At 65.8% G+C, this 54,926-nt stretch carries 59 protein-coding genes and 1 pseudogene (1 of these 60 running past the window's edge); 30 read left to right on the top strand and 30 right to left on the bottom strand.

Features of this window, described 5'->3' with window-relative positions:
- Positions 1-912, bottom strand: partial view of an AAA family ATPase gene (locus LC062_RS13275; protein ID WP_224911510.1) — the 5' portion only. Its footprint begins 99 nt before the window's first position; 912 of the gene's 1,011 nt are visible here — the first part of the coding sequence; its start codon is at positions 910-912; the stop codon falls past the left edge of the window.
- Between the two features lie 306 nt (positions 913-1,218).
- Here LC062_RS13275 and LC062_RS13270 point away from each other — a divergent pair, with 306 nt between their 5' ends.
- The 4 genes from LC062_RS13270 (at position 1,219) to LC062_RS13255 (ending at position 4,073) form a co-directional block, all read left to right on the top strand.
- The gene (locus LC062_RS13270; RefSeq protein ID WP_224911509.1) at positions 1,219-1,797 is read left to right on the top strand and encodes a DUF1285 domain-containing protein; all 579 of its coding nucleotides are present in this window, start codon (positions 1,219-1,221) and stop codon (positions 1,795-1,797) included.
- Positions 1,798-1,799: 2 nt separating this feature from the next.
- Complete coding sequence (locus LC062_RS13265; RefSeq protein ID WP_224911508.1) at positions 1,800-2,468, top strand: CoA pyrophosphatase; 669 nt, start codon at positions 1,800-1,802, stop codon at positions 2,466-2,468.
- Positions 2,469-2,534: 66 nt separating this feature from the next.
- Complete coding sequence (locus tag LC062_RS13260; protein ID WP_224911507.1) at positions 2,535-2,795, top strand: DUF6111 family protein; 261 nt, start codon at positions 2,535-2,537, stop codon at positions 2,793-2,795.
- 24 nt (positions 2,796-2,819) lie between these two features.
- Positions 2,820-4,073 carry a CCA tRNA nucleotidyltransferase gene (locus tag LC062_RS13255; RefSeq protein ID WP_224911506.1) on the top strand — a complete coding sequence of 418 codons (1,254 nt, stop codon included), beginning with the start codon at positions 2,820-2,822 and terminating at the stop codon, positions 4,071-4,073.
- A 16-nt stretch (positions 4,074-4,089) separates the two neighbouring features.
- On the opposite strand, the gene LC062_RS13250 is transcribed toward LC062_RS13255, so the two are convergent.
- Genes LC062_RS13250 through LC062_RS13240 form a run of 3 tightly spaced genes read right to left on the bottom strand, consistent with a single transcriptional unit; the run spans position 4,090 to position 6,720 of the window.
- Complete coding sequence (locus LC062_RS13250) at positions 4,090-5,205, bottom strand: AAA family ATPase (RefSeq protein WP_224911505.1); 1,116 nt, start codon at positions 5,203-5,205, stop codon at positions 4,090-4,092.
- A gap of 49 nt (positions 5,206-5,254) precedes the next feature.
- The gene (gene hemF / locus LC062_RS13245; protein ID WP_404829725.1) at positions 5,255-6,211 is read right to left on the bottom strand and encodes an oxygen-dependent coproporphyrinogen oxidase; all 957 of its coding nucleotides are present in this window, start codon (positions 6,209-6,211) and stop codon (positions 5,255-5,257) included.
- Between the two features lie 32 nt (positions 6,212-6,243).
- Complete coding sequence (locus LC062_RS13240; protein WP_224911504.1) at positions 6,244-6,720, bottom strand: tRNA (cytidine(34)-2'-O)-methyltransferase; 477 nt, start codon at positions 6,718-6,720, stop codon at positions 6,244-6,246.
- A 129-nt stretch (positions 6,721-6,849) separates the two neighbouring features.
- Between LC062_RS13240 and LC062_RS13235 the strand changes: the two genes are divergently transcribed.
- From LC062_RS13235 to LC062_RS13180, 12 genes and pseudogenes are all read left to right on the top strand, one after another.
- Positions 6,850-8,730 (top strand): ABC transporter ATP-binding protein, encoded by a 1,881-nt coding sequence (locus tag LC062_RS13235; RefSeq protein ID WP_404829721.1) that lies wholly within the window; start codon positions 6,850-6,852, stop codon positions 8,728-8,730.
- Between the two features lie 169 nt (positions 8,731-8,899).
- Positions 8,900-9,982 carry a hypothetical protein gene (locus LC062_RS13230; protein WP_224911503.1) on the top strand — a complete coding sequence of 361 codons (1,083 nt, stop codon included), beginning with the start codon at positions 8,900-8,902 and terminating at the stop codon, positions 9,980-9,982.
- Positions 9,983-10,031: 49 nt separating this feature from the next.
- Positions 10,032-10,256: pseudogene (locus tag LC062_RS13225) on the top strand (ABC transporter ATP-binding protein); the annotation flags it as partial.
- Positions 10,257-10,787: 531 nt separating this feature from the next.
- Positions 10,788-11,231 carry a hypothetical protein gene (locus tag LC062_RS13220; RefSeq protein ID WP_224911502.1) on the top strand — a complete coding sequence of 148 codons (444 nt, stop codon included), beginning with the start codon at positions 10,788-10,790 and terminating at the stop codon, positions 11,229-11,231.
- Positions 11,215-13,065 (top strand): ABC transporter ATP-binding protein, encoded by a 1,851-nt coding sequence (locus LC062_RS13215; protein ID WP_224911501.1) that lies wholly within the window; start codon positions 11,215-11,217, stop codon positions 13,063-13,065. Before LC062_RS13220 ends, LC062_RS13215 begins: the two co-directional genes overlap by 17 nt.
- A 320-nt stretch (positions 13,066-13,385) precedes the next feature.
- Complete coding sequence (gene petA / locus LC062_RS13210; protein WP_224911500.1) at positions 13,386-13,946, top strand: ubiquinol-cytochrome c reductase iron-sulfur subunit; 561 nt, start codon at positions 13,386-13,388, stop codon at positions 13,944-13,946.
- 25 nt (positions 13,947-13,971) lie between these two features.
- Positions 13,972-15,240 (top strand): cytochrome b, encoded by a 1,269-nt coding sequence (locus tag LC062_RS13205; RefSeq protein WP_224911499.1) that lies wholly within the window; start codon positions 13,972-13,974, stop codon positions 15,238-15,240.
- 29 nt (positions 15,241-15,269) lie between these two features.
- The gene (locus LC062_RS13200) at positions 15,270-16,154 is read left to right on the top strand and encodes a cytochrome c1 (RefSeq protein WP_224911498.1); all 885 of its coding nucleotides are present in this window, start codon (positions 15,270-15,272) and stop codon (positions 16,152-16,154) included.
- Between the two features lie 88 nt (positions 16,155-16,242).
- The gene (locus LC062_RS13195) at positions 16,243-17,118 is read left to right on the top strand and encodes an S-methyl-5'-thioadenosine phosphorylase (protein ID WP_224911497.1); all 876 of its coding nucleotides are present in this window, start codon (positions 16,243-16,245) and stop codon (positions 17,116-17,118) included.
- A 246-nt stretch (positions 17,119-17,364) separates the two neighbouring features.
- Complete coding sequence (locus tag LC062_RS13190; RefSeq protein WP_224911496.1) at positions 17,365-17,913, top strand: adenine phosphoribosyltransferase; 549 nt, start codon at positions 17,365-17,367, stop codon at positions 17,911-17,913.
- Between the two features lie 8 nt (positions 17,914-17,921).
- Complete coding sequence (bluB, locus tag LC062_RS13185; protein WP_224911495.1) at positions 17,922-18,569, top strand: 5,6-dimethylbenzimidazole synthase; 648 nt, start codon at positions 17,922-17,924, stop codon at positions 18,567-18,569.
- 112 nt (positions 18,570-18,681) lie between these two features.
- On the top strand, positions 18,682-19,161 hold the full coding sequence (locus LC062_RS13180; RefSeq protein WP_224911494.1) for a GNAT family N-acetyltransferase: 480 nt from the start codon (positions 18,682-18,684) through the stop codon (positions 19,159-19,161).
- Positions 19,162-19,232: 71 nt separating this feature from the next.
- On the opposite strand, the gene LC062_RS13175 is transcribed toward LC062_RS13180, so the two are convergent.
- From LC062_RS13175 to LC062_RS13150, 6 genes are all read right to left on the bottom strand, one after another.
- Positions 19,233-19,706 (bottom strand): MaoC family dehydratase, encoded by a 474-nt coding sequence (locus LC062_RS13175; RefSeq protein WP_224911493.1) that lies wholly within the window; start codon positions 19,704-19,706, stop codon positions 19,233-19,235.
- Positions 19,703-20,161 (bottom strand): MaoC family dehydratase, encoded by a 459-nt coding sequence (locus tag LC062_RS13170; protein WP_224911492.1) that lies wholly within the window; start codon positions 20,159-20,161, stop codon positions 19,703-19,705. The genes LC062_RS13175 and LC062_RS13170 overlap by 4 nt, the downstream gene beginning before the upstream one ends.
- Before the next feature lie 373 nt (positions 20,162-20,534).
- On the bottom strand, positions 20,535-21,587 hold the full coding sequence (locus LC062_RS13165; RefSeq protein ID WP_404829724.1) for a linear amide C-N hydrolase: 1,053 nt from the start codon (positions 21,585-21,587) through the stop codon (positions 20,535-20,537).
- Between the two features lie 292 nt (positions 21,588-21,879).
- Entirely contained in the window at positions 21,880-22,980 is a 1,101-nt protein-coding gene (ychF, locus tag LC062_RS13160) for a redox-regulated ATPase YchF (RefSeq protein WP_224911490.1), read from the bottom strand.
- Positions 22,981-23,724, bottom strand: a complete 744-nt coding sequence (pth, locus tag LC062_RS13155; RefSeq protein ID WP_224911489.1) for an aminoacyl-tRNA hydrolase — start codon at positions 23,722-23,724, stop codon at positions 22,981-22,983.
- Positions 23,725-23,823: 99 nt separating this feature from the next.
- A complete protein-coding gene (locus LC062_RS13150) occupies positions 23,824-24,450 on the bottom strand; it encodes a 50S ribosomal protein L25/general stress protein Ctc (protein WP_224911488.1) in 627 nt (208 codons plus the stop codon).
- Positions 24,451-24,814: 364 nt separating this feature from the next.
- Here LC062_RS13150 and LC062_RS13145 point away from each other — a divergent pair, with 364 nt between their 5' ends.
- From LC062_RS13145 to LC062_RS13125, 5 genes are all read left to right on the top strand, one after another.
- Positions 24,815-25,849, top strand: coding sequence for an ABC transporter substrate-binding protein (locus LC062_RS13145; protein WP_224911487.1), 1,035 nt, complete (start codon positions 24,815-24,817; stop codon positions 25,847-25,849).
- Positions 25,850-25,851: 2 nt separating this feature from the next.
- Positions 25,852-26,625, top strand: a complete 774-nt coding sequence (locus LC062_RS13140; RefSeq protein ID WP_224911486.1) for an ABC transporter ATP-binding protein — start codon at positions 25,852-25,854, stop codon at positions 26,623-26,625.
- A complete protein-coding gene (locus tag LC062_RS13135) occupies positions 26,612-27,448 on the top strand; it encodes an ABC transporter permease (RefSeq protein ID WP_224911485.1) in 837 nt (278 codons plus the stop codon). Before LC062_RS13140 ends, LC062_RS13135 begins: the two co-directional genes overlap by 14 nt.
- Positions 27,449-27,481: 33 nt before the next feature.
- Positions 27,482-29,413, top strand: a complete 1,932-nt coding sequence (locus tag LC062_RS13130; RefSeq protein WP_224911484.1) for a S9 family peptidase — start codon at positions 27,482-27,484, stop codon at positions 29,411-29,413.
- Positions 29,414-29,565: 152 nt separating this feature from the next.
- Complete coding sequence (locus LC062_RS13125) at positions 29,566-29,982, top strand: DUF4399 domain-containing protein (protein ID WP_224911653.1); 417 nt, start codon at positions 29,566-29,568, stop codon at positions 29,980-29,982.
- Positions 29,983-30,071: 89 nt separating this feature from the next.
- Here the strand turns inward: LC062_RS13125 and LC062_RS13120 are convergent, their stop codons facing one another.
- The 6 genes from LC062_RS13120 to lgt form a co-directional block, all read right to left on the bottom strand.
- Positions 30,072-31,004, bottom strand: coding sequence for a ribose-phosphate pyrophosphokinase (locus LC062_RS13120; RefSeq protein WP_181759407.1), 933 nt, complete (start codon positions 31,002-31,004; stop codon positions 30,072-30,074).
- Positions 31,005-31,271: 267 nt separating this feature from the next.
- Positions 31,272-31,784, bottom strand: a complete 513-nt coding sequence (locus tag LC062_RS13115) for a hypothetical protein (protein WP_224911483.1) — start codon at positions 31,782-31,784, stop codon at positions 31,272-31,274.
- A gap of 96 nt (positions 31,785-31,880) precedes the next feature.
- Positions 31,881-33,038, bottom strand: a complete 1,158-nt coding sequence (locus LC062_RS13110; RefSeq protein WP_224911482.1) for a M24 family metallopeptidase — start codon at positions 33,036-33,038, stop codon at positions 31,881-31,883.
- A gap of 49 nt (positions 33,039-33,087) precedes the next feature.
- On the bottom strand, positions 33,088-33,858 hold the full coding sequence (gene pgeF, locus LC062_RS13105) for a peptidoglycan editing factor PgeF (RefSeq protein WP_224911481.1): 771 nt from the start codon (positions 33,856-33,858) through the stop codon (positions 33,088-33,090).
- Positions 33,859-33,934: 76 nt separating this feature from the next.
- The gene (locus LC062_RS13100) at positions 33,935-35,035 is read right to left on the bottom strand and encodes a class I SAM-dependent methyltransferase (RefSeq protein ID WP_224911480.1); all 1,101 of its coding nucleotides are present in this window, start codon (positions 35,033-35,035) and stop codon (positions 33,935-33,937) included.
- Positions 35,032-35,898, bottom strand: coding sequence for a prolipoprotein diacylglyceryl transferase (lgt, locus tag LC062_RS13095; RefSeq protein WP_224911479.1), 867 nt, complete (start codon positions 35,896-35,898; stop codon positions 35,032-35,034). Before lgt ends, LC062_RS13100 begins: the two co-directional genes overlap by 4 nt.
- Before the next feature lie 231 nt (positions 35,899-36,129).
- Here lgt and LC062_RS13090 point away from each other — a divergent pair, with 231 nt between their 5' ends.
- The 5 genes from LC062_RS13090 (at position 36,130) to LC062_RS13070 (ending at position 39,372) form a co-directional block, all read left to right on the top strand.
- Positions 36,130-36,441 carry an accessory factor UbiK family protein gene (locus tag LC062_RS13090; protein WP_224911478.1) on the top strand — a complete coding sequence of 104 codons (312 nt, stop codon included), beginning with the start codon at positions 36,130-36,132 and terminating at the stop codon, positions 36,439-36,441.
- 278 nt (positions 36,442-36,719) lie between these two features.
- The gene (locus tag LC062_RS13085; RefSeq protein ID WP_181759402.1) at positions 36,720-37,220 is read left to right on the top strand and encodes a type III secretion system chaperone family protein; all 501 of its coding nucleotides are present in this window, start codon (positions 36,720-36,722) and stop codon (positions 37,218-37,220) included.
- Positions 37,217-38,035 carry a pyrroline-5-carboxylate reductase gene (proC, locus tag LC062_RS13080; protein WP_224911477.1) on the top strand — a complete coding sequence of 273 codons (819 nt, stop codon included), beginning with the start codon at positions 37,217-37,219 and terminating at the stop codon, positions 38,033-38,035. Before LC062_RS13085 ends, proC begins: the two co-directional genes overlap by 4 nt.
- Positions 38,036-38,137: 102 nt before the next feature.
- Positions 38,138-38,809 (top strand): TetR/AcrR family transcriptional regulator, encoded by a 672-nt coding sequence (locus LC062_RS13075; RefSeq protein ID WP_224911476.1) that lies wholly within the window; start codon positions 38,138-38,140, stop codon positions 38,807-38,809.
- Positions 38,810-39,009: 200 nt separating this feature from the next.
- Complete coding sequence (locus LC062_RS13070; RefSeq protein ID WP_224911652.1) at positions 39,010-39,372, top strand: tRNA-binding protein; 363 nt, start codon at positions 39,010-39,012, stop codon at positions 39,370-39,372.
- Positions 39,373-39,408: 36 nt separating this feature from the next.
- Here the strand turns inward: LC062_RS13070 and LC062_RS13065 are convergent, their stop codons facing one another.
- Genes LC062_RS13065 through LC062_RS13055 form a run of 3 tightly spaced genes read right to left on the bottom strand, consistent with a single transcriptional unit; the run spans position 39,409 to position 42,080 of the window.
- Positions 39,409-40,833: an ATP-binding protein gene (locus LC062_RS13065; protein WP_404829719.1), complete on the bottom strand. Its 1,425-nt coding sequence runs from the start codon at positions 40,831-40,833 to the stop codon at positions 39,409-39,411.
- The gene (locus tag LC062_RS13060) at positions 40,833-41,552 is read right to left on the bottom strand and encodes a response regulator (protein ID WP_224911475.1); all 720 of its coding nucleotides are present in this window, start codon (positions 41,550-41,552) and stop codon (positions 40,833-40,835) included. Before LC062_RS13060 ends, LC062_RS13065 begins: the two co-directional genes overlap by 1 nt.
- Positions 41,553-41,567: 15 nt before the next feature.
- Complete coding sequence (locus LC062_RS13055) at positions 41,568-42,080, bottom strand: MarR family winged helix-turn-helix transcriptional regulator (protein WP_404829718.1); 513 nt, start codon at positions 42,078-42,080, stop codon at positions 41,568-41,570.
- A 289-nt stretch (positions 42,081-42,369) separates the two neighbouring features.
- Here LC062_RS13055 and LC062_RS13050 point away from each other — a divergent pair, with 289 nt between their 5' ends.
- Complete coding sequence (locus LC062_RS13050; protein ID WP_224911474.1) at positions 42,370-43,272, top strand: branched-chain amino acid aminotransferase; 903 nt, start codon at positions 42,370-42,372, stop codon at positions 43,270-43,272.
- Between the two features lie 84 nt (positions 43,273-43,356).
- On the opposite strand, the gene LC062_RS13045 is transcribed toward LC062_RS13050, so the two are convergent.
- The 4 genes from LC062_RS13045 to pgsA form a co-directional block, all read right to left on the bottom strand.
- Positions 43,357-44,607 (bottom strand): multidrug effflux MFS transporter, encoded by a 1,251-nt coding sequence (locus LC062_RS13045; protein WP_224911473.1) that lies wholly within the window; start codon positions 44,605-44,607, stop codon positions 43,357-43,359.
- Between the two features lie 136 nt (positions 44,608-44,743).
- Complete coding sequence (locus LC062_RS13040) at positions 44,744-45,274, bottom strand: molybdenum cofactor biosynthesis protein MoaE (protein WP_224911472.1); 531 nt, start codon at positions 45,272-45,274, stop codon at positions 44,744-44,746.
- Complete coding sequence (gene moaD, locus LC062_RS13035; protein ID WP_224911471.1) at positions 45,271-45,522, bottom strand: molybdopterin converting factor subunit 1; 252 nt, start codon at positions 45,520-45,522, stop codon at positions 45,271-45,273. The genes LC062_RS13040 and moaD overlap by 4 nt, the downstream gene beginning before the upstream one ends.
- A 32-nt stretch (positions 45,523-45,554) precedes the next feature.
- Positions 45,555-46,127, bottom strand: coding sequence for a CDP-diacylglycerol--glycerol-3-phosphate 3-phosphatidyltransferase (gene pgsA, locus LC062_RS13030; RefSeq protein WP_224911470.1), 573 nt, complete (start codon positions 46,125-46,127; stop codon positions 45,555-45,557).
- A 254-nt stretch (positions 46,128-46,381) separates the two neighbouring features.
- On the opposite strand from pgsA, the gene LC062_RS13025 reads away from it, so the two are divergent.
- Positions 46,382-47,098, top strand: a complete 717-nt coding sequence (locus LC062_RS13025) for a GNAT family N-acetyltransferase (RefSeq protein WP_224911469.1) — start codon at positions 46,382-46,384, stop codon at positions 47,096-47,098.
- A 27-nt stretch (positions 47,099-47,125) separates the two neighbouring features.
- Here the strand turns inward: LC062_RS13025 and LC062_RS13020 are convergent, their stop codons facing one another.
- The 5 genes from LC062_RS13020 to LC062_RS13000 form a co-directional block, all read right to left on the bottom strand.
- Positions 47,126-47,431: an HlyU family transcriptional regulator gene (locus LC062_RS13020; RefSeq protein WP_224911468.1), complete on the bottom strand. Its 306-nt coding sequence runs from the start codon at positions 47,429-47,431 to the stop codon at positions 47,126-47,128.
- A gap of 35 nt (positions 47,432-47,466) precedes the next feature.
- Positions 47,467-48,078, bottom strand: a complete 612-nt coding sequence (locus LC062_RS13015) for a thymidine kinase (protein WP_224911467.1) — start codon at positions 48,076-48,078, stop codon at positions 47,467-47,469.
- Positions 48,079-48,185: 107 nt separating this feature from the next.
- Positions 48,186-50,261, bottom strand: a complete 2,076-nt coding sequence (uvrC, locus tag LC062_RS13010) for an excinuclease ABC subunit UvrC (RefSeq protein ID WP_224911466.1) — start codon at positions 50,259-50,261, stop codon at positions 48,186-48,188.
- Entirely contained in the window at positions 50,258-51,061 is an 804-nt protein-coding gene (locus LC062_RS13005) for an SDR family oxidoreductase (protein WP_224911465.1), read from the bottom strand. Before LC062_RS13005 ends, uvrC begins: the two co-directional genes overlap by 4 nt.
- 121 nt (positions 51,062-51,182) lie before the next feature.
- Positions 51,183-52,199: a calcium/sodium antiporter gene (locus LC062_RS13000; protein WP_224911464.1), complete on the bottom strand. Its 1,017-nt coding sequence runs from the start codon at positions 52,197-52,199 to the stop codon at positions 51,183-51,185.
- Positions 52,200-52,569: 370 nt separating this feature from the next.
- Here LC062_RS13000 and LC062_RS12995 point away from each other — a divergent pair, with 370 nt between their 5' ends.
- Positions 52,570-53,241, top strand: a complete 672-nt coding sequence (locus LC062_RS12995) for an outer membrane protein (RefSeq protein WP_224911463.1) — start codon at positions 52,570-52,572, stop codon at positions 53,239-53,241.
- Between the two features lie 94 nt (positions 53,242-53,335).
- Here the strand turns inward: LC062_RS12995 and LC062_RS12990 are convergent, their stop codons facing one another.
- Positions 53,336-53,950 carry a glutathione S-transferase gene (locus LC062_RS12990; protein ID WP_224911462.1) on the bottom strand — a complete coding sequence of 205 codons (615 nt, stop codon included), beginning with the start codon at positions 53,948-53,950 and terminating at the stop codon, positions 53,336-53,338.
- A 210-nt stretch (positions 53,951-54,160) separates the two neighbouring features.
- Here LC062_RS12990 and LC062_RS12985 point away from each other — a divergent pair, with 210 nt between their 5' ends.
- Positions 54,161-54,412 (top strand): hypothetical protein, encoded by a 252-nt coding sequence (locus tag LC062_RS12985; RefSeq protein ID WP_224911461.1) that lies wholly within the window; start codon positions 54,161-54,163, stop codon positions 54,410-54,412.
- A gap of 11 nt (positions 54,413-54,423) precedes the next feature.
- Here the strand turns inward: LC062_RS12985 and LC062_RS12980 are convergent.
- Positions 54,424-54,926 (bottom strand): DUF1176 domain-containing protein (locus LC062_RS12980; RefSeq protein ID WP_224911460.1); only part of this gene is annotated, 503 nt, incomplete at its 5' end.

The raw sequence follows: 54,926 nt of genomic DNA, 5'->3' as shown, positions 1-54,926 counted from the left end.
TTCGGCGAGCGCGAGCACATCGTCGACCGAGGGCGCCAGCCGGCCATCGACCAGCGCGCGGGCGCGCACCGTCAGCATCAACGCCTGGCTGGCGCGCGGTCCTGGCCCCCAGGCGATCAGGTTGGAGATCTCGTCATTGGTCTCCCCCTCGCCCGGACGGGCGGAGCGCACCAGGTGAAGGATCGCCTCGACCACGCTTTCGCCCACGGGCATGCGGCGGACAAGCTGCTGGCTGGCGGTCAGGTCCTCGGCGCTCATGACGGTGCGGGCCTGGGCCTCCGCCGCGCCGGTGGTCTCCAGCAGGATGCGCCGTTCCGCCTCGCGGTCGGGATAGTGAACGTCGATCTGCATCAGGAACCGGTCGAGCTGGGCTTCGGGCAGCGGGTAGGTGCCTTCCTGCTCCAGCGGGTTCTGGGTGGCGAGCACGTGGAAGGGGCGCGGCAGGTCGTGGCGGTGGCCGGCGATGGTGACGTGATACTCCTGCATCGCCTGCAAGAGGGCCGATTGGGTGCGCGGGCTGGCGCGGTTGATCTCGTCGGCCATCAGCACCTGCGAGAACACCGGCCCCTGAATGAAGCGGAAGGAGCGGCTGCCATCGGGCGCCTGGTCCATCACCTCGGCGCCGAGAATGTCCGAGGGCATCAGGTCCGGGGTGAACTGGATGCGCCTTGCATCGAGGCCGAGCACCGTGCCGAGGGTTTCCACCAGCTTGGTCTTGGCAAGGCCGGGAACGCCGACAAGTAGCCCGTGCCCGCCGGACAGGAGGGTGATCAGAGCGCGCTCCACCACGCTTTCCTGACCGAAGATGACCCGGGCGATCTCATTGCGCGCCGCGGCGATTTTCTCTACGGCGGCTTCGGTTTCGCGCAGCACCTCGTTCGGATCAGCCTGAGGGGGCGTGAGCGAGCTCATGGTCGGCCTGTCCTTCTTCCTGCTGCCTTGCCCGCCTGCCCGGACATGCGTCCGCCAGCGGAAGGGCGCTGCGCGTGCGACCGGTTTGACAGCCTTGGCATCGAACCTTAAGCCGGTAGGGCCTGGTGCCCGCACATGTCGTGCGGCTGCCAGCGAAATTCCTGCTCGGCGGTCGTGGTTCGTGCGACACTGGTGTCGAACCGGATCGACTCATTGTCATGACAGGGTATGGGCCAAATCATGGCGGCGACAACGGATTTTAGCGAAAAAGACGGACAGGACCCGGCCGGGCGGAGCGGCGAGGCGATGCCGGCCGGACTGGCGGCGCTGATCGCCCGCGCCGGCAAGAGCCGCTCGGCGCCGCCGGTGGAGCGCTGGAACCCGCCGTTTTGCGGCGACATCGACATGCGCATCGCCGCCGACGGGCGCTGGTACTACCTTGGCAGCCCGATCGGGCGCGAGGCGCTGGTGCGGCTGTTTTCCTCCGTTCTGCGGCGTGAGGAAGACGGGCGTTTCCTGCTGGTCACGCCGGTGGAAAAACTCGGCATCACCGTTGAGGACGCTCCGTTTCTCGGTGTCGAGCTGCATGCGGACGAGACGGAGGCGCGTCAGGTGCTGACCCTGCGCACCAATGTGGGCGATGTGGTGCGGATCGGCGCCGAGCATCCGCTGCGGTTCGAGCAGGAGCTGGGAACCGATGGCCTGAAGCCCTATGTGTTGGTGAGAGGGCGGCTGGAGGCCCTGTTCTCCCGGCCGCTGCTCTATCAGCTCGTGGAGCTTTTCGAGGAACGGGACGTGGACGGCATCAGGATGCTTGGAGTGATGAGCGACGGCATGTTCTTTCCCGCGATGGCGGTGGATGCCGCCAGCGGCGGTGAGGTGTGAGCATGTCCCTGTGTCCCGATGACCTGAGAGGCGGCGGGGGCGCCAAGCCCGTGTCCCGGCTCGATGCCGGCCCGTTCATCGACCGGGCGCGGACCCGGCTGGCCGAGCCGATCGGGGGCGAGGCGGGCGATCATATTCTCAATCCTGAACTGGGGCCGTTCGCCTTTGCCGCGCGCGCGCCGCGCGATGCGGCGGTGCTGATCCCGGTGGTGGAGCGGGCCGGCGGCGCGCGAGTGATCCTGACCCTGCGCACCGATCATCTGCCCTCCCACGCGGGCCAGATCTCGCTGCCGGGCGGCAAGATCGACGCCGAGGACGCCGGACCGGTCGAAGCGGCGCTGCGCGAAGCGGATGAAGAGATCGGCCTGCGGCCGGATCTGGTGACGCCCATTGGGGTGCTGCCAAGCTATCTGACCGGCTCGGGCTACCGGGTCGCGCCGGTGCTGGGGTTGGTCGATTCGCGCGCCGGGATGACGCCAAACCCGGGCGAGGTCGCCGATGTGTTCGAGGTGCCGCTCGGGTTCCTGATGGATACCGCCAATCACCAGCGGCAAAGCCGGATCTTTGCCGGCAAGCCGCGATATTTCTATGCCATGCCCTATGGCGAGCGCTACATCTGGGGGGTGACGGCCGGCATCCTGCGGCTGCTTTATGAAACGGTCTGGCGTTGAGCCTCAGACGCGGAACGGACCTGCGACGCCCCAGGGGGCAGCCAAAGTTGATCGGATAGATTGCCCATGTTGCGTGTGATTTTAACCCAGCTCCTCCTGTTTCTGCTCCCCTTCCTCGGTTTTGCCATCTGGCTCGCCATCAACAAGAAAGCGCAGACCTCCAAGAACTGGCGGGAGGGGCCGATGGTCTGGCTGGTGATTGCCGGCATCGGGCTGGTGATTGCCGGACTGGTGGGGCTCGCCACCATCGAGGGGCTGCCGGAGGGGCAGGTCTACAAACCGGCGGAACTGCGCGACGGGGTGTTGATCCCGGGACATTATGAATAGGCTTTTCCCATCGGCGGAACGACAATGAGCGCGCGGATAACGGATGACTGGCTGGTCGCGCCGAGCCTGCAGGCGGTGTTTGCCGCGCTGGAGACGGACGACGACCGGGTGCGGGTGGTTGGCGGCGCGGTGCGCAACACCCTGCTCGGTGTGCCGGTGACCGACATCGACCTGTCGACCACCGCCGAGCCCTCGGTGGTGATGGCGCGGGCCAAGGCGCATGGGCTGAAGCCGGTGCCGACCGGCTTCGACCACGGCACGGTGACCATCGTCAGCGACGGGGTGCCCTATGAGGTGACCACCTTGCGCGAGGATGTGGAGACGCACGGGCGCTCGGCGACGGTGCGGTTCGGCCGCAACTGGCAGCATGACGCGGAACGGCGCGACTTCACCATGAACGCGCTTTACGCCGACCGGGACGGCACGGTGTTCGATCCGGTCGGCGGGTTGCCCGATCTCAAGGCGCGGCATGTGCGCTTCATCGGCGATGCCTCCCGGCGCATCGCCGAGGACTACCTGCGGATCCTGCGCTTCTTCCGCTTCCACGCCCAGTATGGGGTGGGGGAGTTGAATGCGGAGGGCTTGCGGGCGGTGACCGAGGCCCGGGCCGGCCTCAGCCATCTGTCGGCGGAGCGCATCGGCATGGAGCTGCGCAAGCTGGTCAGCGCGCCGGGGGCGGTCGATACGGTCGCGGTGATGCACGACGCCGGGATCTTGCAATATGTGCTGGCGACGCCAGCAGGCATCGGGCCCTTTCGCGCGCTCAGGGCGTTGGACGCGGTTGCCGCGGAGAGCCGGGACCCGGCGCTGTGCCTTGCCATCCTCAGCGATGGCGGCACCCGGGAATTGCAACAGCTCGCCGATCACCTGCGGCTGTCGAATGCCGAGCGCAAGCGGATGATCGCAAGCCTGGAAGCCGGGCGGGCGATCCGCGCGCGGCTGGAGGCCGGCGAACGGGGCGTGCTCGATGAGCTGGGGCTGGCTGAGTTGCTTTATCGCCATGGCCGGGTGCTGGCGATCGACGGTCTGCTTTATGCCTGGGCGGAGGTGGATGTCGGGCCGGAGGATCCGGGCTTCCGGCATGCGCTGGAACGGCTGCGGGTGATGCCGCTGCCGGTTCTGCCCGTGTCAGGCGCCGATCTGATTGCCGCCGGCGCGCGTCCGGGGCCGGATCTCGGCCGCCGTCTGAGGCAGGCGGAGAGCCTGTGGCTTGCCAGTGGCTTCCGCAAGGACCGGGCGGCGCTGATCGCCGAGAGCGGCGAGATCACCGGCGACTGATCCGCTTGGCCGATCCTCAATCCTCGACGAATTCTCCGGTGATCTTCAAGCCTTCGATGCCGGTGGCCCCGCCCGTCTTGTGAATGACGCGCGGGACCGCGCCGGCATGATGGGCGAGATGGCCGGCAAACGCCTGCGAGTGGGTGACGATCCAGATCTGTGCCCGCTCGCTGGCGCGTGCCACCACCCGGGCGAGCGGCTCCAGAAGGTCCGGGTGCAGGCTGGCCTCGGGCTCGTTGAGGGCGATGAAGGCCGGTAGGCGATAGGCCAGCAGCGCGCCGATCAGGCAGAGATAGTTCAGCGTTCCGTCGGACAGCTCATGGGCGGAAAACGGCCGCTGAAGATCGGGAAAGCGCATGGCGAAGGCGCATTGTGCCCCGTCGATGGAGACGTTCAGGTCGGAGCCGGGAAAGGCGTCGGCGACCGCGTTCCGGATGTCGGTCGGATCCTCGCGTACCTCCCACAGCGTTGCCAGCACCGCCGCCAGATCGGCGCCGTCGGCCGCAAGGGTCGGGGTGGTCAGCGCCAGGGCGGGGCGGCGCAAGGGTGAGGCGGCATCAAGGCGGAAGCCATGGTAGAAGCGCCAGTCCACAAGGGTGCGGCGGACGATGTCGAGTTCGGGAAAGCGCGCGCCATCGCGGAAGGCGAACAGCGCGGTTTCCGATCCCAGAAGCTCGTTGTCATAGGTCAACCGCTCGCCGCTGGCCGCCCGCAGCCAGGCGGTGGGGCCGGCCCGGTGCATCAGCGCCACCTCGCGCCGGCCGGCGGCAAGCGTCAGCTTCTCTTCCTTCACCAGCGGTTCCAGCGGCAGGGCGGCATCGCTGCCCTTGACCGGCAGGCCGATGGCGATTGCATAGGTGAGATCGCCGAGCCGGGCGGAAAGGCGAAGCTGGACCGGGCCGCGCTTGCGTTCACCGGCCCACAGCACGCTTTCCACCCCGCCCTCCTCGGCAATGGCGCGGGTGATGCGCCCATGCGCCGCCTGTTGCAGCAAGGACAGGGCGCGATAGAGGTTGGTCTTGCCAGTGCCGTTGCGGCCGACGAAGACGTTCAGCGCTCCGACCGGACAATGCAGCGCCCGCACCGAGCGGTAATTCTCGATGGAGATGAAGCTGAGCGGCGGCAGGGACATGGGGCGCCTCGCAACGTCAGGTCATCGGGGGCTGGTCATTTGCCGCAGGTCAGGGCCATTTGACCACTGGCGGCATGGAGGAGAGGATCGAGGCGACATTGCCGCCGGTCTTCAGCCCGAAGATGGTACCCCGGTCGTAGAGCAGGTTGTACTCCACGTAGCGGCCCCGGCGGATCAGCTGTTCCTCGCGCTCCGCATCGCTCCACGGCTTGCCGAAATTGCCGCGCACCAGCTTCGGGTAGATGTCGAGGAAGGCCAGACCGACATCGCGGGTGAAGGCGAAGTCCTTCTCCCAGTCACCGGAGTTCAGGTAGTCGTAGAAGATGCCACCGATGCCGCGCGCCTCGTTGCGGTGCTTGAGGAAGAAATACTCGTCGCACCAGGTCTTGTAGCGGTCGTAATCGGCGACCTCATGGCCCGCGCAGGCCGCCTTCATCGCCGCATGGAAGGCGATGGTGTCGGGGTCGTCCTGGCTGCGCCGGGCGTCCAGCACCGGGGTCAGGTCGGCGCCGCCGCCGAACCACTGGCGGGTGGTGACCACCATGCGGGTGTTCATGTGCACCGCCGGCACATGCGGATTGTGCAGATGGGCGATCAGCGAAATGCCGGAGGCCCAGAAGCGCGGGTCCTCGCTGGCGCCGGGGATCTGGCCGCGGAACTCCGGCGAGAACTCGCCATGCACCGTGGAGACATGAACGCCGACCTTCTCGAACACCCGGCCCTTCATCATCGACATGACGCCGCCGCCGCCCTTGGCACCGGTGGAATCGGTTCGCTCCCAGGGGGTGCGCTCAAAGCGCCCGGCGGGTACGTCGCGCAAGGCCGGCGGCAGCGCCGCATCGGTTGCCGCCTCGTCCTCGATGGCCTCGAAGGCCTCGCAGATCCGGTCGCGCAAACCCGCGAACCAGGTGGTCGCGGTCTGCTTCTTGTCCTCGATACCGTCGGGGATCGGGCCGCCCTTTGCCGGGGACTGCTTGGCCGTGGTGTCGTTCATGATCCGTCCCATGTTCATTCAGGTCGCGTTGTTCCTTGCCGCCTTCATGGCAGATGCGGGCGGGATGGAAAAGAGCCGGTCTGCCGCAGGGCCTCGCCCAGCACCATGGCCGCCGACACCGCGACGTTGAGCGAGCGCATGCCCTCGGCCATCGGGATGGTCAGCCGGGCATCGGCGCTCTCATGCACATCCGCCGGCACGCCGGCGGATTCGCGTCCGAGCATCAGGAGGTCGCCGGGCGCGAAGGCGAACTCCGCGTAGCTGCCGCTTGCGGCCGTCGTCAATAGCACCAGCCGGCGATCTTGCGCGCGGCGCCAATTCTCGAAAACCTCCCAGTTGAGGTGGCGGACAAGCGGCGCGCGCTCCAGATAATCCATGCCGGCGCGTTTCAGGGCGTGGTCGGACAGGGGAAAGCCGGCGGGCTCGATCAGATGCACGCAGACATCCATGCAGGCGGCGAGCCGCAGGATGGTGCCGGTGTTTTGCGGAATGTCGGGCTGGAAGAGAACGAGGTCGGGCATTGGCGGCGGGGCGATCCTGGCAATGGGTGGAGCGGGTGCTGCCATGGGTGGTAAATGGATGGCTGTTTCCTGTCATCCCGATTCGGTGCGAGGCCGCGTGCGGCGCCGGTCGGCGCTGCGGAAGGTCCGATGACCATGATCGAGCGCATCTTCACCTGGTTCGAGGGGCGGATCGATCCGCTGGCGCCGCTGCCGGACCGGCCGGTGCCGCGCGGCGCACTCGGATATCTCTGGTTCTTCGTCTCCCAGGCGCGCTGGGCGTTCCTCGCCATGCTGGTGCTTGGCGGGGTCACCGCCGTGATCGAGGCCTCGCTTTATGTCTTCGTCGGCGATCTGGTCGACCGGATGCAGGCGGGCGCGCGCGACAGTTTCCTGCGCGATCACGGGCTGATGCTCGCACTCATGGCTGGAACCATTCTGGTCCTGCGTCCGCTTGCCGCCTCGCTCACCGCGCTGGTGGAAGAACAGATCGTCGTCCCCGGTTTCTTCAATCTGGTGCGGTTTCAGGGGCATGAACAGGTGACGGCCAAGTCGCTTTCCTTCTTTCAGGATGAGTTCGCCGGCCGGATCTCGCAGAAGGTCTGGCAGTCGGGGCAATCCGCCGGCGACTTCATGGTCAGCCTGCTGGAGATCATCTGGTTCATCGTCGTCTTCGCGCTGTTCACCCTGTCGCTGGCCTCCAGCCTCGACGGCGCAGTTGGTGTCGCGGTGTTGATCTGGCTGGTGCTCTTTGGCGTAGCGGCGCGGGTGTTCGTGCCGCGCATCCGCAAGGGCGCCAAGGCAAGCGCCAATGCCGCTTCGGGCGTGACCGGCCGGCTGGTCGACAGCTATGGCAACATCCAGACGCTGAAGCTGTTTTCCGACGCGGCGCATGAAGACGCAGGCACCCGCGCGGCCTATCGCGATTTTCTCGCCTCGATCCGCCGGTTCACCCGCACGCTCACGGGCATGCGGATCGCGGTCAATCTGCTCTCCGGGGTGATGCTGACGGTGATTGCCTTTTTGATCGTCTCCGCCTGGCAGGCGGGCACGGTGACGACCGGAAGCGTTGCGCTGGTGCTCGCTCTGGTGCTGCGGCTTCAGGTGCTGCTCGGCCGGCTGATGGGGCAGCTCAACGGGCTGTTTCGCGCGCTGGGCTCCCTGCATGACAGCGCCGAGACCATTACCCGGCCGGTGACGGTGACCGACCGTCCGGACGCGCCGGCGCTCGCCGTGCACGAGGGCAGGATCGAATTCCGGAACATCAGTTTCCATTATGGCAAGGATGGCGGGGTGATCGAAGACCTGTCGGTGACGATCGCACCGGGCGAGCGGGTGGGCATTGTCGGCCGCTCGGGCGCGGGCAAGTCGACCCTGGTCAACCTGCTGCTCAGGTTCTTCGATCTGGAAACCGGCCGCATCCTGATCGACGGGCAGGATATTTCCGGCGTCACCCAGTCGAGCCTGCGCGCCGCCATCGGTCTGGTGACCCAGGATACCGCGCTGCTGCACCGGTCGATTGCCGACAACATCGCCCTTGGCCGCCCGGAGGCGGGGGAGGAGGCGGTGCGCCTTGCCGCCGCCCGCGCCCATGCGGACGGGTTCATCCGCGACCTCAGCGATGTACGCGGCCGGCACGGCTACGCCGCCCATGTGGGGGAACGCGGGGTCAAGCTCTCCGGCGGCCAGCGTCAGCGGATCGCCATTGCCCGGGTGCTGTTGAAGGATGCGCCGATCCTCATTCTGGACGAGGCGACCTCGGCGCTCGATTCCGAAATCGAGGCGGCGATCCAGGACAGCCTCAACAGCCTGATGGCGGGCAAGACGGTGATCGCCATTGCTCACCGCCTGTCGACCATCGCCGAGATGGATCGGCTCCTGGTGATGGACATGGGGCGGATTGTCGAGGACGGCACGCATGAGGCATTGCTCGCCCGGGGCGGGCTTTATGCGGAGCTGTGGCACCGTCAGTCCGGCGGCTTCCTGGACGGGGTGGCGGAGACGGGGGAGGGCGGAGTTGCGAGTATGTGATCGCGATTATTCGTAAAAGTTGTTCATCTTAAGGGTTTGTTAAGCGTGTCCGTCGAAAGCTGGCACAGCCTATGAGTGTTTGAGTGTTGTGCTCGCGGCAGCCCCTCCTGCAAGTCAGGCAAGAAAACGTGGGCTGGAGCAGACACGCAGCCGAGCGGAGAACGCCGCAATGTCCATGATGTCGATGCTTCAGACCGTCTCCGGGTTTGCAGGCCTTACCGGGCGTTTCGGGTTCGATCCGCGCGCCGGCGCGCAGGGCGGGGCTGCCAGCCTGCCGTTCTACCGGACCAGCACCATGATGGATAAATTGTCCGGTAGCGGGCTGGTGTTGAGCGAGGAGTCGGTCGAGGAAATCAAGGATAGCTTCGAAATTGGCCAAAGCCTTCAGCGGGCGGCGGAGCGGATGGACGACGGCTCCCGGTCCCAGAAAATTCAGGAAATCAAACAGAAAATCGAACTCCTCAAGCAAAGATTGCAGTTTGCCAGCCCGGATCAGGCTAGGGAGCTTCAAAGGGAACTCAAGCAACTCGCCAAGGATTTCAAGCAGGCTGCGTCGGATCTGAGCTCCAGCGGCGCCGGGCTTGCCCCGACCGGAATAACGCCGGCCAGTATCCAGGCGGGCGAGGGGGCTGAGGGCGCCGCGGTTGGTGTGGTCGCCGAAGCTGGTGTGATCGCTGCGACCACAGTGCCGTCAGAGGCCAGCGCAGGCGGCGAGAGCGGACAGGGCGGAGACGAGCGGACGTCCGTGGCTGTGCCGGGTGGCACGTCCGATGCCGATGGGGCTGCGGATGGAGCCGGGGATCCGTCTCAGGAGGAGCACAAGGCGGCGCTGAGAGCCTATGTCGGCGATCAGATGCTAGAGGAAGCAGGGGTCACGCGCGCGCGGGCGCAAGCGATGAAGGAAGAGGGCGAAATCCTCAAGGAGGTTGCCGAGGAGCTCAAGCGGCTCGGCAAGCGCATCGACACGCTTGCGCGCCGCGATCAGCAGGATGACGAAGAGCGTCGTTCGCAGGCCAGCGCCATCAACCGGACCATCGCGGACGGACTTGCCGAACTCCGGGATCCCCGCTTTGTCCAGGGTCTGAATACCGCCCTTTCCGGTGGCGCGCTGCCGGAGGGCGTGGCCCCCGCTCCCACGGGGCCGGCGTCTCCAGCGGACGCGGCGCAGGCAAGTGTGGCCTATACCGGAGGGCCGGTTGCGTCGCTCGGCCTTGGGGCAAGCGTTCCGTTTGCCGCCTCCATCGTCGTCTAGAACAAATCCGGCAGGAGGAGTTTCGGGGGGCGGCACGGCTATGGCGCCCCATGTGGGCGAGCGCTGGGGGAAGCTCTCCGGCGGCCAGCGCCAGCGGATCGCCATTGCCCACCGCCTGTCGACCATCGCGGAGATGGGCCGGCGTCTGGTGATGGACAAGGGGCGGATCGTCGAGGACGGCGTGCACGAGGCATTGCTCGCCCGGGGCGGGTTGTACGCGGAGCTGTGGCAGCGTCAGTCCGGCGGTTTCCTGGCGGCGGAGGAGTTGGCCTGAACTGGCCTGAACCGGCGGCCGCCGTGCGGGCGGGACACAGGTTTGTTGCAGATGTGCAACAGTGCGCGGCAAGGTTGGCCGCTGCGTCAAATCTCGCTGTTCTTTCGCGAAAGCTTGGGTATTCTCCTCCTCGTCAACGCCCGTTGACGTTTGGGTGGTTCCGCTGTCCCCTGCTTTTTTCAGGGCCGCCGCGGATGCCTTCATCAATCCAGTTGCCGGTGTCTTGCCATCGGCCCACGCCAGGAAAGGGAGATCGCATGATCAATGTCTGTGCATTTCAGATCCGCATCGCTGTTCTCCCGGCATTCGCAGGGGACACCCCCCGCGCTGGCCACCGAGGATTGATGCCGCGCGTCGCATGATGCGCCCCACCGGAATTCTTCCCTTCGACTGATCTCAGTGCGCTCGTCGCGAGCGCCTAACATCATTGCCACGCGATAAATCCGCGACCCTCGCGGATGCAGGTGCATTGTCGCCTGTGCGATCCGTCCGGCACCCCCGTTCCGCAGGTTTTCTGCAGGAGTGACCGCTATGACTTCCCGTTTTCCGCTCGATCCGTTCGCGCGGCCCAAGCCGCCGTTTTCGGCGGCGTTTACCGACGATATTCGTGTGCCGCCGCCGGGCCGCTGGCGTCTTCGTGACGTTCTGCTGGTTGCCGCTGCCGGCCTGGTCCTTACCTTCCTTCTGGCTGTCGTCCTGTTTCTGCCCGTGCTGGCGCATGAACTGGATACGCTTGATGCCGTGGTCGTTGCCGGGGTGCCGGAAACGGCGCCCGCGTTCTTCCGCCGCCTGACCGATCTGTTCCTCGGTCTGGTTGTGCTGGCGGCGGCGGTATCGAGCTTCGTGCTGTCGCTGCTGCTCACCTCGCCTCCCGCCCGGCCGCTGTTGCCGGCGCGCCGGCGCTGGTCCGTGGGCGAGGCGTTGCGGCAGGCTGGCATCCAAACCGCAGAGGTGCGCAATGTTCGCCCGCTTTGAAAAGATCATCGACCCCTTCCGCTCCAGCGAAGTGAAGGCGCCGCCGGCGACGCTGTTCGGCTTCTGCTGGTATTACACCAAGCCGGTCTGGCCGGTGCTGGCGGCGGTGTCCTTCCTGGGCGCCGTCGTCGCGATCTTCGAGGTGATGATCTTCTCGTTCCTCGGCGATCTGGTGAACTGGCTCTCCACCGCCGAGCGGGAGACCTTCTTTGCCGACAACGGCTGGTCGCTCGTGTGGATGGGGGTGGTGATCCTCGTCATCATGCCGCTCCTGTCGGTCCTGTGGGAGCTGGCCTTCCATCAGGGGCTGATGGGCAATTACCCGATGGTGATCCGCTGGCAGGTGCACCGCTACCTGCTGCGCCAGAGCATCGGCTTTTATCAGGACGATTTCGCCGGGCGGATCGCCACCAAGGTGATGCAGACCTCCCTCGCGGTGCGCGAGGTGGTGACACGGATCCTTGATGCCCTTGTCTATGTGGTGGTCTATTTCCTGTCGGCACTGGCGCTGATCGGCGATGCCAGTCTGGAGTTGGCGGTGCCGCTGGTTCTGTGGCTCATCGCCTATATCGCCGTGCTGGTGGTGTTCGTGCCGCGGTTGAAGGCGGTGTCGAAGACCCAGGCCGATGCCCGCTCGCTGATGACCGGGCGGGTGGTCGATGCCTACACCAACATCGCCACGGTCAAGCTGTTTTCGCACACCGATCGGGAGGAAAGCTACGCCCGCGCCTCCATGTGGGAGTTCCTGAAGACGGTCTACCGGCAGATGCGGCTGGTGACGGTGCTGAACACGATCCTGCATGTCATCAACCTCCTGCTGCTGTTCGCCACCGGCCTGCTGGCGATCCTGCTGTGGCAACAGGAGGTGGTGACCACCGGCGATATCGCCGTGGCGATGGCCCTGGTGTTGCGTCTGCATGGCATGTCGCAATGGATCCTGTGGGAGGTCTCGGGCCTGTTTGAGAACATCGGCACGGTTCAGGACGGTATCTCCACCATCTCGCGCGAGCGCGATGTGACGGATGTCGAGGGTGCCAAGCCGCTTGTGGTCGGGCGCGGCGGCATTCGCTTTGAGGATGTGCGCTTCCACTATGGCCGGGAGGCCGGGGTGATCGAACGGCTCTCGCTGGACATCCGTCCGGGGGAGAAGGTCGGGCTGGTCGGCCCCTCGGGGGCGGGCAAGTCGACCCTGGTCAATCTCTTGCTCCGGTTCCACGACCTGGAGGGCGGGCGCATCCTGATCGACGACCAGGACATCGCCCGGGTGACCCAGTCGAGCCTCAGGGCGAACATCGGCATGGTCACCCAGGACACCTCGCTGCTGCATCGCTCGGTCCATGACAATCTCGTCTATGGCAAGCCGGATGCGGATGAAGCCGAGGCGATGGAGGCGCTGCGGCGTGCCCATGCGGCCGGTTTCGTCGCCGATCTTGAGGACCCGTCCGGCCGCAAGGGGCTGGAGGCCCATGTGGGCGAGCGTGGGGTGAAGCTCTCCGGCGGCCAGCGCCAGCGAATCGCCATTGCCCGGGTGCTCTTGAAGAACGCGCCGATCCTGGTGCTCGACGAGGCAACCTCGGCGCTGGACTCGGAGGTGGAGGCGGCCATTCAGGACAGCCTCAACACGCTGATGTCGGGCAAGACCGTGATCGCCATCGCCCATCGCCTGTCGACCATCGCGGCAATGGACCGCTTGGTGGTGATGGACAAGGGGCGGGTGGTCGAGGACGGCACCCATGAGGAACTGCTCGCCCGTGGCGGCCTCTATGCCCGGCTCTGGAGCCGCCAATCCGGAGGTTTCATCGACAGTGTGCCGGGCGTGGCATCGGCCGGCTGAGCGGCCGCGAAACCATGCCGGGCCGGGTTTTGTCTGGTCCGGCATCTCGTCCTGCCGTTGTGCCGCAAGGGCATCTGACGAGGGTAGCATACCGCTTTGGTCGGAGTTGGCGGAAAAACCGCGACAAAGCGTCGTTTCCCGCAAGGCTGATCTGGACAAGCGGCGTCAACGGTGCAAAAACACGCGCGCTTGGAAAAGTGCGAGAAGCCGCACTTGCCGCCCTGTCGATGCGCTCCGCCGGCCCATTCCTCCCAACTCGGAATACGGTCGCGGCCGAGCGCCGTCGCCGTTGGGCAGATGGTTTTGAAGAGGACGCGACCTTGGCACAGCAGGATACGGTCGAACCGACACGCCGCGATTTCCTCTATATCGCGACCGGTGCGATGGGTGCGGTTGGCGTGGGTGCGCTGGCCTGGCCCTTTATTCACCAGATGAACCCCGATGCGTCGGCGCTTGCGCTGGCGTCGATCGAAGTCGATGTCTCCTCGATCGAGGAAGGGCAGTCGATCAAGGTGATGTGGCGCGGCAAGCCGGTGTTCATCCGCTACCGCACCGAAAAGGAAGTGGGTGAGGCCAAGGAAGTGCCGATCGCCGACCTCCCGGACCCGATGGCCCGAAATCTGAATCTCGGACCCGACGCGGACGCGAGCGACGTGAACCGTGGCGTCAAGGACAACGAGGCCCTGATCGTCATGGTCGGCGTCTGTACCCATCTTGGGTGCATCCCGCTGGGCGAGGCCGGTGATTTCGGCGGCTGGTTCTGCCCCTGTCACGGATCGCACTACGACACCGCAGGACGTATTCGCAAGGGCCCCGCGCCCGAGAATCTGATGATCCCGCCGTTCGAGTTCATCTCGGACGAAGTCATTCGGATCGGCTGATAGCGGCAGTTTAGAGGAGACAGCCATGGCTGGACATTCCAACTACGTGCCGCAGAGCGCGGCGGCGAAGTGGCTCGAGAGCCGCTTGCCGGTGATTTCGCTCGTTCGCGGCTCTTTCGTCGACTTCCCGACCCCGAAGAACCTGAACTACTGGTGGACCTTCGGCGGTATCCTGTTTTTCGTGCTGATCGCCCAGATCATCACCGGCATCGTGCTGGTGATGCACTACACGGCCAGCACCACGGCGGCCTTTGCCTCGGTCGAGCACATCATGCGCGATGTGAACTTCGGCTGGCTGATGCGCTACCTGCACGCCAATGGCGCGTCGATGTTCTTCATCGCCGTGTTCATCCACATGTTCCGCGGCATGTATTACGGCTCCTACAAGGCGCCGCGCGAGATTTCGTGGATCCTCGGCGTCGTGATCTTCCTCATCATGATGGCCACCGCCTTCATGGGCTACGTGCTTCCCTGGGGCCAGATGTCCTTCTGGGGCGCCACCGTGATCACCAACCTGTTCTCGGCGCTGCCCTTGGTCGGCGAGCCGATCGTCAATTGGCTGTGGGGCGGTTTCGCCGTCGACAACCCGACGCTGAACCGGTTCTTCTCGCTGCACTACCTGCTGCCGTTCATGATCTTCGGCGTGGTTCTGCTGCACGTGTGGGCCTTCCACACCAGCGGTAACAGCAACCCGACGGGCATCAATCCGAAGACGAAGCAGGACACGATCCCGTTCCATCCCTACTACACGGTCAAGGATCTGTTCGCGATTGTCGTGTTCATGATCTTCTTCGCGTACTTCGTCTTCTATATCCCGAACTTCCTCGGGCATGCGGACAACTACATCGAAGCCAACCCGCTGGTGACCCCGACGCATATCGTTCCGGAATGGTACTTCCTGCCGTTCTACGCGATCCTGCGTGCGGTGCCGGACAAGCTCGGCGGTGTGATCCTGATGTTCGGTTCGATCGCGGTACTGTTCGTGCTGCCGTGGCTCGACACCTCCAAGGTCCGCTCCGGCACCTACCGGCCGCTGTTCAAGCAGTTCTTCTGGATCTTCGCCGCCGTCTGCGTCGGTCTCGGCTATCTCGGCGCCATGCCGGCCGAGGGCATCTACGTGACGCTCGCCCGGATCCTGACGGCCTATTACTTCGCCCACTTCCTGATCATCCTGCCGCTGCTCGGCTTCCTGGAGAAGCCGAAGGCTCTGCCCGCGTCGATCTCCGAAGCGGTGCTGGCCGGATCGGGTGGCGGTCAGCCGGCCGGTGCGGTGTCCGCGCCGGAAACGAAGTGACCCACGAGCGAACTTGGGAGTTCTCATTGATGAAAACGATGATCAGATCCGCTCGTGCAGCCTTGCTGGCAGTGGCGGCGATCGCCGTCGCCGCCCCGGCACTGGCTGCCGGCGCCGGCCCGCACATCGAACGCCAGCAGTGGTCGTTCAGCGGTCCGTTCGGGTCTTATGACCAGGCGCAGTTGCAGCGCGGCTTCAAGGTGTTCAAGGAAGTCTGCGCTTCCTGTCACGGTGCGAAGTTCCTCGCCTTCCGCAACCTGGCGGAAGAGGGCGGACCCGGCTTCACCGAGGATCAGGTGAAGGTGATCGCGGCCGAGTACAACGTGATGAAGGGGCCGAATGACGACGGCGAGATGGAAGAGCTTCCGGCGATTCCGTCCGACCGGTTCCCGTCGCCGTTCCCGAACGAGCAGGCCGCCCGCGCCTCCAATGGTGGCGCCTATCCGCCGGACTTCTCGACCCTTGCCAAGGCACGGGCCGTGGCCAGCGGGTTCCCTGGGTTCGTGTTCGATATCTTCACCCAGTATCAGGAGCACGGTCCGGATTACATCTACAACCTGCTGACCGGCTATGAAGAGGCCCCGGCCTGTTTCGGAGAGGACTTCTCTAGCTACTACAATTCGAAGTTCATCGGCGGTTCGGTGACCTTCGAGGAGTGCAAGGGCCAGGTCATCCCGGGCGGTCCCATCGGCATGGCACCGCCGCTGTCGGAGGAAATCGTCGAGTACACCGACGGCACGCCGATGACGGTCGAGCAGTACGCTCAGGACGTTTCCGCGTTCATGATGTGGGTGGCCGAGCCGAAGCTCGAGGAGCGCAAGAACCTCGGTTTCCGGGTGATGATCTTCCTCATCATCTTCGCTTCGCTGCTCTACTTCACCAAGAAGTCGGTGTGGCGCGACGTCGATCACTGATCGCGGCGACAGAGACGTTTGACATGGGCCGCCGGGGCAATCCGGCGGCCCTCTTTTTTGAGCACAGGCGGTGCAGGAGACACGTGACATGGGCAATGCGGTTCTTGGGGTGATCGGTGGGTCCGGCCTCTATGACCTGCCGGAACTGGTGGGCGCGGAATGGGTGAAGGTCGACAGCCCCTGGGGCGAACCGTCCGATGCGGTGCGGATAGGCGAGATCGACGGGCTGAAGGTGGTGTTCCTGCCCCGGCATGGCCGTGGTCACCGCTATGCGCCGTCCGACATCAACTACCGGGCCAACATCGACGTGATGAAGCGCTGCGGCGTGACCTCGCTGGTCTCGGTCTCCGCCTGCGGCTCGCTGAAGGAAGAGATGGCGCCGGGCAGCTTCGTGCTGGTCGATCAGTTCATCGACCGGACCTTCGCCCGTGATAAGAGCTTCTTCGGCAAGGGCTGCGTCGCCCATGTGTCGATGGCCGATCCGGTGTCGCCGCGCCTGGTGGAGCATATCGCGGCGGCGGGCGCGGTGGAGGGGCTGACCCTGCATCGGGGTGGCACCTACCTCGCGATGGAAGGGCCGCAGTTTTCCTCGCTGGCCGAAAGCAAGCTCTACCGCTCCTGGGACTGCGACGTGATCGGCATGACCAACATGCCGGAGGCGAAGCTCGCCCGCGAGGCGGAGATCTGCTACGCGACGGTGGCGATGGTGACCGATTACGACAGTTGGCATCCGCATCACGGGGCCGTCGACATCCAGGAAATCATCAAGGTGCTGCACGCCAACTCCGACAATGCGCGGCGGCTGGTGGCCCGGCTGGCGAAGGATCTTCCGCGTCAGCATGAAGCCTGCCCGGTCGGCTCCGACACGGCACTGGAATATGCGCTGATGACCGCGCCGGAGATGCGCGACCCGGCGCTGGTGGCGAAGCTCGACGCGGTGGCCGGACGGATTCTGTCCCGCTAGGCGAGGGGCAGGCCCGCTAGGCAGGTCCTGTCCACAGGTCGTCGAAAAGCCGGCGCCATGCCTGTCGCCGGCGCGCTGGCATCGCTGCTATAACGGGCGGAACGGCGCGGGCTCGCGTGGTTCGCAAGACAAACCCCGGCACGGCGGAGACCCGGTTCTTCGCTCCGGATGACATCACAACAAAGGGCTGGAGCGGCGCGGGGTGTTCGTGACACCATGGCGCGCTCCGAGAATGAGGCTCGCGCAATGACGGCAGAAACTGTTTCGGATGAATTGCTGGCGGCGATCCGCACGATTCCCGACTATCCGAAAAAGGGCATCCTGTTTCGCGACATCACCACGCTGCTGGGCAACGCGCGGGCGTTCCGCCGTGCGGTCGATGCGCTGGTGCAGCCCTGGGCGGGATCGAAGATCGATCAGGTCGCCGGGATCGAGGCGCGCGGCTTCATCCTCGGCGGTGCGGTCGCGCATCAGCTCTCCGCCGGCTTCGTACCGATTCGCAAGAAGGGCAAGCTGCCGCATGAGACCGTGCGCATCGCCTATTCGCTGGAATACGGGCTCGACGAGATGGAGATCCACAAGGACGCGGTCAAGCCCGGCGAGAAGGTCATTCTTGTCGATGACCTGATTGCCACCGGCGGCACGGCGGAAGCGGCGACCAAGCTGTTGCAGCAGATGGGCGCGGAGGTGGTTGCAGCCTGTTTCATCATTGATCTGCCGGATCTCGGCGGTCGTGCGCGGATCGAGGCACTGGGCGTGCCGGTGCGCACGCTCGTCGATTTCCCCGGACACTGACGGTTCGCGTGTCGGGGCCGGGCGAACCCTCCTTCGACGCGGGCTTCCATACCCGCTTTCTGGACTTGCTCGCCTGGCGCCGGGATGTGCGCCGCTTTCGTCCCACGCCGCTCGAACCGGCGTTGGTGGAGGATCTGCTGGCGGCGGCGCATATGGCCCCCTCGGTCGGCAACAGCCAACCCTGGCGCTTCGTACTGGTGGATGATCCTCTCCGCCGCGGCCGGGTGCGGGACAGCTTCCTGCGCTGCAATCAGCGGGCACTTGAGGCCTATGACGGCGAGGCTGCCGGTCGCTATGCCCGGCTGAAGCTGGAAGGGCTGGATGCGGCCCCCGTGCAACTGGCGGTGTTTTGCGACGAGGGCACGGAGCAGGGGCGCGGGCTTGGCCGGCGGACCATGCCGGAGATGCTTGCCTATTCGGCGGTCTGTGCCATCAATACGTTGTGGCTGGCGGCCCGGATACACGGCGTAGGTGTGGGGTGGGTGTCGATCCTGGAGCCCGATGTGGTGACCGGCGCGCTCGACGTTCCCGCTTCCTGGCGGTTGATCGCCTATCTATGTCTGGGATATCCGGTGGAGGTGCATCGCGATCCGGAGCTGGAACGGTCCGGTTGGCAGGCGCGGCGCGGGCTCAATGAGCGGATCCTGCGGCGGTAGGGCAAAGGTATGTCCGGCGCAGCGTGGAGGCCTTGCAAGGCCGCGCCCGGCGGATGAGAGACATGACAGCGCAAGGCGGCCCGGGGCCGATCGCGCGGAGAAGGAGACGTCCATGGCGGTTAGCATTCGACCCACGCGGGAGGACGATCACGCGGCAGTGGTCGATCTCCTGACGCGGCGCTGGACCAGCCCGGAAATCCTGATCGAGGGCGAGATGATTGACGGATCGCGTCTTCCGGGTTTCATCGCCGAAGACGACGGCGAGATGGTCGGGCTCGTGACCATCATCAAGCGGGAAAGCGAGTGGGAAATCCTGACGCTGGATTCGCTGAACCGCTGGGGCGGGGTCGGGACCTTGCTGCTCAATGCGGTGGTCGGCTCCGCGCTGGAGAACGGCATCCGCCGGCTGATGGTGCGCACGTCGAACGACAACCTGGATGCCTTCCGCTTCTATCAGCGGCGCGGGTTCCGGCTGGAGAAGGTGGTGTTCGGCGCGATCGACGAGGAGCGGCGGCTGAAGCCGGAAATCCCGCTCACCGGCGAATACCGCATTCCCATTCACGACGAAGTGGTGTTTGCCCGCACGATCTGAGCCGGTCGGAGGACGCCGGGCGCCCCCCAGGTCGTCGGCCCAAGATCGGGCGGCTGGCATCAGCGCAGGTGTCAGGTCTCGCCAGCGGGCTTGCGGGCGACGAACACCTTGCCGGTGAAGGAGAACACCAGAACCCCGTCCTGGTTGACACCTTCGTTCCGGTGCAGCGCCAGGCCCCATTGCGGCCGGCTGCGCACCTCCGTCTTCTCCACCAGCGTGGAGGAATAGGTGATGGTGTCGCCGGCAAACACCGGCTTGATCCACTTCAGGCCAGTGAAGCCGGGGGAGGGGCCCAGCCGGGCGTTCGGCCCGCCGCCGGCGTGGTCAAGATCGAGCGAGGCCACCATCAGCTTCATCCAGACCGAAGCGGTGTGCCAGCCCGAGGCGCAAAGCCGCCCGAAATGGGTCTTGCGTGCCTCCTCGTCGGAGAGGTGAAAGCGCTGCGGGTCATAGGCCCTGGCGAAACGGATGATATCCTCGGCGGTGAAGGTGAAGCTGCCGAGCTCGCGGCGCTCGCCGATCTGCATGTCCTCGAACCAGTTCATGCCGCTGCCTCGCGCCGTTCGAACAGGATGGTGTTTTCCTGGGTCATGACGGCATGACCGTCCTGATTGACGAGGGTCATCAGAAAGGTGACGACACCAAGGGTGGGGCGCGAACGCAGGGCGCGGGTCGACACCACCCGGGCGGTGGCGGTCAGGGTGTCGCCGGGGCGCACCGGGCGCATCCAGCGGACTTCCTCCACGCCCGGAGAGCCGTTGCAGCTGGAGTGCAGCAACAGGCCGTCGCAGAGCATGCGCATCAGCATGGCGATGGTGTGCCAGCCGGAGGCGGCCAGGCCGCCCAGCAGCGATGTTTCGCCGGCGGTCTCGTCGAGATGGAAGGGCTGCGGGTCGAATTCGCGGGCAAAGGCGACAATTTCGTCCCGGGTGACGGTTTTCGATCCGAGCACAATGTCCTCGCCCGGATGGAAATCCTCGAAGCTGCGAAAATCACTCATGAGACTGGATGTATACGCTGCCCCTGCCTCCTGTCGAGCGCAAAGGCGAGGCCCGGCGCATCGGGCGCCGGGTGAGCCGGAAACGGGGCGCCAGATGCCGCCCCGTTGAACATGACGGAAGACGCGACAGGGGCGTCATTCCGGACGACGCGCACGCGGAGATCCGGAATCGGCGAGGCACGGCCTCTCGGTTTCAGTCCATGGGAAACGCGCGCCTTTTGGCTCCCCGATCCCGGGTCGCGCTAAAGCTTGCCCGGGAGGACGCCGAGCGGCACCTTTGCCTGTTGTCGGCAGTCTGACGGGGCGGCAGGGGCCGCCCCGTCTCGTGTCGTCCTGCCATGGCTCGCCACTGTGGGCGAGGAGGCAAGGCAGATTACTTCTTGGTGTCGGCCGACATGAACGTAAACGGCTTGGCTTCCTCGAAATGCTCCGCCGCGTTGCCGGAGTAGTAGTGGCCGCCGGCAATCGCCAGCTTCTTCGGCTTGGATTCCTCGGAGAAATCGAGATCGGCGAAATCGACCCAGAAGGTGTTCGGGGTGGTTGCGGAATCGAAGAAGTAGACCAGGTTGGTCTGGTCGGCGGCAACCCGCCACAGGGTTGAGGCGATGTTCGGCTGGCCCGGCGTGGTGATGCCAAGCGGCACGCTGACACCGCGCATGACGGAAAGAGACTGGGCAACGGCCTGGTTGGCGTAGGTCTTGCCCGGAACCGCTTCGATGAAGTTCTTGTCGATCGTCTTGTTGGTCGCGTTCAGCAGGAAGGAGGCCCGCACGAAGCGGTCGGCAGCGCTGTTGGTGCCCGGCAGGAAGGCGTCTCCGCCAATCTTGTCCCAATAGGTGTTGAGCGCCAGCTGCTGTTCGAAGACCGGCGAGTTGGTCATCACCTTGTAGTCCTTGCTGTGATGGATGACGAGTTCACCCTTCACATACTCGAAGATGGCCGAATCGCCGCTGGGGTCGGACACCGACAGATGCAGGGCGGCTGCCGAGCCGTTCGGCAGCTTCGGGGCGATGATGTGCAGCGGCGTGTCCTGCAGCGCCTTCACCGTTTCGGCAACGGTCGCGAAATTGTCGAGCACATACTGTGCCCACATGCCGATCACCATCGGCGGATGGCTATTGTCGCTGCCGTAGTCGCTCTCCGCCAGATAGAGGAGATTGGCGACAAGGCCCTTCTCGTTCATGCCGTCGGCGCTGGCGGTGTTGTAGCCCGATGCGATGACGCTGCCGTATTTGGCGGTCCACTCCGGGGAGTCGGGGCCGGCGTTGCCCGTGCGCTTCATGCCGCGCGGGAAGACCCACAGATCGGTCTGCATGTCCTCCATCCAGTCCATGTTGCGGCCGGTGATGACCGTGTTGTCGGCGCCGACATAGACGGTCCGGGTGCAGGCAAGCGCGGTCTGCGGCAGGACGCTGGCGCCGAGCATGACGGCGGCTGTGAGGGCGGAAAGGACTTTGGACTTGGACATGTGAAGCGATCCCTATTGACGTCTGAAAACGAAATGGACGCCTTCCGCTCTATAGGAGGTGTGTTAAGAAGCCGAAAATTATCAATGAAAATATAATGTTAACGAGAAATCCGCTTGCTCGGATCTGCCGTGGGGCAAGTCTCTCTCTCCGGACAGCAAAAAAGCCCCGCCGAAGCGGGGCTTGAGGGAGGGCGCTCATGGGCGCCGGCAACCTGCTGAGACCCGCGCCGCAAGGGCGAGGGCGCCGACGTCAGGTGTTGAACTTGAACAGCAGGATGTCGCCGTCCTTGACGATGTATTCCTTGCCTTCGTCACGGGCCTTGCCGGCTTCCTTGGCACCGCTCTCACCGCCAAGGGTGATGTAATCCTCGTAGCCGATGGTCTGGGCGCGGATGAAGCCGCGCTCGAAATCCGTATGGATCACAGCGGCGGCCTGCGGCGCCTTGGTGCCCTTGCGGATCGTCCAGGCGCGGGCTTCCTTCGGGCCGGCGGTGAAATAGGTGATCAGGTCGAGAAGGTCGTAGCCGGACCGGATCAGCCGGTCGAGACCCGGCTCTTCCAGACCAAGGGTCTCAAGGTATTCGGCCTGTTCTTCCTCATCGAGCTGGGCGATTTCCGCCTCGATGGCGGCGGAAATGACGACGCAGGCCGCGCCCTGTTCCTCGGCCATGGCCTTGACCCGGTCGGACTGGCTGTTGCCGGTGGCCGCCGCGCTTTCCTCCACATTGCAGACATAGAGGATCGGCTTGGTGCTCAGCAGGTTGAGCCCATCGAGGATCTTGCGTTCCTCCGGGGTGGAGACCTCCACCAGCCGGGCCGGCTTGCCCTCGCGCAGCAGCTCAAGGGCGGCCTCCATCACCGGGATCACGGCCTTGGCGTCCTTGTCGCCGCCGGTCGCCTTCTTCTTCAGCGGCGCCAGACGCCGCTCCAGACTTTCCAGATCCGAGACCATCAGCTCCGTTTCGACGGTCTCCGCGTCGGCGATCGGATCAATGCGGCCGTCGACATGGGTGATGTCGTCATCCTCGAAGCAGCGCAGCACATGGGCAATGGCATCGACCTCGCGAATGTTCGCCAGGAACTGGTTGCCGAGGCCCTCGCCCTTGGAGGCGCCGCGCACCAGGCCGGCGATGTCGACGAAGGTCAGCCGCGTCGGCACGATATTCGCCGACTTGGAGACCTTGGTGATCTCCCGCAGGCGCGGATCGGGAACGGCGACCTCGCCCGTGTTGGGCTCGATGGTGCAAAAGGGATAGTTGGCGGCCTGGGCGGCGGCCGTTTTCGTCAGTGCGTTGAAGAGCGTGGATTTGCCCACATTCGGCAAGCCGACGATGCCACATTGAAAGCCCATCTAGTCAGTTCCCTTTTTTCCAAGAAGACGCGCCAAACCTTCCGCCAGCGGACCGGCCGGGCGGGGGGCTTGTGCGTTGGCGCCGCTCGCCGCAGCCTTTTGCGTTCGTGGCGAGGAAGACGCAGCCGGCGCGCCGGCTGACGGTCGTTTCGGGGCCTGTCCCTTGCTGCTCGCCGGTGCCAGCGCCAGGTGCAGGCGATTGCAGAACTCCGCCGGCTTGTCGGACAGGAGCAGGTCCGCTTCCGCCGCCAATGCGTCGAGCAGCGGTTCCAGCCAGGGCTGGTCGGCCTTGGCGAAATCGCCCAGCACATGGGCGGTGACCCGGTCCTTGTGGCCGGGGTGGCCGATGCCGAGCCGTACCCGCAGGTAGTCCTTGCCGATATGGGCGTCGAGCGAGCGGATGCCGTTGTGGCCGCCGCTGCCGCCGCCGGTCTTGAGGCGGACCTTGCCCGGCGCAAGATCGAGCTCGTCGTAAAAGACGATGACGTCGGCCGGGGTCAGTTTGTAAAAGCGCAGCGCCTCGCCAACGGCGCGGCCGGATTCGTTCATATAGGTGGCCGGCTTCAGGAGAAGAACCTTCTCGCCAGCGAGCATCCCTTCGGCGACCTCCGCCTGGAACCGTTTGCGCCAGGGGCCGAAGCCGGGATGGCGGTCGTGGAGCGCATCCACGGCCATGAAACCGATGTTGTGTCGGTTGCGTGCGTAGTCTGATCCCGGATTTCCAAGACCGACGATGATCCGCATGGGGTTCCCCCGTCATCTCGTGATCCGGTTGTGATCCGGGCTGGCGGCGCCAGCCCGGACCGGGATCGAACAGGGCCGAACCGGCCCGGCAGCGTGCGATTATTCCTCGCCCGCAGCCTCTTCTGCGCCTTCGCCGGCTTCCTCGTCCGCGCTGGCGCCACCGCCAGGAGCGGCGATCGTCGCGATCGTGAAGTCACGATCGGTGATCGTCGGAGCGCAACCCTCGGGGATCTCGACCGCGGAAATGTGGATCGAGTCGCCGACGTTCGCCTTGGCCAGGTCGATGACGAGCGCGTCCGGAATGGCCTCGGCCGGGACGATCATCTCCACCGTGTGGCGGACAACGTTGAGCATGCCACCGGCCTTGATGCCCGGGCAGGTCTCTTCGTTGAGGAACTGGACCGGGATCTCGACGGTCAGCTCCGAGCCCTTGGCAACGCGCAGGAAGTCGACGTGGATCAGGTCGTCGCGGACCGGGTCGAGCTGGTAGTCCTTGGCGATCACCAGGTGCGACGTGCCGTCGACGTCGATGGTGCCCAGGTGGGTCATGAAGCCGCCGCGATGCAAGGCGATCGTCGATTCCTTGAACGGAATGGCGATCGGCAGGGCGGGTTGCTTGCCACCATAGATGACAGCGGGAACGAGGCCTTCGCGACGGAGTGAGCGAGCGGCCCCCTTGCCAACCCGATCTCTCGCCGATGCCTTCAGCACATAGCCTTCAGCCATGGCAATTCTCCTTCAAATGTTGTGATGAAGGCTGGGGCTTCCGATCGAAAGGTCTTCGCGGAAACGGTCCAGCCCGGTTGCGCCTCCTCCAGGGGTGCAGGCACGCGCGTGCCGTATAGCCGAACCGGGCAAAAAGGGCAAGATGGCTGCGTTTCGGCGGGCCAGGGTTCCCGTGCGACGGCACCTCTTGCGGGACTATCCGCCCCTCCCGATGACCGGCCCGATTGACAATCGGCAGGCGGTGGGCTCACCTGCGGCGAATTTTTGACGCGAGAACAGCGTCTAGGCCCAGCGCAAGAGCAGGATCAGGAGACACGGCATGGGGAAGCGGACAAGAGCGGGCACGCGCGAGACGGGTGGAATCATGTCCCGATGGAGCCGGCGTGGGTTCGCCAAGGCGGCCGTTCTTGCGTCCCTGGCGCTTTCGGTGGCGGCGATGGCGCCGGCGGATGTGCTGGCCGCCGACAAGGTCACCGTCGGCGCGCTGCGGTTTACCTCCCATGCGGCAAGCTTTGTTGCCTATGAGCGCGGCTATTTCACCGAGGAAGGGCTGGAGGTCGAGTTCAAGTTCTTCCAGGCGGCCCAGCCGATGGCGGTGGCGATTGCCTCCGGAGATGTGGACTTCGGCGTGACGGCGATTTCCGGCGGGCTGATCAATCTGGCCGAGAAGGGTGCCATCAAGGTGGTCGGCGGCGCGCTGCAGGAAGAGCCGGGCATCGATGGCCAGATGATTCTCGTCTCCAAGGGTGCCTATGACGCGGGGCTGACCACGCCGGCGGCGCTCAAGGGACACAGCTTCGGCATCACCCAGTCCGGGTCTTCCTTCCATTACATGGCGCACAAGATCGCCGACAAGGAAGGGTTCGACCGCGCCGAGATCACCTTGCGTCCGCTGCAGAAGGTGGGGGCGGTGATCGGCGCGCTGAAGACCGGCCAGATCGACGCCTGGGCCATCGTGCCGCATATCGCCAAGGGTCTGGCCAAGGCGCCTGAAATCGAGGTGATCGGCCAGATCGCCGACTACATTCCCGGCTATCAGGTGACCACCGTCTTCACCTCCACGCGCAATGCCAGCGAGCGGCCGGAGCTGGTCAAGCGCTTCCTCGCCGCCTTCTCCCGGGGCGCCGACGACTTCAACGCCGCTCTGGTCGACAAGACCCTGAGCGCGGCGGAGCAGGAGGCGATGGTCCGCCTGATCCACAAATACGTCTATGCCGACCGGCCGTTCGAGAAGGCGGAAGGCTCGATCCGCAATGGCGCCATGCGCATCAACAAGGGCGCGCGGCTCAATCTCGCCTCGGTCAAGGATCAGCTCGACTGGTTCAAGTCCGAGAAGCTGGTCCCGGACAGTGTGTCGATGGAAACGCTGGTGGACACCAGCTTTGTCGAAACCGACTGATCATGGACCTTTTGCTACGCGGTATTTCGCATCGCTACGGCGGGACCGAGGTGATGCGGGATATCAATCTCGAGATCCGGCGGGGCGAGATCGTCTGCATCATCGGCCCGTCCGGCTGCGGCAAGTCGACCCTGTTGCGGTTCATCGGCGGGCTGGAGCGGCCGGACGCGGGCGAGGTGCTGCTCTCCGGCCCCGAGCCGGAGGGCTCGCTCAACCCGCTGACCTATGTGTTCCAGGATTTCGCCCTGCTGCCTTGGCGGACCGTGGCCGGCAACATCTCGCTGGTGCTGGAAGACCATGGTCTTGGCAGGCAGCGCATCGCGGCGATCATCGACGATGTACTGGCGCGCACGGGGCTTTCGGAGTTTCGCGAGGCGCTGCCGCGCCAGCTTTCCGGCGGCATGCGGCAGCGGGTGGCGATCGCCCGGGCGCTGGCCGTGCGCCCGGCGGTGATGCTGATGGATGAGCCCCTGTCCGCGCTCGACAGCCAGACGCGGGAACTCCTGATGGACGATCTGGTCTCGCTGTGGCAGCGGGAGCGGTTCACCGCCTGTTATGTGACGCACAATCTGGCCGAGGCGGTGCGCCTGGGGCATCGGGTCGTGGTGTTGTCGCGCCGTCCGGGGCAAATCCGTACGGTGGTGGACATCGACATGGACCTTGCCGAACGCGGGCCGGGGCATCCGGAACTGGAGGCGATCCAGAGCCAACTCTGGACGCTGCTGCGTGACGAGGCCCGGGCCGCGGACAGGGAGATCACCGATGTCGCAGAGTGATATGGCCGAGCGGGCGGACACGTCCGGGGAGCCGAAGAGCCTTCGCGCTGTTCCCTATCGTGGCGGCGGGTTCCGTCCGGGCCATTGGCGCTTTGTCGGACCGCTGGTCTTCGCCGTGCTCCTGCTCTGCTGGGAAGCGGGCTCGCGCAGCGGCGTGATCAGCAATCTGGTGCTGCCGGCCCCGAGCGAGGCGCTGGAGGCGCTCAGGCAGCTGGTGGAGACCGGGCAGCTCTGGCTCCATCTCGGCGCGTCGCTGCAGCGGCTGGTGATCGGCTGGAGCCTCGGGGTGACGCTGGGCGTCGCCGTTGGGCTGCTGGTCGGGCTGTTGCCGCTCGCCCGGGCGGGGCTTCTGCCGCTGGTCTCGGCGCTGTTTCCGATCCCGAAGATCGCGCTGCTGCCGCTGTTCGTCATCTGGTTCGGCATCGGCGAGGGCTCGAAGGTGGCGACCATCCTGTTCGGCTCGTTCTTTCCCACCGTGATCGCCACCTATGGCGGTGTCGACAACGTCGACCGCACGCTGGTGCGCATGGGGCAGTCCTTTGGGCTTGGCTGGTGGTCGATCGTGCGCAAGATCATCTTGCCGGGGGCAATGCCGGCGATCCTGTCCGGCTGCCGGATTTCCGCCTCCATCGCCATCATCCTGTTGGTGGCGGCGGAGATGATCGGCGCCGAATACGGCATCGGTGCCTATGTGCTGATGGCCGGCAGCCTGTTCGCCACCGACCAGTTGCTGGCCGGCGTTGCCATGCTGTCGGTGCTGGGACTGGTGGTGAGCTGGCTGATCGGCCGGGCCGAACGGCGGCTGTTGCGCTGGCGCGGTTGAGGTTTGTCAAGGGCAGCACTGGAGGGAATCGTCATGAGTTTGTGCGACAAGATCTGTACCGGTGGGAGGGGCTTCCTTCGGGCGCTGGTCATTTGTCTGGCGTTCGGTGCTGCAAGCTCGACCGGGCAGGCCGGAGACGATACGGCGGGAAATGAGCCAGCTCCCGGGCCGGACGCCTACGCCCGGGTGCGCAGCCTCGGCGCGCCGCTTCTCAACCGGACGGGCGAGCGCCTTTATACGGGGATCTACGATCCGGATCGCGGCGCCCATATCATTCGCTATGACCTGGCCAGCGACCACATGACCTCGCTGTTTTCCATCGGCGCGGCCAAGGGCGACAATCTGCTGGTCGATGGCAATGAGACGCGCATGGCGTTCACTCTGGACGCGCAGGGTGACGAACAGACCAAGCTGCATATTGTCGATCTCGACACCGGCGCCTACCGGGTGCCGACGCCGCGCGACAAGCTCGACCTGCCTTGCGGGTTCTCGCCCGATGGGGCCGATCTCTACACGGCGCGCGGTGCGCATATGTGGGGCGAAAAGGCGATCTACCGCATCGATGCGGAGACCGGCCGTTCCGAGATGCTCTATGCGGAGCCGGGGCGCTGGCTGCAATGCCTGGAGGTGACGCCGGATGGCAAGAAGCTGATCCTCCTGCGCTTCGTTACCAATGACGAGCAGCATCTGGGGCTCCTGGATCTGGAGAGCGGCGAGACCGACTGGTTCCTGGAAGAGGCGAATGTGCGGGTGGTCGGTGCGCAGGTCTATCGCGGTGGCTACTACATTCTGGCGAACCGGGAAGGCGGACCGATGCGCCCCTGGGTCTATGACGGGGCGGGCGGTTTCAGCGCGCTTGAGGTTCCGGTCGCGGGGGAGCTCACCGGCTTCGGCATTGGCGAGCCGGGCATGATGGCGCTGATCTACCGCGACGGGCTGAAACCGCGTGTCAGCCTTTATGCGGCGGATGAGGCGACGGGCACGGGCGGCTGGACGCCGGTTGAGGTCGATCCGGCGGTGGGGGATGTCACCGCCTTCATCGTGCCGCGCGAGACCCGCGAGCGGTTCTATTTCCTCGCGGAGGATGGTCGCCCGCCGGTCCTCTACGTTCAGGAAAAGGGCAAGGCCCGTCCGGTGCTCGACACCAATCTCACCGGCTTGCCGGACAGTGCTTTCGCCCGGTATCGCTCCGAGTTGATTCCGAGCTTCGACGGAACGCCGATCCCGACCCACATCATGATCCCGGATGGGGCGAGTGCCGAAAATCCGATGCCCATGGTGATGGTGATCCACGGCGGGCCGCGGGATCATGTGGATCCGCTCTATTCCGCCGGCAACCAGATCCTGGCCGCCCAAGGCTTCGTCGTGGTGCTGCCGAATGTGCGTGGATCGAGCGGCTTCGGCAAGGCGTTCATGGACATGGACAATGGCGACTGGGGCGGTGGGCATATCCGCGACATTCTGGCGGTCGCCGATCATGTGGCCAAGATGCCGGAGGTGAAGGGACGCCCACGCTTCATCATGGGCGGGTCGTTCGGCGGCTTCTCGGTGCTCTCCGCGATCACCCAATATCCGGAAGCGTTCGACGGGGCCGTCGATATCTTCGGCATCAGCGATGTGACCACCTTCATCGAGGGCATGCCGGAACAGGTGCGTCCCTATTTCCTGGAGGAACTGGGGTTCGATCCGCGCGAGGATACGCAGCGGGCGCGGGCGCTGTCGCCGCTGTTCCACGCGGAGCGGATCCGAGTGCCCTTGCAGATCCACCAGGGCGCGAACGACCGGCGGGTGTTGCCGGAGCAATCCCGTCGGCTCGCCGAGACCCTGCGCAAGGCCGGGATCGAGGTGGAGTACTTCGAATACCCGGATGAGGGGCACGGGTTCGACCGGCAGCACAACAGCGACCTGTCGCGCCAGCGAATGGTGGAGTTCTTCGTCCGGTTGCGGGACCGGCTCACCCAATAGGTCGGGATCCCGCGCGTCCGTATCGCTGAGCCCTCAGGGCCCCTTCCATCTTGCCTTTCCCGGCGATCCTTGGTCAGCTTGGAGATGGTGGCAGTTGCCGCCGGTTTCGCTCCATCCGCGTCCATGCACCGGGAGAGATCATCATGCGTTTTCTGAAAGTCGTTACACTGTCCGCCGCGCTGCTTTTGCCCGCCGCAGCGCTTGGCAACGACATGCGCACGCCGGCGCCGGAGGGGGCGCGGGTCTATTTCATCACGCCCGCCGATGGCGATACGGTCAAGAGCCCGGTCTCCGTCCGCTTCGGGCTGGAGGGCATGGGTGTGGCGCCTGCAGGCGTGGAGAAGGAAAAGACCGGCCATCACCACCTCTTGGTGGATCAGGCACTGGAGGACCCGGACAGCCCGATCCCGGCCGATGAGCATCATCGCCACTTCGGCGGCGGCCAGACCGAGACAAGCATCGAACTGGCGCCGGGCACGCACACGCTGCAACTGCTGCTGGCCGATCACAATCACATCCCGCACCAGCCGCCGGTCCTGTCGGAGGTGATCACCATCACCGTCGAATAACGGCGGCCGGATACGAAAGAACCGGCGAGGGGGGCCCCCGCCGGTTCTTGTCAAAAAGGGTGCGAGACGGGAGGGCCCGTCCGCCTTGTTCAGTTGAACAGGCTCGACACCGACTGTTCCAGCGCGGTGCGCGAGATCGCCTCGCCCATCAGCGGGGCGATCGACACGGTGCGGATGTTCGGGGCCGCAAGCACCGCCGCCGAGGGCTCGATGGAGTTGGTGATCACCAGTTCCTTGAGCTTGGAGGAGGTGACGCGGGCTACCGCGCCGCCGGACAGAACGCCGTGGGTGATGTAGGCAGTGACCGAATTGGCGCCCTTGGCCAGCAGCGCCTCGGCGGCATTGCACAGGGTGCCGCCGGAATCGACGATGTCGTCGACGAGGATGCAGTCGCGGCCGCTCGGCTCGCCGATGATGTTCATCACTTCCGACTCGCCAGGCTTGTCGCGGCGCTTGTCGACGATCGCCAGCGGGGCGTCGATGCGCTTGGCCAGCGCGCGGGCACGGACCACGCCGCCGACGTCGGGCGACACCACCATGACGTTTTCGGTCGAGTACCGCTCCTTGATGTCGCGGGTCATCACCGGTGCGGCGAACAGGTTGTCGGTCGGAATGTCGAAGAAGCCCTGGATCTGGCCGGCGTGCAGATCGAGCGTCAGCACCCGGTGGGCGCCGGCGTGGGCGATCAGATTCGCCACCAGCTTGGCGGAAATCGGCGTCCGGCCGGAGGCGCGCCGGTCCTGCCGCGCATAGCCGAAATAGGGCATCACGGCGGTGATGCGCTTGGCCGAGGAGCGGCGCAGCGCATCGATGATGATGAGCAGCTCCATCAGGTGGTCATTCGCCGGGAAACTGGTGGACTGCAGGACGAAGACGTCCTCGCCGCGCACGTTTTCCTGGATTTCGACGAAGATTTCCTGATCGGCAAACCGGCGCACCTGGCATTTCGCCAGAGGAGCGCCGAGATAATTCGAGATTTCCTCGGCAAGCGCGCGATTGGAATTGCCCGCGACGATCTTCATGGCCCGCAAGTCCTTTTTTGGTCCGTCGCCGTTCAGCAAAGGCAGCCCGGGCGAGGCAGGGTCACACGTGGTCTGTCCGTTATTCATTCGTGGCCGTGTCACGCGGCGCGTCCGGCGGGGAGGTCTCCCGGTCCGGCGCCTTGCGGCAGGCGGCGGCGTTTTAGCAACCGCACCGCCGAATAACAACCGGCCAGTGCCACCGAAATGCCAATTTCGTTACCCGGCCATTGTTCGGCGCTCCGCCGCACGCGCGCAGGCGATTGAAGACTAACGGCGAATCCAGGCTTTCAACTCGGCGACGGCGCGCTTGGCCGCCCGTTCCAGCGTTTCGTCATCGACGCCCGCCCAGGGGTCGCCCGAGGCGCCCGGGGCGTCCTCCTGCCCGAGAATGCGATGCACCCGCCGGCCGTTGGCGTCGACCACGTCGAAGACATAGAACATGGTGGTGGAAGACTGGTCGCCGGTGGCGGTCAGATATCCGTTGATCCGGTAGGTCGCCGGGGCGCCGACGCGGCGCACCAGGGTCAGATTCTGGGCGACGGCCTCGCTGCCGATCCGGCGCGAGAGCGAATCGGCGATGTTGCCGGGCGCTCCGGTGAAGGGTTCGAAGGCAACGGTCACCTTGTCGGGGGAGACCCGTGGCGCGCTGGCGACCGGCGCGGTGTTGTCCGAGACCAGTCCCGGGGGGACCGGGTCTCCGGCGCAGGCGGTCAGCAGGAAAGCCGCGATCAGGAGCGCGGTGCGGGGGAGACGCTGTCGGGAGGGTGCGAATACGCTCATCGGGCTTGGTCGGCCTTGTCTTGCCATCTGCTCTTGCTACCAGCTTCGGCGGTCTGCTCTTGCGGCTTGCGCGCGGCGCGAATGTGTTCCGTTCGTTTAGCCCGCCTTGACCGGAAGGTCGAGGGGAAGCTTGGAAAGACATTCCGGCGCGCCACTGGTGGTGAGGTAGGTCTGGCCGAGGGTCATGGCGGTGCCGCTGTCGGAATCCATCAGGATCATGTGCACGAAGACCACCATGTCGGGCACGATTTCGGCGCTGTTGCCGGAATAGGCCATCGGCCAATCCATCCAGCTGGGCGAGAATCGCGCGCCGAGGGAGTAGCCACAGGCATTGAGCCGGTGCGGCGTCAGCTTGTGCGCGTCGACCACGGCGGCATGCGCATCGAACACATGGCCGAAGGTGCGGCCGGGGCGCAAGTTGGCCTCCACCGCCGCCAGCGCCTCGCGCGCCGCCGTATGCAGGGCGACATGGCGGGAGGTCGGTTCGCCGATCACCACCGTGCGCATCGCCGCCACATGATAGCGGCGATAAACGCCAGCCCATTCCAGGGTGATCTGGTCATTGGCCGCAAGGACGCGGCGGCCCGACTTGTACCGGCACAGAAGCGCGTCCTGACCGGAGCCGATGATGAATTCATTTCCCGGATAGTCGCCGCCGCCGGCAAAGACCGCTCCTTGCATGGCGGCGAGAATCTCGCCCTCGTCGGCGCCCGGCGTGATTTTCTCAAGGCCGGCGACAAAGGCGGCGTCGGTCAGCTCGGCGGCGCGGCGCACATGGGCGATCTCGGCCGGGCTCTTCACCGCCCGCAGCAGCGGCACCAGCGTCGACGCATCCTGCAAGGTCGCGAAGCTCGCCAGGTGCTGGTTGATGTCCAGCGCCACCTTCCCGGTCATGCCATGGGTGTCGTATTCCACCCCGATCCGCCCGCCGAGCAGGTCGAGCTCGAACAGCAGTTCGCGCAGTTGCAGCACCGGTGATGCGCCGGCCCGGTCCTCCCAGACCCGAATGTCGCCGACGACGGAAGTGTGCTGCGCCTGGCGCAGGTCGGCCGAGCGGGTCAAGAGGACGATGCGTTCGTCGCGGGTGACCACCATGGTCTGGAAAAAGCAGAAGCCGAAGGTGTCGTAGCCGGTCAGCCAGTACATGCTTTCCTGGGCGAACAGCAACATCGCGTCGAGCTTCTGTTCGGTCATCAGCGCGCAGAGGGCGTCGAGCCGGGCGGTGAATTCCTGACGTGTGAAGGGCAGCGGCATGGTCGAACCCGTCGGCTTGAGGTGGAAAGGCGGTCTCCGGCGTTGCGCGTCAGCCTCCGGAAAGGGCGATGGCCGACATCAGCCGGCCATAATCCGGCTCGTCGGCGTGGGTTGTTCGGCGATAGGAGTAGAACAGCTCCGGCTCTGCATAGGTGCAGCGGCCGAGATCGCAGGCGCGGCCGACCCCGGCCCGGCGCAGCCGCTGGCCGATGAAGGCGGGCAGGTCGAAGCGGAAATGATCGGGCCGGTCGGAGGGGACGAAGAAGCGCTCGTTGTCGGCGTCCGCAGCGGTGAAACGGTCGAGGAAGTCGCGCCCGACCTCGTAGTTCGTCTGCGAGATCGTCGGCCCGAGCACGGCGATCACCCGGGTGCGGTCGGCCCCGAGGGTCTCCATCTTCACCAGCACGGCTTCCAGGATGCCGGTGAGGGCGCCGCGCCAGCCGGAATGGGCCGCGCCGATCACCCGCGCCTGCGGATCGGCGAACAGCACCGGCCCGCAATCGGCGGTGGCGATGCCAAGGGCAAGGCCCGGCCGGTCGGTGACCAGCGCGTCGCCCTTGGGCTGGGCGTCGGCGCTCCAGGGAACGGAGACCGGAATGGCGTCCGCCGAATGATGCTGATGCGGCGAGACCAGCATCCCGGGCACCACCCCGAGCATGGTGGCGATGCGGGTGCGGTTCTCGATCACCGCCGCTCGGTCGTCATTGGAGCCGAGACCGACGTTGAGCGAGGCATAGATACCGCGCGAGACCCCGCCTTCGCGGGTGAAGAAACCGTGGACGATGCCATCCAGTGCGGCAAGGTCGGGAGATGTGAGCATGTGATTCCGATCGGCTCTCGTACTTGCGCGATGGTGGGCGCGGCGCTGTCGGCTGTCAAATGCCGGCTGTCGAATGTCAGGTGTCGAATGCCGGCAAGGAAATATCCGCCCGGGCGACCGCCAGCACCTTGAACAGCGTTCCCATTTCTTCCGGTCCGGCGAGCCGTTCCACCTCACCGTGGATCCGCTCCTGGGCGTCGGGGGACTTGCCGGCGCCAAGCCGTCCGGCCCGTTCCAGCAGCCCGAGCCGCAACAGGAACTCGCCCTGGGTGATCGCGCCGCGCGGGACGAGCGGGGCAACCCGCATGGCCCGGGCCAGCGCCTCGAAATTCACATGGGCGGTCAGGTCCGCCGTGCCGGGGTGGGCCAGCACCGGGTCGTAGGCGTGACGCCGCACCGCCTGCAGGGTGTCGCCGGGGGCGGTGCGCGTGGTGCCGTAGTCGATCACCAGCGCCGCCCCGTCCTGACGGGCGATGCGGGTTGCCAGCGTCTCGGCCAGGGCATTCGACAGGGGCTGGGTCTCGATGATGGCGCCGGCGGGTGCGCCGCGCAGCTCGGCGGCCAGCGGGCGGGTGTCGAGTTGGCCTGGTCCGGTGACGAAGGCCAGGTCCCCGGCCTCGTCGAGCCCGACGCAGCGCTCGCACCACGCCTTGCCGGTGTTGACATATTGATGGATCGGCAAGGCGTCGAAGAACTCGTTGGCAACCACCAGCAGCGGGCCATCCTGCGGCAGGCTGTCCAGGCCGTCGTGCCAGACCGGGGTCAGACCGCTTTCGGCGAGTGTTTCGGCCTGCACTGCGCGCAGGCGCTCGCTGGTTTCCACCAGATGCAGCGTCAGCGCTTCGCGAAATCCGGGTCTGAGACCGGCGACCCGCAGGATGTCGCGGGAGAGGGTGCCACGCCCGGGACCAAGCTCGACCAGATGCACGCGGGGCGGGGACTTCAGGGCGGTCCACACATGCAAGAGCCAGGCGCCGATGAGTTCGCCGAACATCTGGCTGACTTCCGGTGCGGTGATGAAATCGCCCGAGGCGCCGAACGGCTCGGCGGACATGTAATAGCCATGTTCCGGATCGGCGAGGCACCGGGCCATGTAGTCGGCAACGGTGATCGGGCCGTCGTTGGCGATCTGCTGCTTCAGCCGGCCCGCCAGCGGTGTCGTGCCGGTCTCGCTCACTTGGCCGTCTCCGTGCCTGCCTGGGCGTTCTTGGCGGGGAGGGGAGCTGCGGGAGGGTTACGCAAGGCGCGGAGGATGGCGTAGAGCCCGGCCAGTATCATCGGCACCGACAAGACAATGCCCATGGTCAGGCCCGAGGCCAGGAAGCCGATATGCGCATCAGGCATGCGAAACAGCTCGGCCACCGACCGGGCGAGCCCATAGCCGAGTGCGAAGGTGCCGGCGATCAAGCCGGGCCGGCGCAAGCCCTTGAACCGCAGGGCGATCAGCAACACGACGGTGAACAGGACGATCCCTTCCAGCGCCGCCTCGTAGAGCTGGCTGGGGTGGCGCGGCTGCGGTCCGGCGTCGGGAAACACCATCGCCCAGGGCACGTCGCTGACCCGGCCCCACAGTTCTCCATTGATGAAGTTGGCGATGCGTCCGAAGAACAGGCCGATCGGCGCGACGATGCCGGCAAGGTCGAACAGGGTCCAGAGCGGCAGCCCGCGCCGCCAGGCGAACAGCACCATCGCCGCGACCACGCCGAGGAAACCGCCATGGAAGGACATGCCGCCGGACCAGACCGCCAGCGCATCGAGCGGGTTTTGCACGTAGTATTCGGGCGCATAGAACAGCACATAGCCGAGCCGGCCGCCGAGAATCGTGCCAAGGGTGGCCCAGACGACGAAATCGTCGATGTCGATCAGCCCCGGCCGCTTTTGTACGCCCCACAGGGCGTCCCGGGCGACGATCCGGCGCATCAGGCGCCAGCCGAGCAGCAGCCCGGCGATATAGGCAAGCGCGTACCAGCGGATGGCGAAGGGGCCGAACTCGACCAGCACCGGATCGATCGTGGGAAAGGGGATGGCGAGGAACGGCATGGCTTCTCCGGGCGCGGGCGGCGGGGCGGGATTTCGCGCGGCGACGTTGACGATGTTTGCCCACATCCGTCAAGGCGGCGCGGGCGGACGCGGTGATTTGTCGGCGTTCGGGTGTTTCACCGAACGGCAAAGCGCATTAGTTAAGGTGGTGAGCGGGCGCCCTCAAGGTGTCCGGGTTCGATCGCGCGGGGCCGGCACTCCGCCACCCGCGCAAGACATGACGAGGACAGGATGACACAGGGCCCCAATCGCGTTCTGGATGATTTCGCGAAGCTGATGACCGATGTCGCCGGCGTGGCGCAGGGCGCCCGCCGCGAGGTCGAAACCGCTTTTCGCGCGCAGGCGGAGCATTTTCTCGCCGACATGGATCTGGTCAAGCGCGAGGATCACGACGTGGTCAAGGACATCGCCGTGAAGGCGCTCGACGCGGTCGAGGCGCTGGAAGCGCGCGTTGCCGAGCTGGAAAAGGCGTTGGCGAAAGCGGGCAAGAGCGAGACGGCCACGGACGCCGACGCCGCTGGGGAGACGAAGGACGGGGCCTGAAGTCTCGCCAAAGACGAATGGCGTGCCGGCCAGCGGGAAAAGCCGGTGCGCCATCCACAGGTTCGAAAGCGTTAACGAAGTGTGAACGTATCTTCTTCGGGCGAACTGCCTATATACTGAAGTCAAGTGAAGATTCGCGGTTGGATGTCGATTTGTCCGTTGATGACGTCCCGCCGCGCCAACTTCGCCAGCGGCAGGCCAGGCCTCCTGCGGACCGCTATGGGTGGAAGCGCCTCTCAGCCGAGGGGGCGAAGTCCCGCAAGCCGAGAGGAACGTTCATGAGCCTCATCGACATCGAATTCGAACGGCCCGCGAACCCGGTCGACACCATCGAGCATATCGCCGCCATCAATGATTGGTCGTTTGAACGCTCCTGCGACGAGGAGATCACCATCTCCGTCGCCGGTCACTGGTGCGACTACCATGTCTCCTTTTCCTGGATGGAAGATCTGGAAGCGCTGCATCTGGCCTGCGCCTTCGATCTGAAGGTTCCCGAGCCGCGCCGGACCGAGGTGGTCCGGCTGCTGGCACTGGTCAACGAGCAGCTGTGGATGGGCCACTTCGATCTGTGGAACCGGGAGGGCGTGGTGATCTTCCGCCAGTCGCTGCTTCTGGCCGGCGGCGCAGAAGCCACCTCCAAACAGATCGAGGGGCTGATGACCAACGCGCTGGAATCTTGCGAGCGCTATTACCAGGCGTTCCAGTTCGTGGTCTGGGCCGGCAAGTCCGCCTCCGAGGCCATCGACACGGCCCTGTTTGAAACCGCGGGGGAAGCATGAGTTTTTCGCCAGAACGCCCGCTTGTGCTGATTGGCGCGGGCAAGATGGGAGGCGCGATGCTGGCCGGCTGGATGGCGCGCGGCGTCGATCCGGCGGCGGTGCTCGTCGTCGATCCCGGTCCTCCGCCCGAGATCCGGGAACTCCTGTCGCGCCATACGATTCGCCTTGAGAGCGCGGTTCCCGACGGGCTCAAGGCCGGCGTTCTGATGCTCGCGATCAAGCCGCAGATGATGGATGCGGTGCTGGGGGGGCTCGTCGGCGCCGTCGATGGCGACACCCTGGTGCTGTCGATTGCCGCCGGCACGCCGGTGGCCCGGTTCGAACAGACCTTCGGCAAGGTTGCCGTGACCCGGGTGATGCCGAACACGCCCGCCCAGGTCGGGCGCGGCATGAGCGTTGCCTTCGCCAACACCGCGACCAGCGCGGAACAGCGGGCGACGGTCGATGAGCTGCTTGCGGCGATCGGCGCCTCGGCCTGGATCGCGCGGGAAGAGCAGATGGATGCGGTGACGGCGGTCAGCGGGTCCGGTCCGGCCTATGTGTTCTATCTGGTCGAGGCGATGGCGGCGGCCGGCGCTCGGGCGGGGCTCGATGCGGATCTGGCGATGCAGCTGGCGCGGCAGACCGTGTGCGGGGCCGGCGAGCTGCTGTTCCAGTCGGAGCTGGAGGCGGCGGAACTGCGGCGCAACGTGACCTCTCCAAAGGGCACCACCGAGGCGGCGCTCAAGGTCCTGATGGCGGAAGATGGCATTCAGCCGGTGTTCGACCGGGCGGTCGCCGCCGCCAAGCGCCGCTCCGAGGAACTGGCTGGCTAAGAGGCAAGCCGACGGCTCCTCGCTTTTGCCGCGTTTCGCCCTAGGATCCTGAACAAGGGTCTCGGTTTGCGACGAGACGTGGCAGCAAGTGGGGTGACAGGAATGGCGAGCCAGAAAATCCGGCAGAAGATCGTAGCGGCCTTTCTCGATCTGCTCGGCGAGAAGGGATGGCATGGCTTCGAGATGGCCGAGCTTGCGCTGGCCGCTGATGTGAAGCTGTCGCTGCTGCGCGCCGAATTCCCCTCCAAGACAGCCTGCTTCAAGGCGTTTCTCGCCGAGATCGACCGCAAGGTGCTCGACGCGGTCGACCCGGACATGGCCGAGGAGCCGGCACGGGACCGCCTGTTCGATGTGCTGATGGCGCGGCTCGATGCCCTGTCCCCCTATCGGGACGCGGTGCGTGCGCTGAAGCGAGCGGTGCGGCAGGATCCGCAATTGGCGGTCTGCCTCAATGGCTGTGCGCTGACCTCGCAGCGCTGGATGCTGACCGCCGCCGGCATCACCGCCTCCGGCCCGAAGGCCCAGGCGATGACGCAAGGGCTGGTGCTGGCCTTTGCCCGGGTCGTCGATGTCTGGCTTGATGACGCGGATCCGGGACTGGCGCGCAGCATGGCGGCGCTTGATCGGGAACTGGACCGGGGCGAGGTCTGGCTGCAGCGGCTCGACGGATTGGCGCGGTTCGTCCGGCCTTTCCTGAAACGCCGGCGATCCGGCTCCCGCCGCCGAGATGAGGCATCTGGCGCCAGCGACGAGCGCGAGTCGCCTGCCACCTGAGCCCGGCCCCCGGTCCGACCACTCGGCCTGACCACTTGCGCCATGGGCGCGCCGACTGTGCTTTTGCAACCGCACCTGACACGGAAGCGGCGCCCGGCCGCGCCGGCCGCTTGCGTCGGGCCGGGAGGCGCGTCTATCGTTCGGCCCGAGCAGGAGAACGACAGGATCGAACGATCCGCCAGGGGAAGGCAGTGAACGACGTGACGCAGGACGGAAACGGGCAGGATTTCATTTCATTCGGCGATTTTCTGAAGGTGGATATCCGGGTGGGCCGGATTGTCGAGGCCGAACCTTTTCCGGAAGCGCGCAAGCCGGCGATCCGGCTGAAGATCGACTTCGGCCCGGAAATCGGCATCAAGAAATCCTCCGCCCAGATCACCCATCACTATGCGCCGGAAGATCTTGCGGGCCGCAAGGTGCTGGCGGTGGTGAATTTCCCGCCGCGCCAGATCGGGCCGATGATGTCGGAGGTGCTGACCCTCGGCGTGCCGGATGAGAGTGGCGAAGTGGTGCTGCTGCGTCCGGATCTGGAGGATGTGCCGATCGGCGGCCGGCTGTTCTGAGCCTTCGGGCCGAGCCGGGCGGCCGCACCGCCGGCGTCAGACCGGGATGCGGACCCGCACCTTGAGGCCGCCGAGGTCGGCACTCTCGTCGAGCACGATGTCGCCGCCATGGGCGCGGGCGATGTCGCGGGCGATGGCCAGGCCCAGGCCACTGCCGCCGGCGTCCTGATTGCGCGCCTGATCGAGGCGGTAGAAGGGGCGGAAGACGTTTTCCCGCTCATCCTCGGCAATGCCGGGACCATCGTCCTCGATGGTCACGGTCAGCCAGCCTTCCGCATGACGGCCGTCGATGCGCACGGTCGAGCCGTGCCGGGCGGCGTTTGTGACCAGATTGGTCAGGCAGCGCTTGAAGGCGATCGGCTTCAACATCACCTCCGGTGCGCCCTGAAAGCTGGAGGAAACTTCGGCGTTGAGGATCTCCGCTTCGGCTTCAAGCTCCTCGAACAACAGAGCGATGTCGGTGACTTGCGGTTTTTCGTCGCCATCGCCGCGTGCAAAGGCGAGGTAATCCGCCAGCATGGTGTTCATCTCGGCAACATCATGCCGCAGGGCCCGCACCTCGTCGCTGTCGGGAAACAGCGCCAGTTGCAGGCGGAAGCGGGTGAGGATGGTGCGCAGGTCATGGCTGACGCCGGCGAGCATGGTGGTGCGCTGCTCCATCTGCCGCTCGATCCGCCGCCGCATCTCGATGAAGGCCTGGGCCGCGCGGCGCACCTCCAGCGCGCCGCTGGGGCGGAAGTCGTCGATCGGCCGGCCCATGCCGAAGCTTTCCGCCGCCGTTGCCAGCCGTTCGACCGGGCGGGTCTGATTGCGCAGGAAAATCAGGGCGATAACGATTAGCACCAGGGAGGTGGACAGCATCCAGACGATGAAGATATGCGAGTTCGAGGCATAGGCCTGATTGCGCCGGGCAATCACCCGGAGAACATTGCGGTCGAGGCGAATGCGGATTTCGATGAAGCTGGACCGGCCGACCGTGTCGATCCAGAAGGGGCGGCCAATGCGCTTGCCGATCTGTTCCGACAGGTAGCGGTCGAGAATATCGAAGAACGGCTTTGGGCGCGGTGGCGGCAGCGGTTCCAGCGGCAGCACCGCCACCGACAGGTCCAGGTCCTGCCGTGCCATCCGGGTGAAATTGGCGAAGTCCTCTTCATGCGGATAGGTGTTGAGAATATCGACCAGAAGCGCGATGTCGCGCACCACCGCTTCGGACAGACGCCGGGTCACCAGCTCGTAATGGCGTTCCAGGAACACGAAGCCGAGCACCGCCTGCATGATGGCGATCGGCACGATGATGATCAGCAAGGTGCGGGCGAACAGGCCCTTGGGCATGCGCCTGTATAAGAACCGCGCGGTGGCGCGGTAGGGCTCGGCGACCAGCCCGGCAACCCGCGTCACCGATGCGGGCAAAGTGGGGCGCCAGCGCAACAGGGAGCGGAGCCGGCGGGCGGTGGTTGCCATCAGTCGCAGACCAGCCGGTATCCGATGCCGCGAACCGTTTGCAGGTAGAGCGGATTGCCGGGGTCGGTTTCGATCTTGCGCCGCAGGCGATTGATCTGCACATCCACCGTGCGCTCGCCAAGACCACTGTCGTCGCCGACGATCTCGTTGCGCGGCACGGTGTCATTGGGCTTTTCGGCGAACAGTGCCAGGATTTCCTTCTCTCGGTCGGTCAGGCGGATGATATCGTCGCCGCGTTTCAGCTCGCGCCGGGTGGAATCGAACAGATACGGGCCGAATCGCACATCAAGGGGCGGGGTTGCCTCCGGCGTCGCCCGGCGGCGCAGGATCGCCCGGATGCGCAGGAGCAACTCGCGCGGCTCGAACGGTTTGCTCAGGTAATCGTCAACGCCCGCCTCCAGCCCGGCGATGCGGTCGGAGGCGTCGGAACGGGCGGTCAGCATCAGAATCGGCACATCGGAGCTGGTGCGCATGTTGGCGGAAAAGGCCAGGCCGTCTTCCCCCGGCATCATCACATCGACGATCAGAAGATCGAATTGCAGACCGGCCAACCGGCGACGAGCCTCGGCTGCATTGGCCGCAGTGCTGATGCGAAAGCCGTTTTCCGCCAGAAAACGGCGCAGCAGCGTGCGAATCCGGTTGTCGTCATCGATCAGGAGCAGATGCGGGGCATCGTCCGTCGGTGGAGCGGGAAGGGGTTTGTCGGCTGTTTCAGGCATTCCGCGCGCAAGGCCTCAGCTGTGTTCGATCAAACGCGCGACATCGCCGCGCTGATCGGGGTCGATCATGTGATAGAGGAACTGGCGGGCAATCTCATGACTGCCTTCCGGCATGGCCGCGAGGGCGCGCTGGATCCGCCGCGCCTGCAATCGGGTCAGACGCTCGGCAAGGTCCTGGCCGAGCGCGGTGGTGGTCAGCAGCCGCTCACGCCGGTCCACCGGGCCGGGTTCCTGCAGGATGTAGCCTTCGTCGATCAACTGCTTGAGCACCCGCGCAAGGCTCTGCTTGGTGATGCGCAGGATGCCGAGAAGGTCGGTGACGCGCAGGCCCGGATTGCGGGAGACGAAATGTAGCACCCGGTGATGGGCCCGGCCGAAGCCGAATTCTGCCAGGATGGTATCCGGGTCGGAGGTGAAGTCCCGATAGGCGAAGAACAGGAGCTCGATCAGGTCGATCGGCATCCGGTCCTCCGCCGGGCTGCCCGGCGCGGTCAGGCTGTTTGAATCTGAGAAATTTACGTCAGTCATATTGACTTATTTTCGACCGATTGTTACACGATGTACGTCTCTGACGAAATGATCGTACATCTTGAGCCCGTTTCAAGGATTATTGACGATGGTTTCGCAGAATGTGCCTGATGCGCCTGCCCCGGTTCGATTTCGCCGCAGGCCCATCAACATACAAAGAGTTTCCCGGTAGCGCAAAGTTGCCGATTTTGCCGGGCAAGGACTGAGACACCCCGCCGTGCTGCGTTGTTGCAGCGCGAGATTTCTTGAGAGCGGACTGATCCGCTGGTTGCCGCTGGAGTAGACGGTTATGGCGCATGTGCCTTTTGATCAATTGAATGGCGAAATCTGGTACGATGGTGCCTTCGTGCCCTGGGCCGATGCCAAGCTGCATGTGCTGAGCCACGGCCTGCACTACGCCAGCAGCGTGTTCGAGGGCGAGCGGGCCTATGGCGGTGAGGTGTTCAAGCTCAACGAGCACACCGAGCGGCTGCACACCTCGGCGGAGATTCTCGGCTTCACCATTCCCTGGAGCGTTGCGGAGATCAACGACGCGACCCGGACCCTCCTGACGCGCATGAACCTGGTCGACGCCTATGTGCGTCCGATCGCCTGGCGCGGCAGCGAGATGATGGGCGTTGCAGCTCAGGCCAATTCGATCCATATGGCGATTGCCGCCTGGGAATGGCCGAGCTACTTCAAGCCGGAAGAGCGGCTGAAGGGCATTCGCCTCGACATGGCGCACTACCGCCGCCCGGATCCGGCGACCGCACCGAGCCGGTCCAAGGCCGCCGGCCTTTACATGATCTGCACGCTGTCGAAGCACGAGGCCGAGCGCAAGGGCTTCGCCGATGCCCTGATGCTGGACTGGCGCGGCCAGGTGGCCGAGGCGACCGGCGCCAATGTGTTCTTCGTCAAGGACGGCAAGCTGCATACGCCAACGCCGGATTGCTTCCTTGATGGCATCACCCGGCGTACGGTGATCGGCCTGGCGCGCAAGCGCGGCATCGAGGTCGTCGAGCGGGTGATCATGCCAGAGGAGATGGAAGGCTTCGAACAGTGCTTCCTGACCGGCACGGCCGCCGAGGTGACGCCGGTGTCCGAGATCGGCCCCTACACATTCCAGGTCGGCGATATCGCCAAGGCGCTGATGGAAGACTACACCGCCGAGGTGAACCCGAAGGCGTCGGCCAAGGTCGCCGCCGCGGAGTAAGCTCCGCTTCGGTTCTCCTGTGACGATAACACCCCGCCCGGCCTCGGCCTGGCGGGGTGTTTTGCATTCCGGGGGCTGACGACCTCAGCGCGGCGGCTGGGTCGTGCGGAACAGGCGGCCCTTTTCGGTGACGAAGACGATTCCCAGCGCAATGGCGCCGAAGGTGGCGAAGCCGAGGGAGAGCGGCACCACCGTGCCATCGTAGTGCTGGCCGACGATGAAGCCGCAAAAGGCACCGGCCAGGGTCGTCACGAAGCCGAGCACCGACGAGCCGGTTCCGGCGATCTCGCCCAGCGGCTCCATGGCGATGGCGTTGAAGCTGGGGCCGATGAAGCCGAAGATGAACAGGGTGATCGCCAGCATTGCGGTGAACACATAAAGGTTTTCCGCGATCCAGATGGCGGTGGCCGCCTGGATCAGACTGATCACCACGAAGGCCACCAGCGCCCCATGGGACAGCGGGCGCAGGCCGATGCGCTCCACCAGTGAGGCATTGACGAAGGAGGCCGCCGCCATGCAAAGGCCGATCACGGCGAAGACCGCCGGGAAGGCGGCGCCGATCCCGAAGGTTTCGACGAAGATCTGTTGGGCGGAGGCGATGAAGCCGAACAGGGCGCCGAAGATCAGGCCGGTGGCGCACATGTAACCGAAGGTCACGCGGGTGGTGAGCGTCGTCACGTAGGCGGCAAGGATCGAGCGGGCGGAAACCGGTTGCCGGCGGGCGGCGGGCAGGGTTTCCGGCAGGCGCCGGGCGCACCAGACCAGCATCACCACCCCGCCGAGGGTGAGGAACAGGAAGATCGCACGCCAGGGCGCGACGAACAGGATGATCTGGCCGAGGGAGGGGGCAAAGATCGGCACCACCATGAACACCATCATCACCAGCGACATGACCCGGCCCATCTGCCGGCCGGAATAACTGTCGCGGACGATGGAGACGGCGACGACCCGAGGCGCGGCACAGCCGATCCCCTGCACCAGCCGCGCGGCCAGAAGGTGGCTCATGTCATTGGCGAAAATGGAGAAGACGCCGGCGGCGGCGTAGAGCGCGAGCCCGCCGAGCAGCACCGGCCGGCGGCCATAGCGGTCGGACACCGGACCATAGAAAAGCTGGGCGCCGCCGAAGCCGATCAGATAGGCGATCAACACCTTCTGGCTGTCGTTCTCGTTGAGCACCATCATGGCCGCGCCGATGTCCGGCAGGGCGGGCAGCATGATGTCGATCGCCAGCGAATTGAGCGCCATCAGCGAGGCGATCAGCGCGACGAACTCGCGAAAGGAAATGCCGGGATGTGGCACCGCCGTCGCGGTGCTGCCGGTAACCGGAGAATGCATGGGTGATCCTGGCAGGGCAAAGGGCCGCCAACGGCTAAGGCCACAAGAAAAGATTGTGCGAATTCATCATACAATTCCCTGAAACGCGCGGGAAGGTCAAGCCAAGGGACGAGGCTTCCCCGTTTGTCCGCTCACCTCATGGCTCCACCGGAGGCACTGCGGCCCAGCGGTCCGCATCCCGTGTGTCGCTGTCGCGCGCATCGACCCAGCCGCCGTCGCCGCCGTCCCGCAGATGTTCCTTCTTCCAGAAGGGGGCGCGGGTCTTCAGATAGTCCATCAGGAATTCCGCCGCCTCGAACGCGGCGCGGCGGTGGCGCGAGACCGCGACGACCAGCACGATATTGGCGCCGGGGACAATGCGGCCGTGCCGGTGGATCACCGTCAGTCCGCCGAGCGGCCAGCGCTGGCATGCTTCCTCGGCGATCCGGGTGATCTCCGCCTCGGCCATGCCGGGGTAGTGCTCCAGCTCCAGCGCCGCCAGCCGCCCATCCTCATCGCGGCACAGGCCGGTGAAGGTGACGACGGCGCCGGTATTGCCGTTGCTCGCGGTCAGGGCCGCGATTTCGCGGCCGGCGTCGAAATCCTCCGCCTGGATGCGCACGGAGATGTCGGCACCGCCGGCCCGGGTCTGGTCGCTGCCGGCCGGGGAGGAGGGATGTGGGCTCATCCGCCGGTCATCGGCGGGAAGAATGCCGCCTCGCGGGCGCCGGTCAACGGGGCATCGTGTTCGACATGCATCTGGTCGAGGGCAACCCGGATGGTGCCGCGATCGGCGAAGGCGGCGGCATGGGCGTCATCCCGGGCGGCCAGCCAGTCGAGCAGGCCGGCGACGGTGGTGACGGTCTCGGGAAGATCGATCTCTTCCGCCTCAAGGCCGACCCTTTCGCGGACCCAGGCAAAATACCGCAATTGCATCCTGTCTCCCCCGTTCCCGTGGTGCCGGCCGCTCAGTCGGTCATCAGATGGCCGATGCCCGCGCGGAAGTAGTCGTAGCCGGTATATAGGGTCAGCATGGCGGCAAGCCAAAGCGCGACCAGACCGGCGATCTGCGTGCCCGGCAGCACCGCCTCGCCGGCGGGACCGGCGAGCAGAAGCGCCATGGCGACGAGCTGGACGGTGGTCTTCCACTTGGCCAGCTTGGTGACCGGCACGCTGACCCGGAGGTCGGCGAGAAACTCGCGCAGGCCCGAGACCAGGATTTCCCGGCACAGGATGATGGCGGCGGCGATCATCGACCAGCCGCCGATGTCGCCCTTGCCGGCCAGAAGCAGCAGGCAGACCGCGACCAGGAGCTTGTCGGCGATCGGGTCGAGCATCTGTCCAAGACGCGACTGCTGCTTCCAGGCCCGTGCCAGATAGCCGTCGAAGAAATCGGTCACCGCCGCGACAACGAAGATTGCGAGCGCGGTCCAGCGTGCGGTATTGCCGGGGAAATAGAAGCACAGCATGACCGCCGGGACGGCGAGAATCCGCCCGTAGGTCAAGATGTTCGGTAGGCTCCAGACGAGAGATCGTGTCATTGCGCGAAAGGGTCTTGCATTCTGGAGGGACGAAAGAGCTCATGCCCTTCAAGCACGTGCGCCCGGTTACGTCAATGCGGCGGGCCGGCGGCGGGAAGGTGACCTCGTGTGCCCTCGCAGGGGCCGCCGAAGCGGGGCGGGCTGTCCGGCAAAATTGTCGGCAACCGGTCCTTTGCGGCGACGCACTTGCGCTGCACACCCCGATCACGCCAACAGTGACCCGGAACCGGGTGCGAGCAGGGAGAAGACGAATCATGACACAACGGGTCAATGCCCTCGGCCAGCCGATCGGGCCTGAGGTGCCGGAGTGGACGCCGCGCCCGCGCCCGGAAAAGACGGCGCTGATCGGTCGCACCTGCCGTTTGGAGCCATTCGATGCGGCGCGCCATGTGGGTGATCTCCATGCGGCCTATGCGGCTGATGCAGAGGCCCGCAACTGGACCTACCTGCCCTATGGGCCCTTTGCCAGCGAAGCGGCGTTTCGTGCTTTCGCCGAGGCGAGGTTCACAGGCGAGGATCCGCTGTTCCATGTGGTGGTGGACCAGGAGAGCGGCCGGGCGCTCGGGGTGGCCAGCTTCCTGCGGATCGACCCGGTAAATGGCGTGATCGAGGTGGGGCATATCAACTTCGCGCCGGCGCTGCAGCGCACGCTGATGGCGAGCGAGGCGATGTACCTGATGATGGCGCGGGTGTTCGACGAGCTGGGATACCGGCGCTACGAGTGGAAATGCGATGCGCTGAACGCCCCCTCCCGCGCGGCGGCGGAGCGGTTGGGCTTCGTCTACGAGGGTACCTTCCGGCAGGCGACCGTCTACCGGAACAGGAATCGCGATACCGCCTGGTACTCGATTATCGACACGGAGTGGCCGGCACTGCGCCGGGCGTTCGAACGCTGGCTGGATCCTGCGAATTTCGACGCGGAAGGACGGCAGCGCCGGTCGCTGGCGGTGTTGCGCGCCGGCGCCGGGTAAGCGCGAGCCCTAGAGCGGGCGGCCGGATCAGGAGAAGATCCGCTCGCCCTGCTCGTCGATGATCTGTCGGGCCTTGCGGATACTGAATTCCGCCGCGTCCTCGACGGTGACCATGACATCGGCGCGAATGAACTGGTGTTCGCGCGGCGGCTCCCCGGGTTCGCCATCCTTGCTGATGGTGCCGGCAACCTGCCATTGCGGCCCGTTGGGCTGGGGCTTGGGGGTGATGAGGAAGCCTTTGTACTCGACCGAGGCAAGGGCCGGGGAGGCCGCGCTCTTGTTGTCGCCGCCGCTGCCGCCGAACAGGCCGCCGAAAATCTTGCCGAACACCATGCCTTGCCTCCTGTCGTCTCCGGGGTGCCCGGAGATCAGTCCGTTGTTTCGCTTTCCCTCGCCGGTGCCTCGCCGAGCTGGCGTTTCGACCAGTGGCGCCGGCACAGGGAGACATAGCGGTCCTCGCCGCCGATCACCACCTGATCGCCTTCCTCGACGATCCGGCCATTGCCGTCCAGACGGGCCACCATGGTCGCCTTGCGGCCACACCAGCAGATGGTCTTGACCTCGCGCAGGGTGTCGGCAATCGCCAGCAGCGCCCGGCTGCCGGGGAACAGCTTGCCCTGAAAATCGGTGCGCAGACCATAGCACATCACCGGAATGCCCAGCTCATCGGCCACCGCCGCGAGCTGCCACACCTGCGCTTCCTGAAGAAACTGCGCCTCGTCGATGAAAACGCAATCGACGGCAGCTTTGGCGCGGGCGGCGGTGACATGGGCCAGAAGATCGGTGTGCTCGTCGAACAGGTCCGCCTGGGAGGCGAGGCCGATACGCGAGGCGATCCGCCCCTTGCCGGCGCGCTCATCGACCGCCGCGGTCAGCAGCAGCGGTTCCATGCCCCGCTCCCGGTAGTTGTAGGCCGCCTGCAGCAGGATGGTCGATTTTCCCGCGTTCATCGAGGAATAGCTGAAATAGAGCTTTGCCATGAGTTCCGGCCGCTGTTGTCGTGCCTCTCCGTCCTAGCCGGATTCGCGCCCGCGCCGGTCGGCGTGCCAGGCGTTTTTGCACAGGTTCCGGCCGCTGGCGCCGAGATCTATTCGTGGAAATGATCGTAGATCGTCCGCGCCACGGTCTCGGACACGCCGTCGACGTTCATCAGATCGTCGATGCCTGCCTTGGAGACGGCCTTGGCGGTGCCGAAATGGCGCAAGAGCGCCCGCTTGCGGCTGGGGCCGATGCCGGCGATCTCGTCCAGCGGGCTGCGGGCGATGTCCTTCTTGCGCCGGGCGCGATGGGTGCCGATGGCGAAACGGTGGGCCTCGTCGCGCAGGCGCTGGATGAAATACAGCACCGGATCGCGCGCCGGCAGCATGAAGGAGGGCCGGTCCGGCAGGAAGAACTTCTCCCGTCCGGCGTCCCGATCCGGCCCCTTGGCGATGCCCACGAGCGGTACGTCGTCCAGCCCGAGTTCGTGCAGCGTCTCGCGCACGGCGTTCAACTGGCCAAGACCGCCATCGATCACCACAAGATCGGGCCAGGCGGGCATGCCGGTGTCGGCCTCCGCGCTCTCCGTCTCGGCTGTTTCCGCCAGTGCGGCGCTGTCGCTCTGCGAACCGGCGGGAATGGTGCCGGGCGCCGGCCCGGCGGTAACAGGCGCCGCATAGTCGGGCCGTTCGGCGCTGTGCTCCTTCAAGAGGCGGGAGAAGCGCCGGGTGAGCACCTCGCGCATCATGCCGTAGTCGTCGCCCGGCACCAGATCCTGCGACTTGATGTTGAACTTGCGATACTGCCCCTTGGCGAAGCCCTCGGGCCCGGCCACGATCATGCCGCCGACCGCGTTGGTGCCCATGATGTGGGAGTTGTCGTAGACCTCGATGCGGCGCGGCGGGGCGGGCAGGGAAAAGGCCTCCGCCAGCCCGGCGAGCAGGCGGGTCTGACTGCTGGTTTCGGCCAACCGCCGCCCCAGCGCCTCGCGGGCGTTCTGGGCGGCATGCTCCACCAGCTCGCGCTTTTCGCCGCGCTTGGGAACGGCGACCTCGACCTTGCGGTCGCTGCGTTCGCTGAGTGCGGCGGCCAGGAGCTCCCGTTCCTCGATGTCATGGGACAGGAGAATGAGACGCGGCGCCGGCTTGTCGTCGTAGAACTGGGCGAGGAAGCTTTCCAGCACCTCCGCTTCGGTCAAGGTCTTGTCGGCACGCGGAAACTGGGCGTAGTTGCCCCAGTTCTGACCGGTGCGGAAGAAAAACACCTGAATGCAGGTCTGGCCGCCGTCCTGGTGAATGGCGAAGACGTCCGCCTCCTCCACCGTCTGCGGGTTGATGCCCTGATGCGACTGCACATGGGAGAGGGCGGCGAGCCGGTCGCGGCAGACGGCGGCGCGTTCGAAATCGAGGGCCTCGGAGGCCTCTTCCATCTGCCGGGCGAGATCCTTCTTCACCATCTGGCTGCGGCCGGACAGGAAGGCCTTCGCCTCGGCGACCAGCCCGGCGTAATCCTCCGGCGAGATTTCGCCGGTGCAGGGGGCGGCGCAGCGCTTGATCTGATGCAGCAGGCAGGGGCGCGAGCGGTTGGCGTAGTAGCTGTCGGAGCAGTTGCGCACCAGGAACGCCTTTTGCAGGGCGTTGATGGTGCGGTTGACCGCGCCGGCGGAGGCGAAGGGGCCGAAATAGCTGCCCTTGCGCCGGCGCGCGCCGCGATGCTTGACCAGCGCCGGCGCCTCATGATCGCCGGTGACGAGGATATAGGGGAAGGACTTGTCGTCGCGCAGCAGAACGTTGAAACGCGGCCGCAGCCGCTTGATCAGGTTTGCTTCCAGCAGCAGCGCCTCGGTTTCCGTGCGCGTGGTCACGAATTCCATCGAGGCGGTGGCCAGGATCATCCGCATGATGCGGTTCGACTGGCCTTGCAGGCGCGTGTAGCTGGTGACCCGCTTCTTCAGCGAACGGGCCTTGCCGACGTAAAGCACCTCGCCCTCGCCGTCGAGCATCCGGTAGACGCCGGGGCCGAGCGGCAATTGCCGCACGAAATGGGCGATCACGTCGACACCGCGCGCGTCCGGCCCAAGCGGGGTCGCCGCTGTTTCGAACGCCGGTTCGGGACCGGTGGAGCTGACCGTTTCTTCCGCCTGCTGCGGGCGGTCGCCGGAGGGGCCGCCAGAAGTCGTTGTCATTCGCGCATGCCTGCCACGTCCGGGGTTTCCCAGGCCAGATGCTGGCCGCCATCGAGGGCGATCATCTGGCCGGTGATCGAGGGGGTTGCCCAGAGATAGCTGATGGTGCGGCCGAAATCGTCAAGGTCCGGCCCGCGCCCGAGCGGCACCGCCGCTGCCTGCCGCTCGAAATCCTCCTGCGTCTGCCGGATGTTGGCAAGGGTCGGGCCCGGTCCGATGGCGTTGACGCGAATGCGCGGGGCGAGCCCTTGTGCCAGCGTCTGGGTGGCGGCCCAGAGCGCGGATTTCGACAGGGTGTAGGAGAGGAATTGCGGGGTCAGCTTCCAGACCCGCTGGTCGATGATGTTGACGATCAGCGCATCGCCTTCCACTGGCACCTGCGCGGCGAAGGCGCTGGCGAGAAACACCGGTGCCCGGGCATGGATGGCGAAATGGGCGTCATAGAGGTCCGGCGACAGGCTGGCGATGTCGTCGTTCTGGAAGATCGAGGCGCTGTTGACGAGCAGCCGCAAGGGGCCGAGCGCCGCGCCGATCTCGCCAATCAACCGCGCCGGGGCCTGCGGGTCGGTCAGGTCGGCGGCTACCACCTCGGCTTTCCCCCCTTCGGCACGGATGTCGGCGACGACCGCTTCTGCCTCCGCGCCGGAGCGATGGGCGTGGACGGCCACCGCGAACCCCTGGCGGGCGAGGTCGAGGGCAATCGCCTTGCCGATCCGGCGCGCGGCGCCGGTGACCAGGGCGATCGGGGCATCGGATGACGCACGGGAGGGGGAGAAGGAGGAGGGGGAAGGGGAGGGCATTGGCATGTCCTTCATCCGCGCGGTCGGCGGAACGCCCCCGGGGCAAGTGGGCGAAAGGAGCCGGGAGGCATCTCTCGCCGTCTTGCCTGGTCAGGGACGGCCCGGGCCGCTTCTTTTGTGATCAGCCCACCTGGCCGAACTGGAAGACCACGAAGATATACAGACAATAGAGCAGGGACAAAATCGCGCCCGATGGCCGGCGAATGGTGACATGCATCGCCGCGAAGGCGAGGACCAGCAGCGCGCTGGCGAGCATCACCCAGAGATCGAGGACCAGCACCTCCTGCGGTACGCCAAGTGGCACCACGACCGCGGTGATGCCCATGATCGCCAGAAGGTTGAACACGTTGGAGCCGATGACATTGCCAAGGGCAACAGCGGAATGGCCGCGAATGGCCGCCATCAAGGAGGTGGCCAGTTCCGGCAGGGAGGTGCCGAGTGCAACCACGGTCAGGCCGATCACCGCTTCCGTCACGCCCCAGGCGCTGGCAAGCGCCGAGGCGCCGGCGATGGTGAAATGGGCGCCAAGCGGCAGGCCAATCAGACCGAGGGCAATGAACAGGATGGCCAGCGCCGGGCTTTCCGGAACGCCCTCCACCTCTTCGTAGAGCTCGCCGACTTCCTCTTCCCCCTCCTTGGGGCAATCGGCCTCGGCGCTCTTGTCGGCGCAGCGGCCGTTTTCCCGGCGATGCTTGCGGGTGGCGCGCACCGAATCCCACAGGAACAGGCCAAGCAGCAAGAGCAGAACGATGCCGTCGGTGCGGGAGATCGGGCTGTGGAAGCACATGGCGATGAACACGACGGTGATCAGCACCATGAAGGCGGAATTGCGGATCGCGCCGGTTTCCCGGCAGGAGGTGACCGCGATGATGGCCGGCAGACCGAGCACCAGCAGGACGTTGGCGATGTTCGAGCCGACCACATTGCCGATGGCGATGCCCGGCAGCCCATCGAGCGCCGCGCCCAGCGAAATCACCAGTTCCGGTGCGCTGGTGCCGAAGGCGACGATGGTCAGGCCAATAACGAGGGCGGGAATGCCGAGGCGCTCGGCGATGCCGACGGCGCCGCGAACGAGCACATCGCCGGCGACGACGAGAACCACGAGCCCCCCGATCAGGCTGACATAATCAATGAGCATTGAGCGTAGCGGCCCGGAGGTTCTGGTTGGTCGGAAACGAGATGTCGGCGGAAGAAGCCGGTTGGCGCATTGGTCAGGCCGCCACGGAGCCGCCTGTGATGCGCACCGCCCCTATATAAGCATTCGGGCTAGCGTGAAAAGCCCATTGAGGCGTCCGCATGCTCCTGGAAGTACGGGAAAACCCGGAAAGGCGGGGAGATCGCAGCGTTAACGGGGCGCTAACCCTATCGTTAAAACTTCGCGCTCTGCCGCTGAATTTCCGCAATTCAGGAACCACAATGCCATATTCATTGCTCATACAACGCGGGTTGGGGGGCTGACGGCACACTGCCGTTCGCACAATCCACTTGGGTAAATCTGGAGTTACAACATGAAGCGTCATGCTGCCGCCGGACTGACACTCGCTGCCGCGATTGCGGTTGCCGCCCCGGCTCTTGCGGCCGACCTTCCGCAGCCGGTGGAGCCGATCCCCTATGCGGATCCGGTGCCGGCGGAACGATTCGACTGGTCGGGCTTCTACTTCGGTGGCCATCTCGGCTGGAACTGGACCGACTCGGAAACCCGCAATGGGGTGACCGGCAAGTTCAACACCAATGACAGCGGCATCGCTGGCGGTGTCCATGCCGGTTACAACTTCATGATGACGCCGAACCTGCTGCTCGGTGCGGAAGCCGACTTCAGCCTCAGCGACATCAACAAGCGCAAGACCGTTGCCGGTGTGAACTACCGGACGTCGAGTGACTGGAACGGTACCGTCCGCGCACGTGCCGGTTGGGCCTTCGACCGGTTCCTCGTGTTCGGTACCGGTGGTCTGGCGATCGCCGATCTGGATGTCGCCGCCAATGGCGTCAAGGACAGCGCGACGCGCGTCGGCTGGACCGCGGGTGCAGGTATCGAGGGTGCCGTCACGCAGAACGTGACCGCGCGGCTTGAGTACCAGTACCAGGATTACGGCAGCAAGACCTTCGCGCTTGGCGGCCAGTCCTACAAGACGGACCTGTCGAACAACCAGGTTCGCTTCGGTCTCAGCTACCAGTTCTGATGGCGTGCCGGCCACGGCCGGCACCTCGCGAAACATCGGAAAACCGGACCCGCCTCGGCAGGTCCGGTTTTTTTGTTTTCGCCGATCTCTCGCCTTACGCCGCGATGCGGGTTGCGGCGAAGGAGGGAATCGCGGCCTCGAAAGCGGCGAGCCAGTCGACCAGGACCGGATGGTCGGCGCGCCAGGCGCTGGCAAAGCGCAGGTCGAGATAGCCAAGAGCGCAGGCAACGGCGATCTGGCCGATATGCGGTATGTCCCCGGCCGCGACAGGCGCCGGCGGTGCGGCCTCCAGATGCGCGAGCGCGCGGGACACCTTGTCCGCCTGATACGCCAGCCACTGATCGTCGCGCTTTTCTTCCGGGCGGAACCGGGTCTCGTAGACCTGAAGCAGGGCCGCATCGAGCAGGCCGTCGGCCAGCGCCTGCAGGCGCAGCACCGCGAACCGCTCGTTGCCCTTTGGAATCAGCTGGCCGCCGCCGTCGAGTTGGTCGAGGTACTCGACGATCACCCGGCTGTCGTAAAGCACGCTGCCGTCTTCCAACACCAGGGCGGGGATCTTCCCCAGCGGGTTCTGCTGACGCAGGCTGTCGGCGGGATCGGTGGTATCGGCGTTGACGATGGTGATCCGGTCGATCAGGCCGGCGACGCTGGCGGCGATCTTGACCTTGCGGCCGTAGGGGGAAGGCGGAGAGGAACGAAGGACAAGCACGGCGGATGAACTCCCGAATGCGAAATGGTTCGGCCAGTTTGCGGGTTCGGGCCGCTGGCGCAAGTCCGAGATGGCATGTTCCACCCGTTTTGGGAGGGGGGGTGACGTCGGGACGCCTTGCGGCGTTCGTGGCAAGGCCCCGTTAAGCGGCGGCCTCTACTCTGGTGGCCCGCTTCCTTCGGATGATGACGATCACAGCACGGGCGTAAGATGGCTTTCGGTTTGCATTCCCCGCTCAAGGCCGCCGGCAAGACCCTGTTCCTGCTGGTGGTGGTCTACGCGCTGGGCGCGCCCGTCCTGGCACCGCTGCGGCCGGAGGTCATAGACAGGCCCTTGAGTGCGTTTCACCAAGCGGTCAACGACGCCGTTCTCGACCCCGGCTGGGGGCTGGATACGATCAAGCGGGCGCTGCTGGATGGCCGTGCCTATCTTCAGCGGCAACTCGATATGTTTGGCGGCTGATCGTCTGGACTCTAGGGATAAAACGTCGTCCAGCGCTCGGGCGTTCCGCTTTGCGCGCAATCGGTCGGACCGCGAAAGCTCTGCAGCCGGAAGGCATAATCGCTCCAGCGCCAGCTGGCCCGGTAGCCGCAGTGGCGGTCGGAGCGACCGGTGAAGGCGGCGCTCAACGTGCCTTTCTGCGCATCGAAGGAGACGCCGGACAAAAGGTCGCTGCCGATCCAGCCAAAGCGGGGATCGTGCAAGGCGAAATAGAGCGTTTCCACCCCGCCGATCTCGCCGGAATCGCGCAAGTACAGCCGATAGGTGATGCCGGTGGCGCCCGCCGTGCAGGGGATCGCGTAGACCGTGGAGGTGGGTGAGAGCACGCCGACCACCAGCTCGCGGCTGGCCATGTTCTCGCTCTCCGGCCTTTCGCAATCGCCGGTCGTGGCATGGCGGTAGAGCACGGCCGGCGGGGTGCCGAGCTCCCGAACCGCCGCCGCGCGGGCGGGCGGCGCGCGGCGCTCAAGGCCGG

Origin of the sequence: Stappia indica, assembly GCF_020177335.1 — a bacterium.
In the GTDB taxonomy this organism is placed as follows: Bacteria; Pseudomonadota; Alphaproteobacteria; order Rhizobiales; family Stappiaceae; genus Stappia; species Stappia indica_B.
The sequence above is the reverse complement of the archived record's forward strand: the minus strand, read 5'-3'. Positions and strand labels throughout refer to the sequence as shown.

Coding starts and splice junctions, on each gene's coding strand:
- LC062_RS13200 (WP_224911498.1), top strand. CDS start 15,270: ATGAAAACGATGATCAGATCCGCTCGTGCAGCCTTGCTGGCAGTGGCG.
- LC062_RS12985 (WP_224911461.1), top strand. CDS start 54,161: ATGGCTTTCGGTTTGCATTCCCCGCTCAAGGCCGCCGGCAAGACCCTG.
- LC062_RS13020 (WP_224911468.1), bottom strand. CDS start 47,431: ATGGTGTTCGGCAAGATTTTCGGCGGCCTGTTCGGCGGCAGCGGCGGC.
- uvrC (WP_224911466.1), bottom strand. CDS start 50,261: ATGACAACGACTTCTGGCGGCCCCTCCGGCGACCGCCCGCAGCAGGCG.
- LC062_RS13255 (WP_224911506.1), top strand. CDS start 2,820: ATGAGCGCGCGGATAACGGATGACTGGCTGGTCGCGCCGAGCCTGCAG.
- LC062_RS13050 (WP_224911474.1), top strand. CDS start 42,370: ATGGCGCATGTGCCTTTTGATCAATTGAATGGCGAAATCTGGTACGAT.
- LC062_RS13075 (WP_224911476.1), top strand. CDS start 38,138: ATGGCGAGCCAGAAAATCCGGCAGAAGATCGTAGCGGCCTTTCTCGAT.
- LC062_RS13190 (WP_224911496.1), top strand. CDS start 17,365: ATGACGGCAGAAACTGTTTCGGATGAATTGCTGGCGGCGATCCGCACG.
- LC062_RS13140 (WP_224911486.1), top strand. CDS start 25,852: ATGGACCTTTTGCTACGCGGTATTTCGCATCGCTACGGCGGGACCGAG.
- pgeF (WP_224911481.1), bottom strand. CDS start 33,858: ATGCTCACATCTCCCGACCTTGCCGCACTGGATGGCATCGTCCACGGT.
- LC062_RS13130 (WP_224911484.1), top strand. CDS start 27,482: ATGAGTTTGTGCGACAAGATCTGTACCGGTGGGAGGGGCTTCCTTCGG.
- LC062_RS13205 (WP_224911499.1), top strand. CDS start 13,972: ATGGCTGGACATTCCAACTACGTGCCGCAGAGCGCGGCGGCGAAGTGG.
- ychF (WP_224911490.1), bottom strand. CDS start 22,980: ATGGGCTTTCAATGTGGCATCGTCGGCTTGCCGAATGTGGGCAAATCC.
- LC062_RS13170 (WP_224911492.1), bottom strand. CDS start 20,161: ATGAGTGATTTTCGCAGCTTCGAGGATTTCCATCCGGGCGAGGACATT.
- LC062_RS12995 (WP_224911463.1), top strand. CDS start 52,570: ATGAAGCGTCATGCTGCCGCCGGACTGACACTCGCTGCCGCGATTGCG.
- LC062_RS13270 (WP_224911509.1), top strand. CDS start 1,219: ATGCCGGCCGGACTGGCGGCGCTGATCGCCCGCGCCGGCAAGAGCCGC.
- LC062_RS13240 (WP_224911504.1), bottom strand. CDS start 6,720: ATGCCCGACCTCGTTCTCTTCCAGCCCGACATTCCGCAAAACACCGGC.
- LC062_RS13215 (WP_224911501.1), top strand. CDS start 11,215: ATGTTCGCCCGCTTTGAAAAGATCATCGACCCCTTCCGCTCCAGCGAA.
- hemF (WP_404829725.1), bottom strand. CDS start 6,211: ATGGGACGGATCATGAACGACACCACGGCCAAGCAGTCCCCGGCAAAG.
- lgt (WP_224911479.1), bottom strand. CDS start 35,898: ATGCCGTTCCTCGCCATCCCCTTTCCCACGATCGATCCGGTGCTGGTC.
- proC (WP_224911477.1), top strand. CDS start 37,217: ATGAGTTTTTCGCCAGAACGCCCGCTTGTGCTGATTGGCGCGGGCAAG.
- LC062_RS13220 (WP_224911502.1), top strand. CDS start 10,788: ATGACTTCCCGTTTTCCGCTCGATCCGTTCGCGCGGCCCAAGCCGCCG.
- pgsA (WP_224911470.1), bottom strand. CDS start 46,127: ATGACACGATCTCTCGTCTGGAGCCTACCGAACATCTTGACCTACGGG.
- LC062_RS13175 (WP_224911493.1), bottom strand. CDS start 19,706: ATGAACTGGTTCGAGGACATGCAGATCGGCGAGCGCCGCGAGCTCGGC.
- LC062_RS13265 (WP_224911508.1), top strand. CDS start 1,800: ATGTCCCTGTGTCCCGATGACCTGAGAGGCGGCGGGGGCGCCAAGCCC.
- LC062_RS13120 (WP_181759407.1), bottom strand. CDS start 31,004: ATGAAGATCGTCGCGGGCAATTCCAATCGCGCGCTTGCCGAGGAAATC.
- LC062_RS13015 (WP_224911467.1), bottom strand. CDS start 48,078: ATGGCAAAGCTCTATTTCAGCTATTCCTCGATGAACGCGGGAAAATCG.
- LC062_RS13025 (WP_224911469.1), top strand. CDS start 46,382: ATGACACAACGGGTCAATGCCCTCGGCCAGCCGATCGGGCCTGAGGTG.
- LC062_RS13090 (WP_224911478.1), top strand. CDS start 36,130: ATGACACAGGGCCCCAATCGCGTTCTGGATGATTTCGCGAAGCTGATG.
- LC062_RS13145 (WP_224911487.1), top strand. CDS start 24,815: ATGTCCCGATGGAGCCGGCGTGGGTTCGCCAAGGCGGCCGTTCTTGCG.
- LC062_RS13165 (WP_404829724.1), bottom strand. CDS start 21,587: ATGCTCGGCGCCAGCGTCCTGCCGCAGACCGCGCTTGCCTGCACCCGG.
- LC062_RS13230 (WP_224911503.1), top strand. CDS start 8,900: ATGTCCATGATGTCGATGCTTCAGACCGTCTCCGGGTTTGCAGGCCTT.
- LC062_RS13060 (WP_224911475.1), bottom strand. CDS start 41,552: ATGCCTGAAACAGCCGACAAACCCCTTCCCGCTCCACCGACGGACGAT.
- LC062_RS13250 (WP_224911505.1), bottom strand. CDS start 5,205: ATGTCCCTGCCGCCGCTCAGCTTCATCTCCATCGAGAATTACCGCTCG.
- LC062_RS13135 (WP_224911485.1), top strand. CDS start 26,612: ATGTCGCAGAGTGATATGGCCGAGCGGGCGGACACGTCCGGGGAGCCG.
- LC062_RS13005 (WP_224911465.1), bottom strand. CDS start 51,061: ATGCCCTCCCCTTCCCCCTCCTCCTTCTCCCCCTCCCGTGCGTCATCC.
- LC062_RS13110 (WP_224911482.1), bottom strand. CDS start 33,038: ATGCCGCTGCCCTTCACACGTCAGGAATTCACCGCCCGGCTCGACGCC.
- LC062_RS13065 (WP_404829719.1), bottom strand. CDS start 40,833: ATGGCAACCACCGCCCGCCGGCTCCGCTCCCTGTTGCGCTGGCGCCCC.
- moaD (WP_224911471.1), bottom strand. CDS start 45,522: ATGCAATTGCGGTATTTTGCCTGGGTCCGCGAAAGGGTCGGCCTTGAG.
- LC062_RS13040 (WP_224911472.1), bottom strand. CDS start 45,274: ATGAGCCCACATCCCTCCTCCCCGGCCGGCAGCGACCAGACCCGGGCC.
- LC062_RS13045 (WP_224911473.1), bottom strand. CDS start 44,607: ATGCATTCTCCGGTTACCGGCAGCACCGCGACGGCGGTGCCACATCCC.
- LC062_RS13000 (WP_224911464.1), bottom strand. CDS start 52,199: ATGCTCATTGATTATGTCAGCCTGATCGGGGGGCTCGTGGTTCTCGTC.
- LC062_RS13195 (WP_224911497.1), top strand. CDS start 16,243: ATGGGCAATGCGGTTCTTGGGGTGATCGGTGGGTCCGGCCTCTATGAC.
- LC062_RS13180 (WP_224911494.1), top strand. CDS start 18,682: ATGGCGGTTAGCATTCGACCCACGCGGGAGGACGATCACGCGGCAGTG.
- pth (WP_224911489.1), bottom strand. CDS start 23,724: ATGCGGATCATCGTCGGTCTTGGAAATCCGGGATCAGACTACGCACGC.
- LC062_RS13085 (WP_181759402.1), top strand. CDS start 36,720: ATGAGCCTCATCGACATCGAATTCGAACGGCCCGCGAACCCGGTCGAC.
- LC062_RS13055 (WP_404829718.1), bottom strand. CDS start 42,080: ATGACTGACGTAAATTTCTCAGATTCAAACAGCCTGACCGCGCCGGGC.
- LC062_RS13260 (WP_224911507.1), top strand. CDS start 2,535: ATGTTGCGTGTGATTTTAACCCAGCTCCTCCTGTTTCTGCTCCCCTTC.
- LC062_RS13235 (WP_404829721.1), top strand. CDS start 6,850: ATGACCATGATCGAGCGCATCTTCACCTGGTTCGAGGGGCGGATCGAT.
- LC062_RS13115 (WP_224911483.1), bottom strand. CDS start 31,784: ATGAGCGTATTCGCACCCTCCCGACAGCGTCTCCCCCGCACCGCGCTC.
- LC062_RS13150 (WP_224911488.1), bottom strand. CDS start 24,450: ATGGCTGAAGGCTATGTGCTGAAGGCATCGGCGAGAGATCGGGTTGGC.